A 57,671-nucleotide genomic window follows, 5' to 3' on the forward strand; every position below is an offset into this window, starting at 1 on the left:
CATTTGCTTGGTGAGATTCGCAATAGTGATGGTCAAATTCAGGAATTGCATCTCAAAGGTTCCGGAGCGACACCATTTTCCCGCAATGGTGATGGTAAATGCGCTATCAAACCCGCAGTGAGAGAATTCATTATGTCCGAAGCCATGTTTGCTTTAGGAATTCCTACAACACGAACATTAGCTGTTGTTGCTACCGGAGAACCACTTTTTAGGCAAGAAGTAACAACCGGTGCTATTGTGACACGAGTGGCAACATCGCATCTTCGGGTTGGAACTTTTGAGTATTTTGCAGCCAGAGGCATGCATGAAGAATTGGAACTGCTTGTTAATCTCTCTATTTCCCGTCATTATCCCGAAATTGATATCAACAGTCCCAACAAATATCTTGAACTTTATTCACATGTTATTGATAAAACAGTCCAATTAATCGTTCAATGGATGCATGTCGGTTTTATCCATGGTGTGATGAATACTGACAACACCCTGCTCTCAGGAGAAACCATTGATTACGGACCTTGTGCCATGCTTGGTGTTTATCATCCGTCAGCCGTTTACAGCTCAATTGATAAGAATGGTCGTTATGCTTTTGGCAATCAACCAAATATCGCACACTGGAATATGGCTCGTTTGGCAGAATGTCTCATTCCGCTAATTAATAAAGACGAAAAAAAAGCGATTGATACCATCATGCCTGTTTTGAAGTCCTATGCAGATAAATACGAAACAGCCTTCAATCTAATGATGGCAAATAAACTCGGATTTATTAAATCATCAAATGTAACGGTCAAACTCTCAAACGATTTATTGTCGTTAATGCAGCAAAATAAACTGGACTATACACAAACATTTCACTCTCTCAACTCACTCAACGAGCAAATGATTCCTGATGTTCTCAAGCATTGGCTTGATGATTGGAAAAGTGAACTGAAAGAAACCAGCCAATCTCATGAGGAAACCACGAAAATCTTGCAAAGAAATAATCCTTTGGTTATCCCACGAAATCATCATGTTGAAGCGGTGTTAAAAGATGTCGATGAGAATCAAAGCACCGAAAAAGCGAATGAATTTTTATCAGTTCTCAGATCACCGTATGAAATAACCACAAAAACCCATAAATATCAGGATGCTGCTCCTGAATACGATTTTTCCTATCAAACCTTTTGCGGGACTTGAGGAGTATCATTTTAAAATAGAAATATAACTCTTTTTTCTTTCACCCTCTTCAATCCTTCAACAATAAACATTATACGAATCGTTTTTTACAAAACCATATAAATGCAGGTTGTTAACTTTTGCCAGTTCAATACTTAATGACGATGGTGCTCCGATAGCGACGAGGTGTGAAACTCCTGACATTAAGGATTTGTGAATCATTTCGTAGCTCACACGACCGCTAAGTAGAATGATATTCTTGCTCAGTGGCAACAAGCCTTTTACAAGTGATTCGCCAATGAGTTTGTCCAAAGCATTATGTCTGCCGATATCTTCTTTTACACTCAATAAATTAGCTTTTTCATCATACAACGCACAAGCATGAACTCCTCCGGTTTGTTGAAATGCCCCTTGCTGTTGTTTCATTTGTTGAGAGAGTGTGAAAATTTGGTTTGATGACAATAAAGGTTGTTTAATGATTTTAGGATAATTTTTAGTGATGATTGCATCAATTTCTGTCTTGCCACAAATTCCACAACTGCTATGCGATACACTTTGCCTTTTTGAAAGATTCTTATCAATTTCTACATCTTTCGAACACCTCACTTCTGCTACCACACCAAAATCGACGTCAAAAACTTCAATGTTTTCTATTTGATTGATATTGTCGATAATTCCTTCGGAATACAAATAACCGTAAATCAAATCTTCAATATCGGCCGGACTGCACATGGTTATGACTAGGGTTGTAAATTGATCAGCGTAACCCAAGCGGATTTCCAAAGGCAATTCAACTGCAACTAAATCATCAACAGTTTCAATTTCATTGTTTTTGAATCTGGATATTTTTGAGTGTTGGATTTTATTGTGAGGCAACGGACGTTCCTGTATAATTGTAATTTGATAATAAAATCAGCATCTTCAAATGTCAAAAAATTTATCCGAATTATCTGCCAGAAAAGGTCTTGAGAAGAATCTATTTGAGGAAATATCGAAATCTGATTCTGATATAAATCATATTGCCGAAGACTTTTTGATAGGCAAATCTTCAGTTAAGGGAGCTGTTAGTTTCTATGATTTTCTGCGAGATGAAAACAAGGATAAAAAAGTCTATATCTGCAATGGTTCTGCATGTCTATGTGCAGGAACACAAGAAAAGTTAAAAAATCAATTGCTGGAAACTTTTGAAGACAACGAAATCGGACATATGACTTGTTTGGGCCGTTGTCATGAAAACAATGCTTTTCATTATCAGGGAACAAATTATTCCGGATTAAATCAAAAGCAAATTAAAGATTTGCTTTCCGGTAATAAAAAACCGAAAGCTGATGATTACAATGTAGGAAATTTAGGAGAGGTTGTTCTAACCTCTTCGCCCATCAGTATAGAGGGTTTTGTCAATGCTTTTAACAAAGCCCAAAAATTAGGCAAAGAACAACTTCTGCATCAAATTTCAGTCTCACAACTTCGAGGACGTGGTGGTGCCGGTTTTCCGATTGCAATTAAACTGAAATCGGCAAAAGATGTTGAGTCTGACAAAAAATTCATTATTTGCAATGCTGACGAAGGTGATCCCGGTGCGTATTCCGACCGTTATCTTTTGGAGAAACAACCCTATTCTGTTCTTTTCGGTATCATGTTGTCGGCTTATATTGTTGGTGCAGAATATGGAATATTGTACATTCGGGCTGAATATCCCGAAGCGATAAAAATCGTTCAAAAGGCAATTGATGAAATTCATGCACTCAATCTATTAGAGAACTTCAGATTTAAAGTCATTAGTGCTCAAGGTGCTTATATTTGCGGGGAAGAAACCGCTCTTATCAACTCGATTGAAGGTCAAAGACCGGATGTCCGTACTCGTCCGCCCTTTCCTGCTCAACAAGGCTTGTTTAACAAACCGACTGCTGTTAACAATGTCGAAACACTTGCCAGTTTGTATTCAATCATCACCAAAGGTGGTGAGTTCTACAGAAATTTGGGAACTGATAAATCTAAAGGAACCAAACTGGTTTCACTGGATTCTTTCTTCAACTCACCGGGTATTTACGAAGTTGAAATGGGAACTCCGCTTAAAGAAGTCATCGAAAAATGCGGTGGTGGTTTTAAGCAACCTGTCAAAGCCTTACATATCGGCGGACCACTTGGCGGAATTGTTCCGATTGAAAAGGTGAAAGATTTAACTTTGGATTTTGAGTCTTTTGCTTCACAAGGATTTTTGCTCGGTCATGCTTCTGTTGTTTCTATTCCTGAGTCTTTTCCTATAATTGAATACTTGCATCACCTGTTTGAATTCGCTGCTTATGAAAGTTGCGGCAAATGCTTTCCCTGCCGTTTAGGCACAAAACGTGGTGAAGAATTATTTACAAAAGCAATTCAAAACAAAGAAAAAATCTCGAAAGAATTACTGGATGATTTATTAGACACCTTACAGCAGGGCTCGCTGTGTGCGCATGGAGGTGGAATTCCATTACCAATCAGAAATGCTCTACAATACTTTGAAAGTGAATTGTCAGAATATCTAGAATAGTTTACGAGCGTGTTAGTTTTGGTAGCAATGATTCGATTTGTTGCATCACATCCAGTCGGTCTATCAAGTCACAAACATAGTCGAGTTTATCCGATTCCAGCACTAATAATTTGCTGAGTTTATAATCACCAATCCAGTTTTCATAAAGATTGTGTAATCGCTTGAGATAACTCAAAGGAATATCTTGTTCCATCTTACGACCACGAATTTTTATCCTTTTGCGAATGGTTGGAATCGAACATTTGAGATAAATCATCAAATCAGGCGGTTTAATTGATGCCATGATGCTTTCATAAAAATCCCTGTAAGTTTTCCAATCCCTTTGACTGATTTTCCGCATTTGAAAAAGTGCCGTTGCAAAAATTTCAACATCTTCAAAAATAGTTCGATCTTGAACCACCACACCTGAAGTCGAATCAACATGTTGATGAATTCGAAATTTATTACTGAGAAAATATAGCTGTGAATGAAAAGCCCAACGCTTCATGTCTTTATAAAAATCCTCAAGATAAGGGTTTTCATCATTGGGTTCATAAAACGGCGTGATATCGTAAGTGGACTTCAAAAATTCAACTAAGGATGTTTTGCCTGCACCGATATTTCCGGCAATAGCAATGGTTTTTTTATTGTAGTTTGTCATTTTTCAAGTCCATTCGACCGGGTTGATTTGGTAATATTTCCTCAATTCTTCATACAACTCAGGATGTTTCTTTAGCATTTGTCGGGGTTGCTCGACAAAGTGTTCAGTTATAACTGCAAAGAACTCAGCCGGATTGGTCGCTCCATATTCATCCAGTAATGTTTGTTCTCGCTTTTGAATTTTAAATTTCAGAGTCTTGAATTCTTTACCTAAGACTGAACTCCATTGCTTGATGTTGTTATGTTGTAATATTGGCAAGCCGTCACTTGGACCATTTACCTGATCCAATTGATGGGCAAATTCATGCATAACCACATTTTCTCCATCGGTGTTATTTTTTCCTCCCTGCGAGGAATGTTGCCAGGAAAGCACAATCGGACCTCGGTGCCAGGATTCACCAAATCTTCCACGATGAAGCTCGCCATCATGATTTTTGTGGGTAAAAACGGTCGGATAAACCAGAATATTTGTTAAATGCGGATAATAATTAGTTTTTCGATTCAGCAATAATAAACAAGCCTGTGCAGCAATAGTGATACGAATCGTGTCATTGATTTCGATTCCCTGATAGCCAACAAAGTTCTTTTCATCCAAAAAAATATTGATATGACCGTGTAACTGTTTTTTTAAGTCATCCGGAAGGTGTTGATATAATTTGAAATGATTGGTTAAAATCTGCTTCCATTCTTGTGGAAAATCATTTCTATAAAGTTTTCTTCGCTTGCTTTCCTTAAGCCATTTTCTGAAAAAATAAACAGCTAAGGGAATCCCAATAACTATCAGCCAATAATAAATTGCAGTCGAGTCCATTTGTTTTCAGAGTTTAACTATGGGCCGCCGTCAAAACCATTTTCAAAAATAATTTCACTACCCAAACTTTGAATGCACGAAGGGAAATTACTGGCGATTCGACCACTAATCAAACCAATAACTGTTGGGTGAAAAATCTCATTACTGGTTCCACAACCGGCACCATTTGGGGCACCAAAATGGCAATAGCTCATTATAGTTCCACGGTTATTTCCTGAAAAAGTCGGACAACTAACTGCACCTGCATAACAACCTCCTTCGCCGTTGTAACACTGATCAACTTCAGGCGTGTAACAATGTGTATGTGGTGATCCAAAATTATGTCCTAATTCATGAGCGACAAACTGAGAAACAAAGCCGACTGAAGCACTGGTTCCTATACGATTCATGCTATAACTCCCAAAGGTCTCTGTGCCACCATTCTGCAACGCTCCTTTATTACAATATTGATTCAACCATGCAACTCCTGAGAAAGATAAACTACCAATATTCTGGCTACTCAGCATCAATGCGAACTCTCTGTCAATATTAGGATAATTAACACGCCAATATTCACCAAAATCATTCAAATAGTTAAAAATACTGGATTCAGTTGGATATGGGTCTGTCGTCGTTCTCAAAAAAGTTGTACCAATCAATAATCGGGTCGCAAAATCTCTTTCATAAAAGACATTCATGTTCACAAATAGCTGAATAATAAAGTTCATAGCTGTGGTTGTATTATTGCCTTTTCCTGCCATCCATTCATTATCAGTATCCACAGCAACGACCGCCTCATAATTAACTGTCCCTTTGGTAAAGCTAATTGCCTTTGATTTTAATGCTGTATTTAAATCTTCAAGAGGATTTCCGGGTTGTTGTTCCATTTTCATATCACATTGTTTCACAACATTGGTATCTTGATTTGGTTCTAAAGGCAATTTGAATGTCATTCCTGTGTGAATGTTACCTTCTATTTCAACACTCACGCCACCATTGTTGTAAAATCCGCCAAGTTCTCCGGTTGATTGATTCACCAACAAACCAACTCCATCTTCAACTGATGAAAATGCCATAACTTCAGGTTTTTCTAATTCTTTTTGACCTTTACTATTTAACAGATAAATTTTACTATTCGGAGCAAAAACATTATATCTATTTAATTTCAAAGGCTTAGAAACTTTTTCTTGAGTTTCAGAATTATTAATAACTTCAAATGGAAAGTTTGAGACTTCCAAAGATTGATTTGATTTCAGGTTCAATAAAGCATTCACTTCACTTTTGCCAATTCTCCAAACAGAAGAACTTAGCTTCACCGTTGATGGTTGTGAAGCCGTTGTGTTTGCATAAAAAGTACTCTGCACATTTTTATCGTTTTTTTCTGGAAGTTGGGCAAAGGCATCTGTACTAGAAAAGATGATGGAAAAAATTAAAATTCTGAAGACAACATTCATAATTATTCCTCCGGTGATAGAATAAACTGGAACTCTCCCATTCTAGCACAACGAAAAGATTTAAGTAAGTTTCAAAAATCGGTGTTAATTCACATATTTACCAAAAACTTTATTTTTAACAGTTAAGTAATAAACCACAGGAACAATCAATAGCGTTAAAATCATTACTGAAAACATTCCGCCGACCATTGGTGCGGCAATCCGGCTCATGATTTCTGCTCCTGTACCTGATGCGGATAATGCCGGCATCAGACCAATAATAATTGATAATGATGTCATCAAAACAGCTCTGACTCTCATGGATGCTCCTGAAATAATAGCATCTTTGAGATTGTTTCCTTCAATAATCTCATCAGTAGTTTTTGATACTGCGGACTTTTCAACCGCTTGTTTTAAGTAAGATAGCATAATAACACCGATTTCCACCGAAACACCGGCAAGTGCAATAAATCCTACTACAGTTGCGACTGAAAAATTAAACCCCAGATAGCTCATAATCCATATCCCTCCAACCATTGACATTGGAATAGTCGCCAGAACCAATATCACATCGGTTATATTTCTGAAATTGATATACAGCAATAAAATGATGATGGCAAAAGTTAACGGTACAATGTAACCCAGTTTTTCTTTGGCTCTTTGCATGTATTCGTACTGTCCTGACCAAGAAATTGAATAACCAACCGGTAAGTTCAGTTCTTTATTAACAATTTCTCTGGCATTTTCAACGTATTTTTGTAAATCAGCAACTTCAGTACTGATAAGTATCCAGCCATTCACCCGGGCATTTTCAGATTTAATCATTCCCGGACCATCTTCGATGTAAATATCAGCAACTTCACCGAGTGTGATAACTTGCCCCATTTGGTTGACAAAGGTTAAGTTTCTTAGTTTCTCAGGAGAGTCACGGTAATCCTGTGGATAACGCATATTAATTGGATAACGTTCTAAACCTTCGATAATTTGTGAAACATTCATTCCACCAACTGATGATGAAATCATTTGTTGAATATCTTTTACGGACATTCCGTAACGAGCTATTTTTTCACGATTGATGTCAACTTTCAGATAGCGGCCACCCGCCGTTCTTTCCGAATAGACTGAATCTGTTCCCTCAATATTGTTCAGAATTTCTTCCAGTTGCTTACCAATTTTTTCAATTACAAATATATCATTTCCCGAAATTTTGACACCCACTGGTGTTTTAAGCCCTGTTGAAAGCATATCGATCCGTGTTTTAATCGGTTCAACCCATGCATTAGTCACCCCGGGGATTTTAACAATACTATCCAACTCTTTTTTCAAGTCGTCTTTAGTCATACCTTCCCGCCATTGTGATTTTGGTTTGAGTTGAATAAATGTTTCAATCATGGTTAAAGGTGCCGGATCAGTTGCAGTATTAGCTCTTCCAACTTTACCAAACACATTTTCCACTTCAGGAATAGTCTTTATCAATTTATCCGTTTGCTGAAGCAACTCTCTGGCTTTACCAATTGAAATTCCCGGATAAGTTGAAGGCATATACATCAAGTCGCCTTCATCAAGTGTCGGAATAAACTCTGAACCAATATTCTTCACCTGCGAAAATCCGACGAAACATAATATCAAAACAGCTAAAATAGTTGTTTTGGGGAATTTCAATAAAGCATTTAATGTTGGGACATATAGAAAATTAAAAAAACGATTGAGCGGATTTTTATGCTCTGAAATAATTTTCCCACGAACACAATATCCCATCAACACAGGAACCAAAGTGATTGCCAGTATTGCCGAAGCTGCCATTGCATAGGTTTTGGTGAATGCAAGTGGAGCAAACATTTTGCCTTCCTGAGCTTCTAAAGTAAAAACCGGAACAAAACTGACAGTGATAATAAGTAAACTGAAAAATAATGCCGGACCAACTTCAGAAGCCGATCGAATCACAATCTGCCAGCGATTTTGTTTGGTTACATTTTCTTTTTCCATGTGCTTGTGCATGTTTTCAACCAAAACCACAGCACCATCAACCATCGCTCCGATAGCAATAGCAATCCCTCCCAAAGACATGATATTGGCATTGATTCCTTGAAAATACATCACAATAAAAGAAACCAGAATACCAATTGGTAAAGAAATAACTGCAACTAATGACGATCTGAAATGAAATAAAAAAATGATACAAATCAAGGTTACTATGATAAATTCTTCAACCAATTTCTCTTTTAAATTATTGACAGAATGACTAATCAATTGGCTGCGGTCATAAACAGTAATTACCTCAACACCATCAGGTAAACCTTTTTTCAGTGTTTCTAATTTTTCTTTAACGAGATTGATGGTTTTTTGTGCATTTTCCCCATAGCGCATAACTATAATTCCACCAACGGCTTCTCCCTCGCCATTGAGTTCTGAGACTCCTCTTCGCATCTGCGGACCAATAGTCACTTCTGCAACATTTTCAAGAAATACAGGTTCTCCGTTTTCTGAGGTTGATATATTGATTTTTTTGATATCTTCCAAATTTCGCAGATATCCGCCAACACTAATCATGTATTCAGCTTCAGACATTTCGATTACAGATGCTCCAATTTCGCTGTTATTTTGTTCAATTGACATTGAAATATGCTGAAGCGGTATATTGTAAGCAATCAATTTATCAGGATCGATTTTGATTTGATATTGTTTGACCATTCCTCCGACTGTAGCAACTTCAGAAACACCTTTGACGTTTTGCAGTTCAAATTTTAAAAACCAATTTTGCAAACTGGTTAAATCGGCAATATCATGTTTACCGCTTTTGTCGATTAACGAATAAATATAAACCCAACCCACACCAGTCGCATCAGGTCCAAGTTCGGGTTTAGCATTTTCTGGAAGTTGTGAAGATATTTGACTTAAATACTCTAAAACCCGGCTTCTCGCCCAGTAAATATCGGTATAATCATCAAAGATCACATAAACATAGGAAGTTCCAAAAAATGAATATCCACGAACAGTGCTGGCTCCGGGAACAGACAACATTGCCGTTGTGATTGGGTAAGTGACCTGGTCTTCGACCACTCTCGGAGATTGCCCGCTAAAATCTGTTTTGATGATAACCTGAACGTCTGACAAATCCGGAATGGCATCGACCGGAGTATTTTTGACAACAACCACTCCTGAAAATAGCAAGACGAGAGCTAGCATAATTACCAGAAAACGATTTTCAACTGACCATTGAATTATTTTTTCAATCATAATCAACTCCTGCCGTTTTTATAGTTTCGTCATTTGAGTGATAATGAATTCACCCTTGTAGATTCGAAATGTGAATAAAACTTCATCACCTTTTCGAAATCTTTCATACGAAACACGATCATCCACGTTGAAGTCTAAAGTTGCTGCCGGACGTTTCCATTCTGGTATGGCCTCACGAGTGATATTGATCATATTTGTATCTGAGTTTATAGAGTTGATTACACCTTTGACTGTTGCTTCAGGTAAATCTTTTTCATCCAGCATTTTGTGGTACATTCTCATAAAATCTGATGTTTTTGAAGATTCAGAATCCAACAAAAACTGAGCGGATGTGACGACTCTTTCACCATCTTTTAAACCCGATAATATTTGTGTAAACTCACTATCAGATTCCCCAATAACAACATTGGCTGATTTATATTTCCCATTTCCAAAAGCCAGCACAACTCTGTTGGACTGCCCGGTTCTGATAATTGACTGATTGCTAATTGTTAGCATTTCCTTATCATCTAAATAGTCAAAATACACTTTGGCATACATATTTGGTTTAAGTAATTGAGATTCATTATTCAATAACAATCTCACTCTCACCAGTCTTGTTTTCTCATCAATTTGTGGATAAATATAATCAACTGTTGAAGTGTACCTTTCTTCCATAGATTCAAATTTGATTTCTGCAGCCATACCTACTGATAGCTTATGCAAATTTGTTTGTAATACTGAAGCCTCAATCCAAACTCGGTCAAGATTTGCGATGGAAAGAATCGTCATCTCAGGTTTAACGAAGTATCCTTCTCTGATTTCCAAGTTCTCTATAATTCCATCATGTTGCGATTGGAACAAAACAGTTCTTTGAACTTTATTCTGTTTGATAATTTGATTGATAACTTGTAGCGGAATCTGCATGGATTCCAGCTTTTTGATTGTAGAGTTAATAAAGTTTTTATTGTTTTGTTTGACTGCCAATAACAATTCTTCCTGAGCATTGACAAACTCCGGAGCATAGATTTCATAAAGGGGCTGACCTTTTGCAATGTTTTCACCAGTCGATTTGACATATAATTTTTCAACCCAACCAGATATCTTTGAGTGAACATGCGTCAGTTCATTCTCATTAAATCTCACATAGGCGACAGCTGAAAATGATTGATTGAGTCTCCTTTTGGTGACTTTTTCTGTTTTGACTCCGAGATTATTTTCCACATCCGGTGAAATTTTTACAGTTCCAGGATTTTCTTCTTCTGTTTGTTCGTTATCACCATAAAATGGCACCAAATCCATTCCCATTGGCGACTTTCCGGGTTTATCTCGGCGATAATTCGGGTCCATCGGAGCGACCCAGTATAATGGTTTCTTTTCATCCTTTGGCTCCTGACTGTCCCCAGTTAAAATTGTTTTGGAGTTTGATAAAAAATACATTGCAGTCGCTGTAACGATTGCACCAATAATAAAACCTGCTAAAACTTTCTTCACTTCTTTCTCCCGAAATAATGAATCCGCAAAATATGATGACGGAATAACTTAAATTAAAAACACTAGAAATGCGTCTGCACACAAATTCAAGACGCAACTTGGTTGTATTAAGCAGAAATGGGTGGTTTATAAATTGAAGTTGGAAGTGATTTTTGGATGAAATAAGACTGAGAAATCAACTCAATATTTGAAGCATCTAACCTAAAGGAAATTTCACCGAGATTGACAAAAACTTTTGATAAACAAATTCCTTTTTCGCATTGGCAATTGGTTTTACAACAATCAACCTTTTCAGTTGGCTCCATTTCAACCATCATTTTCATGCCATGATGATTGGCATGTGCTGAGCTTTTTGTGTGCGAATTTTGGTTTGAGGAATGCTGTTTACAGTCCGAACCACACGCATATAACAACCCTGCTAACGACTGTGATACAAATGCCATCAGAACCAAGAATGTGATAATGTTGTGAATTCGAACTTTCAAAATAATTTCCTAAGTGTGCTCCTATGATAGCATTTCTTCAACAAAGTTCAATCATCTTTGGTTTAGGTTCTAATTTCTTTTCAACAAAGGATTGATTGATTTTGCTTTTTCAAAGGCTTCATCTGCGTCTTTTTGAGTAAAAGGTATATCTACTTTTTTTCTTAATGCAAAGTCGATAATTTTTGTTTTTTGAAGATACCCATAGGAATAGTCAGTGTTTATTTCAACAGCTTTATCAGCCATTTTAAGACCTTTCAGCAAAAGTTTTTTTGCATCAATTTTATTACCAGAAGCTTGTGCTGCTAAAAGACATATTTCTGCATAATCACTATAAATATCAATCGCAGATGGATCCAGTTCAACACCACGTTCAAACATTTCAATGGATAATGTAAAATCTGGTGATTCATTAAGTACCTTTTCTTTTATAACCTCTTTGTATCCACGGATATAACCCTCTAATGCAACAAAGTCGCCAATATCTTTCATCAATTCATTGGCTTTATTAACACTATTCAGTGAGAGATTGATGTATTTGAGACTATCTTCAGCTTCGATGTTTTGTGCCATTAACAAATAACTCTCAGCTAAAACAGCTCGACTGATAGGTTCGTTTTCGTTAATTTTTTGAATTTCAAATAATATCTCCACAACAGTTTCAAATAAACTTTGAAAATCGAGATTTCTCAAAATCTGATTGCGTATTTGATTATTATAAAGATTACTATTATTCACCATCAAATATAACTTTGAGTAATCGTTAGTATCATCGAGTGATAAGGCTTTATCATAATATTCAACTGCAGAATTAAAACTATCAGTGGTATCAACTCCTATATTCAGTTGATGTCTCATTCTGATATCCAGAGAAGTTACCAACGTGTTGTAAACGAAAACATTGTTATAATCACTCAGTTTAAGAGTTTGTTCACTGGCTTTAATACTGTTTTCAATTTCGGATTCAGGATCGCCACCCCAATTTATTTTTGCTTTTGCAGAAAAATTATATATCTCTGCACGATTGTTGTAGTTAATGAATGACGGTTCTAGATCTATCGCTTTTTGATTAAACATCAATGCTTTTAGCAATAAGTCACCATTTCGTATGCCTTTATTCATCTGATCGACGAAATAATAATAGTTTAACTTTGCTAATCTTGTGTATATCGTTGATTTTAAATCCGAAACCACCAAGGCTTCATTACATGATTTACTAGCTTCATTATAATTATCGGAAACATCACCACCGGTTCTTTGTACTTTATCAAGCAACAAAATGACCTGCATGGAACAATATCCTGTGTAAGCCGGTGCATAACTTCTGCCTCTGATTTGAGCATCTTTGAATGCAGAAAGTGACTGAATTCGATAATCATTAGCTATATCATATCGTCCCTCGTATATATGTGTCTGGCCGATTGTGTAAAGAAATGAGGCTTTTAACATATAGGCTTCAAAAAGCCAGTCTTTTTCAGTAATGATTTTATCCAAAATTTGGATAGCTTCTTCGGTTTTGTTTTCTGACCATAAAATGAGGGCTTTAGTGATGTTTGGTGTCTCTTGGTGTGTTTGAGAAGCAAGCTGATAGTAAGTAACAGCAGGCTGTAGATATTGCTTCTCCAACTCCTGAATTTTTTTATTATCACGTCTGATTACATAGCCATTCTTGCTAAGAAAATCATTCAATTCATCGTAATAGACAAGACTGTTTGTATGAGCCAGACTATAAGCCAAATCTTCGCTATTTAAGCCGGCATCCCAAGCTTTTTGCAAATATGCCAATCCATCAGCATGATTATCAGTGGCAATAAGTAGCATTCCAAGATACATATCTTTTTCAGCATTATTTAAAGCATTTGAATCAATTATTTTCTCTTGGAGATGTAACTTTTGGATTTTTATTTTTTCCTTATTTTTACTGGAGTCATGTAAAGGTAAGGCATAAATATTTCTTAATCCGACTTTCAATTCATCAGTTTCATTTTGAATTTCAGCAATGAAATCATTTTTTTTCGTAATCTTTTGATTTTCAACCTGCTTCCAAATCAAAAAAGCAACTAAGGCAATAATTACAAATGTTGCAGTTGAAACGATAATTTTTGTCTTTTTAGAAGATTGCTTGTGTTTGATTTTTTTGAGTTTTCGACTCACTTCTTCAGCATCAGGACGCTCTTCGGGTTTAATTGATGTCATTTCAGCAATCAAACTCTGATAAGATTTGGGGATATTGATTGTATTTATTTTTCTGGCATCAATGATTTGTCTTTTAAGATTCTCTGTATCATCGAGAACATAGGTATTCAAACCGGTAAGAAGCTCTTGCATTATAATACCGAATGAATAAATATCACTGGCAGTTGTTACCTTTTTACCGGATGCCTGCTCCGGACTCATATAAATTAATGTACCCATCATTGAACCAGCCTGAGTCTGAAGAACATTTTCAGAATCAGTACTCGTTTTGTTGATCATTTCAGGTGTTGTTATTATTTCCGACTTTGCAATACCAAAATCTAAAACTTTAACTAAACCATCTCTGGTTAACATGATGTTATCCGGTTTTAAATCTCTGTGAATAATTCCTTGCGAGTGTGCTGCCTGCAAAGCAGACGCAATCTGTATAAATATATCCAGTTGGTTTTCGGATTTATCAACAATTTGATTCAGCGTTTCCCCCTCAATCAACTCTAAAACAAGAATATCACTCTGTTCTTCATCAATGATATCAAATATTTGGCAGATAGAAGGATGATTGATTTTTGATAAAATTTGAGCCTCTTGTTGAAAGCGCAGTTGAGTTGACTTGCTCTTTAAAAACTCGTTTCTCATGGTTTTTAAAGCCACATTGCGATTAAGCTTCTCGTCATAGGCAAGATAGACACATCCCATGCCTCCTTTTGCTAACATTTTAATGATAGTAAATTGCCTTATTTTGTCACCAACTGAGAACTCCATATTTTCAGGGGCATGTAAAACTTCACTCCCTGCTGAGGTATTTAAAACAAAATCGGTGATGCGCGTTTCATCGGCGAGGATGAACTCCAATTTGTTTTTGATGTCTTTATCGGTAATGTTATCAAGAAATTGCGTGCGATGAGCCGTATCAAGCATAAGTGCTTGTTTGACTAAATTTTGCAGTTCATCGTTTTTCATTTCTTCGAATAGAGATAATCATGATTATAAGGTGTTTAATTTTACAGAGTAAAAGAATGAGTTACAATGAATTCATGAGATTGGCAAAAATGACAAGGATAGATTTGAAAAGTCGATTGAAAAAATTTAGTAACAGACTTGACAAAACTACAAGTAAACACCAAATTAAGCGTATATTGTAATTTAGTTAAACCGATGTCAAAAAAAGATTTATCCTGGGACAGCCAATCACTGGTTTTTCCGGAAAATGAAGAACAACTCAAAGAGCCTTCCATGTATAAGGTTCTGATAATAAATGATGATTACACACCGATGGATTTTGTTGTCGATGTGCTCATCAGGTTTTTTCGCATGGGTGAAGAACAAGCCACGCAAGTGATGATGAATGTTCATACGCGTGGCAAAGGTGTTTGCGGTGTATTTACTCATGAAATTGCCGAAACAAAAATGATTCAGGTTAATCAATACTCCAAACAGCATAAGCATCCGCTTTTATGCGTTATTGAGGAGGTTTAAAATGTTAGATAAGGAGCTCGATAGTTGCATCAGTCATGTTTTCCAAAAAGCGTTAAAAGAACGCCATGAGTTCATTACTACTGAGCATTTGATGCTGGGCTTATTGGAAAATCAGCATGTACAAACCGTTCTGACAAATATTGACTGCGATATGGAGTTGCTGAAAACCGAGCTGCAGCAACATATTGATAATTTTGTAACTGTCCTCCCTGAAAACTCTGAAGAAAAGCCAATTCCAACAGCTGGCTTCCAACGAGTGATGCAAAGAGCCATTTATACCGCACAGAGTTCTGAAGTTTCTGTGGTTACCGGTGATCGAGTATTAATTTCTTTTTTTGATGACAACGAAAGCTATGTAGTCTTTCTGTTGGCAAAACAAGGTATCGACCGCTTTGATGTTGTTAGTTTTGTTTCTCATTCGGATTTAATGTCGATTGATGAACAAGATGGTGATGAAGATTTTGACAGAGATGGCAACTCAGAAAAGGAAAAAGAACAAATTGAACAATATTTGGTCAATTTGAATGAAAAAGCACTTGCCGGCCAGATTGATCCGCTGATTGGTCGTCACAAAGAATTGGAAAGAACCATTCAGATTCTGCTACGCAGAAGCAAAAACAATCCATTATTGGTTGGTGAACCCGGTGTTGGTAAAACTGCAATAGCCGCCGGTTTGGCGAAACGCATTGTCGATAAAGAAATTCCGGAACTGATGCAGGATGCAGTTGTGTTTTCTCTTGATTTAGGCAATTTGCTAGCAGGAACCAAGTATCGTGGTGACTTTGAAAAACGTATGAAAAAAGTCATTCAACATGTCAAAAGCATTCCTCATTCCATATTGTTCATTGATGAAATTCACACGATTATCGGAGCAGGCTCAGTTTCCGGCGGCACGATGGATGCTTCCAATTTGCTCAAACCGGCTTTAAGTGCCGGAGAATTGCGTTGTATTGGTGCGACAACGGCGCAAGAAGCCAGAACTGTTTTCGATAAAGACAGAGCCTTATCGCGCAGATTCCAAAAAGTCGATATTCGCGAGCCCAGCGTTAAAGAAACGATTGAAATACTCACCGGGTTAAAATCACGTTTTGAGGATTTTCACGGCGTAAAATATGAAACTTCCGCTATCGAAGAAGCAGTCAAACTCACTTCCCGGCATTTGTCTGATAAATTTTTACCTGACAAAGCCATCGATGCCATTGATGAAGCCGGTTCATGGCAACGCATCAATAATTTGCAAAACACCACAATTGATAAATCGGATATACGCAGAGTGGTTGCCTCGATGGCAAAAATTCCGCTTAATGACTTAAGCGGTGATGACGTTCAAAGACTTCAGTCATTAGACCGCAATCTGAAAATGGTAATTTTTGGACAAGATGAAGCCATTGAAACACTGACAACAGCCATCAAAATGTCACGAGCAGGCATGTCAAAAATGGACAAACCAATTTCTAACCTTTTGTTTGCTGGACCAACAGGTGTCGGTAAAACTGAAGTTGTAAAACAGTTATCACATGTTTTGAGTTTAAAACTTCTTCGATTTGATATGTCCGAATATATGGAAGCGCACAGTGTTTCCCGTTTGATTGGTTCACCTCCCGGCTATGTTGGGCATGAAGATGGTGGCTTATTAACTGACAAAGTTCATCAAAACCCATACTCCATTGTTTTGCTGGATGAAATTGAAAAAGCTCACCCTGATATTTTTAACGTGTTATTGCAAGTAATGGACAGAGGCACTTTAACGGATTCCAATGGACGGGAAACTGATTTTCGCAATGTATTGTTGATTATGACAACCAATGCCGGTGCTGCTGAACAATCCAGAGAATCTATGGGTTTCACTGAACAAGATCACTCGACAGATAGCACGGCTGCTATCAAACGCCTGTTTTCACCGGAATTTCGTAACCGTTTAGATGCCACTATTCAGTTTAAGAAACTAACCGAAGAACATGTTCTGAAAATTGTTGATAAAATCATTATCGAACTGGAAGCACAAATGTCTGACAAAGACATTCATTTCAAGTTATCCGAACAAGCTAAAAAATGGCTGGTTGCCAAAGGATACGATAAAGCGATGGGCGCCAGACCGATGCACCGTGCGGTTGAAAATTACATCAAGAAACCAGTTATTGATGAAATTCTGTTCGGCAAACTCAGCAAGGGTGGAATGGTCTTGGTTGATGTTATCAATAATCAACTGGGTTTCTCCATTAAAAGTAACACTCAATTGTTACCTAACAAAACCGCAACGGAAAAATCCAAAGAAGAATAAACTTCTCAGCACCGAAAATAACTGATAACAAATAATAAAACAGACAGACGGATTTGTCTGTGGAGGAAAGTGATTATTTCTTACGAAATGTAATACGACCCTTCATTAAATCATAAGGAGTTAACTCAACAGTCACTGTATCACCGGTCAAAATACGAATATAATTTTTACGCATACGACCTGAAATGTGCGCTGTCACGATATGACCATTTTCAAGTTCTACGCGAAACATCGTGTTTGGAAGGGTTTCTGTAACTACGCCTTCAAATTCAATTACATCTTCTTTTGCCATAAAATTCCTCAGAAATAAAAACGGAGCGAATTTTAACAGAAATAAATGAATAATACATTAATGAAGAGAGGTTATGCTCAATTATCAAAAGAATTAGCACTGACTTGAGGTAAAAACCGCTTAAACTCACGCATTGAAATTAATTCGGCTCCCATGCTATCCAGATGTTCACTATAAACCTGACAATCCAGAATTTTTATGTTGTTCTTCAATAAATATTTACAGAGTTCGTATAAAGCAAACTTAGAACCATTGGTTTGTAGACTAAACATGGATTCACCGAAAAATATATTTTCCAAACGCACACCGTAAATTCCACCGGCTAATTGTCCATCAATATCAACTTCCAGACAATGAACAACTCCTTCCTTATGAAGCTGTAAATAGGCTTCTTTCATTTCATTGGTAATCCACGTCCCAAGTCCATCTTTGCGGGTTTTGGAACAATGATCAATCACTATCTTAAAATCTCTGTTGAAGTGAACCTGATAATTTGTTTGTCGAATCGCTCGTTTGAAACTTCTGGAAATATGAAATTTATCCGGGAAAAGAACCATTCGCGGATTGGGAGCCCACCACAATATCGGTTCATTTTGCGAAAACCAAGGAAAAATCCCATGCGAATAGGCTTTGACTAAAGTTTTCGAGTCCAGTTTCCCACCAAATGCCAACAAACCATTGGGTTCAGATAAAGCTTCCTCAACTGCTGGGAAATCACCACGCAAATCCATATTTGGTAAGTAAAACTTCATATCAGCTTGTATTTGATAAAGTTGAGATAAAAATGCTGTTGCTCATTTGCTATGATGTTTTATTCAGTTAAGTGCGAGAAAGTATTTTATTGTATAGAGATTTTTTATGCTATGGTTTGGAAAGAGAAATTATGTTCATTTTCTTTACTTGCATAAAGAAAACGAACCAAAAGAAAGTGCACTGTATGGTTCATAATCATAGGTAACACAAAAGTCCAAGTACATAGGTAACAGATTTATACTATTTATCTTTTTCGTGGGGAAAGCCTATGCCTTGGTTAGAGATAAATCCTATGGACCAAAAACTATATTTCATCTGTGATTATAAACGAGGAATCGACAACTTCAGCAATCTGTGCGAACGATATGGTATCAGCCGCAAGACAGGTTATAAACTTGTCAATAACTACCATGAAAATGGTATTGAAGGATTGGAAGAAAAAAGCAGGGCTCCGCATAATCATCCACATAAAGTTCCTTATAAAATCAGGCAATCCATATTGGAACTTCGTAGCCAGCGAATGATTACATTGGGAGCAAAAAAGATTCAGGCTAGATTGAAAACCATGTATCCAGATATAACTCCTCCTGCCATATCAACAATAAATAATATTCTTAAACAAGAAGGATTAGTCAAAAAAAGCAGAAAGTCAAACAGAGTTCCCAAATATAACAAAGCTTTAAAAAAAGCTCAGCAACCCAATGACTTATGGACAGTTGACTTCAAAGGTCAATTTAAACTTAAGAACGGAAGATGGTGCTATCCGTTAACAATCATGGATGAATACAGTCGTTTCCTGATAGATTGTCGCTGCCAAAGCAGCGTAAAAGGGGCGTTGACCATAAAAAGCTTCCAAAAGGTCTTCAAAGAATATGGTTTACCAAAACGAATACGCTCAGACAACGGAGTTCCATTCGCTACAAAATCAATTTCGGGGTTTTCATCATTGTCTGTCTGGTGGATACGACTTGGCATTATTCCTGAAAGAATCATGCCCGGTAAGCCACAACAAAATGGTAAACACGAACGCATGCACAGGACATTAAAAAAGTTTGCCACAAGACCTCCCTGCCAATCATTTAAATCACAGCAACAACGCTTTGACTTGTTTCGTGAAGAGTTCAATTACCAAAGACCTCATGAATCATTGGGTCAAAAACTTCCCTCAGAAGTTTATCAAAAATCACCATTAATTTATCCTGATAAGCTACCCAAAATTGAGTACCCGAGTTATTTTGATGTTAGAAGGGTCAGAAATACTGGAGTTATTTATTGGGGCAATGGACAAGTTTACATCACTCACAACCTAAAAGATCAGTATGTTGGCATGGACGAAGTTGATGACGGAGTGTTCGATATTTACTATAGTATTCATAGAATTGGACAATTTGATATACGAAATAATAAACCAAATTGTGTTAATTATTGGACTGTAAAAGTGTAACCTATGTTAGTGGACATTTTTGTTACCTATGTACTTGACTTGTACAGCACCCCGAACTCTCAGCCGTTGGCTTCCCTCTATATTTCAAAAATTTGGCGAGGTATTTGAACTCACATCGTTCAAAAAAGTTTCAGGAAAATTTTTTCACGCAAGCCCTCAGGGATGAGGGTGAGTATAAGGACGATACGCATAAACATAAATACCTCGTATTTTCAAATTTTCAAAAATATTCCGGTGTGAGTTAAGAGAATTGATTGGTAAATTAGTTAATTATTACTATATTTTTGCTGATTTTTATAACACCGTACTCTGTAGCATTGAGCTGTTTGCTTTGTTATGTTGTGATGCCTTAGCTAAAACAGCCGAAATAAATTTTTCGGCGTTATCAACTCCGATGAATACGCTCTTTACTTTCCCCATAGGTTCAATCAGATCTATTTCAACATTTGGAAAGCCCGAGTAGTTGTAGCGTTTCACAAATTTAAAACGCTTAACATACCCTATATTCTTATGAATTTCTGAAATATTGCTTAAAGGTATAATCAATGGCTGATAAAGTCCGTATCGAATAAATAAATTATTTCCTAATAAAGAAATAGGTCTTCTTGCAACAGAATGATACTCTGCAATAAAGAATATTAAGCTAAAAACAGTTAGTAAAGTTACGATATTTGCAAAAAATGGTGACCAGATAAAATGCAAAAACAAATGCATAATTGGCATCTCAAACGATATCAAATATACAAAGCCAAGTAAATTACTTTGTGCTCCATCTTTATTATGATATGTAAAGTGCTGCTCGCCAATAAAATTTTCAGGTTTCACTCTCTTAAAATAAATGAAATAAGTCCACATTCGAGTTTCGAAACTAAGTAATGCTGCAACAGGACTTTTACCTAAATATTGTTTAATTGGCTTTTCAATGGATAAATCCGGATCTTCACTCTTACTAATAGATGCTTTAATCGAAAGATACACTGTTAAAATTGCTAAAAGTTCAAACAATAGTATAACCGCTAAGACAAAATAGCGCCCGCTTTCAAGATAATGCCAAATCAGTTTACTTTGTTCGGGAATGATGTAACTCCCGATAAGAACAGCCAAACTCATCAAAACAACAGATTTTAACAAGGCTGATTTTTTATCATTTACACACAAAAAACATACAATCGGTAGTGCTATCAATGCATCTAAAAGAAACAACCATTCAAAATTTGCGCTGCCAAATTCATTAATCTTACTGTTAGATTGGTAATAGAACCCCCACCATAACGAAATGCAAATTAGAAATAAGAATGGTATTTTTGACTTTATAGAAGTAGTCACAATTCTCTCCAGATGGTATAGTAATTATTATAATACACTATGAACTCATAACCATATTTCGTCATTTTTTTATAATCCTTTTTTTGACCTATTACTTGTTGAATTGTGAAGATATTATAGAAGTTTGTTCTTTTTTAGCAAGTGGGTTAACTAAAGTCAAACTACCAAAAGGTAAAATCAGGAGGTACTTTCGACTTCGTCCATTTCGCTCAGTATTACATTGATTTAGAACTGACAAAGATTTTTAGCACAAAAAAAGCAGACAAAAATGTCTGCTTTCTTATCAATTCCAAAAATTGAATTATATGGGTTTAGAAAGGCTTCAATTTGCGTTTTAAAAATATGAGTTTGCAAGTGCAAATTATTATTTTTAAAGCGTGAAGAAAAGTCTTTATCAGCCCATATAAACGATTTTTTTAACGTTTCGAGAACTGAACAGCACGTCTCGCTTTGCGAAGACCCACTTTCTTTCTTTCCACTTTTCTGGCATCACGAGTCAGGAAGCCTGCGTCTCTTAGAGGCTTTCTGAATAACTCATCACTTTCAAGCAATGCTCTTGAGATTCCCAAACGAATCGCGCCGGCTTGCCCTGTGTTTCCGCCACCGACAACTGTACATTTCACATCCCATTGATTAGCTACTTCGAGCTTCTCTAGAGGTTGTTTCACAACCATGATAGAAGTTCCTCTACCAAAATAGTCGTCGATTGGTTTGTCATTAATCGTGATATTTCCTGAACCCGGAGTCAAAAATACACGAGCTATTGAAGATTTACGTCTTCCGGTACCATAATATTGTTGATTAGCCATGTTACTTCGCTCCTATTACTAATGGTTTTGGTTGTTGTGCTTCATGCGGATGATTCGGACCGGCATAAACTTTCAGTTTACGGTACATTGTTCTTCCCAATGAATTTTTTGGCAACATGCCTTTTACAGCCGTTTCAATAACCAACTCAGGATGTTTTTGTAATTGTTTTTCCAAAGTTATGGATTTCAAGTTACCGATGTATCCGGTGTGCTTGTGATAAACTTTGTTTTTCATTTTTGTACCAGTTACAGCTAATTTCTCGGCATTGATAACAACAATGTAATCACCGGTATCAACATGAGGTGTGTAAACAGGTTTGTGTTTGCCGCGTAAACGTCTAGCGATTTCAGCTGCCATTCTACCTAAAACTACGTTTTCGGCATCAATGACAAACCATTCACGCTTGACTTCATCGGCTTTTGCACTAAAAGTTTTCATTATAATATGCTCCTTAGCATTCATCGTGAACAAACTAAATCCCTTACCTGGAACTTTGATTTGCACACTTGTTTATATTACTAGTTTTAATGAAGTAAGTTTGAAAATTCAGTGATATCGAATCTTCGCGCCAAATTCAAGAGCGGGCATATTACTTGACTGCACGCAATAATGCAATGATTTATCAACAATTAGCGTAAACAGTTGGCATTTAATACTGTTTGAATTATACAAACAAGTCATGAGCTTTACTTAAAGGAATTTATTCCAGTCAAAATGAAGTAGATATTTATGTTTTTGATTTGTTCAGTTAAAGTATCAGCACCAAAACAAAATAATAATTTTAATCAGGGGATTATAATGAAACTTACAATTACGCTCACTGGCTTTATATTGATTTTAAGTTCATGTTCACAAGAAAAAGTTAGAGTTGATTCAAAACCTTCACAAGGCGATTATTGGGCTGTCAGATATGGTTATCCAACTATGCAAATCGATCCTTCATGGTTTGTTGAAGGTAGAAAGCAACATGAAAAAGTGCTTGCAAAAATTCCAAGTATGACTCACTCAAGTCGTTCAGCAATTTCAGATTTTTCCACATTTAATTTTACTGCTTTAGGCCCTAAACCTTTGAATACCTTTGGTGGAAGTTCATTTGCAGGTCGAGTGAATGTGATTGTTTCTCATCCAACTGATTCACAAATTGCCTATCTGGGAGTCGACGGTGGCGGAGTCTGGAAAACCGGTAATTGTTGTGATGTGAATACAACATGGACCAATGTCACTGATAATTCTGCGGTTGTCGGCGGAGCTATCGGAGATTTGTATCTTGATCCCAATAATCCCGATATTATTTATGCCGGAACCGGAGATTTAAGATATGGATCATACTCTTTCGGAAGCGCAGGCTTATTAAGATCGAAAAATGGCGGAATCACCTGGGAAATTCTAGGTGAAAGCGAATTTTCTCCTTATCGCAATCAAACTCCCGGAGAGTTTCCACAATACCAGGCCATTGGTAAAGTCCGAAGCAATCCATTAGACTCCACTCAAATCGTAGTTGGAACAAAAACGGGATTGTTTTTTTCCTATGACGATGGTTTAAACTGGACAGGGCCTTGCTTAACCAATACGTTTACTGATCAACGTCAGGATATTACCGGAATTGAGGTTTCTGCTACAGGAGATATTTATGCAGCCGTTGGTACTCGTGGACACCCGACGACTGTACAACCGGACTTAGGACTGAATGGCGCTAATGGAATCTATAAAACATCATTTCCGGCATCCGGTTGTCCAACTTGGAATCTGGTTACACATTCGGGTAATGGTTGGCCTACAGGAACAGGTTTTGGAACTCCTTATCCAACCAATTCTTTAGGAAGAATTGATATCACAATGGCTCCATCAGATAACGATGTGTTATATGCTCAGATAGCAAATGTCAGCACCAGAGAGGTTCTGGGCGTTTGGAAAACCACCGACGGAGGCACCCAATGGACACAAACAGCAACCACTTCTGATATTGGCGGCTGTGATGACGGAGGAACACAAGCCTGGTATGACATGGGTATGGCTGTTTCTCCGAATGATTCTGATATTGTGTTTCTTTCAGCTGTTGACTTATTCAAATCTTCAAATGGCGGAGATACATTTGTGAACAGTACTTGTGGTTATTCTTCCGGCTCATTAGGTGATTTTGTACATGTGGATCATCATGCAAGAACTTTTGTGGCTAACGATCCGACTAAACTATTGCTAGGTTCTGACGGCGGTGTTTACTACACAGGAAATGCCGATGAAGCTAACCCTAGAAATATCAGCTATACACAACTGAATGATAGTATTAATGCCATAGAATTCTATTCGGGAGATATCTCCGCTGATTTTGCCACTGCAACGACTAAAATAGCTGTTGGTGGTGCTCAGGATAATGGCTCTTCAGTCTCTGTCTGGGAAGCACCCAATCCATTACAAGCACAAGCCTGGACACGAGTTAATGGTGGCGATGGAATCTATGCCACAATAGAGCCTATACAATCTCAAAGAATATATGTTGAGTCGCAATACGGAAATATTAGAATCAGCACTACCGGTCCTTTAGGGTCATATAATAATTTTGTGAGCCCTTGGTCGGGGGACAGCCGTGTTCCATTTATTTTTCCTTTTCACATGAACAAACATGATTGCCCTGCGTCAACTTGCGATCAGCTAATGGCGGGGACTTACAGAATTTGGGAGACAAATAACGGTGGTTTGAGTAATTCAGGTTGGTATGTAAATAGCCCGGATTTAACAAAAGGTGTTCTCAATGACCGTTCAATCATCAATCAAATGCATTACGATATGGATGATGGCACGGTTGCCATTGTTGGAACAAATGACGGTAATGTTTACTATGGTTTCAATATGGGGCAAGGTGCGAATACGGCCAATTGGGTTGATGTCACAGACTCAAACTCTACTCTTCCGAACAGACCGATACTCGACGTGGTTTCTTATCAAATGACGGGTTATGCTGCTGTTGGAGGATTTGACCAAAATACCCCAACAACTCCGGGGCATCTTTATCAAATTAGCTGTGATGCCAACTGCCAAAATTTTCAATGGGCTGATAAATCAGGAAATTTACCAAACATTCCTGTAAACAGTGTAATGATTAACCCCCTCTACCCTGATATGGTTTTTGCCGGAACTGACTGGGGACTTTATTACACACAAAATATTAATGACATGACTCCTGATTGGTTTCGATTCACCTCAGGGATTCCTTCAGTGATGATTTGGGATTTAACCATTGACCGAGGATTTACAACTCTGGCTGCATTTACAAGGACACGAGGCGCTTACGTTTGGCCACTGCCGGATACAGAGTTATCGGATTTGATTTTTGAAAATGGTTTTGAATAAAACTTTAATAACAACAATGATTTAATTAATGTGATGCGACACCTTGGAATGTACAAAAAAACTCATCAGCAGTGGCTGAATGAGGTGAATGAATCAAAGTATTTGGACTATGAAACTGATAGCTATAATCAAGGCCCGTTAGTTGAAATGTTAGAAGCTCGTGTTTCCGAATTACTTGGAAAACCATCAAGTTTGTTTTTCAATAAAGGAGTCACAGCACAATTGGCTGCGATGAAAGTTTCATGTGATGCTCGAAATAACAATCTCATCGCTTTACACCCTCAATCTCACATAATTCTGGATGAAGAAGATGCTTATCAAATACTTTTAAATTTAAAAAGCATTTCTATTGGAAAATCAAATCAATCCATAATTTTTGATGATTTGAAAAGTATCAATGAAATCCCGGCAATATTTATTCTCGAACTTCCACTACGGCGGGCCGGTTTTAAACTTTCTGATTGGAATGAACTTCTGAAAATTCGGGCATGGTGTGATGCCAACAACATCCATCTTCACATGGACGGAGCAAGACTTTGGGAATCAGCTCCTTATTACCAGAAGTCTTTTGCCGAAATCAGCTCTTTATTTGATTCGGTTTATGTTTCACTTTACAAAGGCATCGGAGCTATTTCAGGAGCTGTTCTCGCAGGAACAAATGATTTTATCGAGAAATGCAAACCTTGGAGAGCCAGATTGGGTTCGCATCTATGGACAACTTTTCCATCACTTATCACATCTCTTAATGGTCTGGATAACAATCTTCCTCAAATTCCATCATGGGTTCATCGAGCTCAAACTTTAGCCGATAAACTGCAAAAAATTGACGGACTCATTGTCGACATTCCTCAATGCAATAGTTTCCAATTGCGGATTCACACTGATAACCTGAAAGAATTGAATGCCAAATTAACTCAACTGGAATCCGAGTTTGACATGAAAATTTGTCGTCCATTTTCCGATTACTCAGGAGATTCTTCTTTGAAATTCACAGAAGTACAGGTTGGAGCCAATCACCAGTTAATCGATAATGAGGAAATTGTCTCGTTTTTTTCTTTGCTGACGAAATCTCTCTAAATGAGTCAAATCAATGATGAGAATGCACAATACGAATTTCACTCGGTTTAGATAAATAATCTTTCTGTGAATCAATAAGCTCTTGGTGAATCCTTATATTCAATATCAATTGAAATAACCTGATTTTGCACTGAACTAAACTCTGAAAGATCTTTTAATTGATCAATTGCCTGAGCCGGAGCAACCAGTTTTGTTTGAGGAAATTTCTGTAAATATTTTATCACCAAATCTGCCGCGAAATGATCTCCATGCGCGTGGCTGATGAATATTGCATCAATATCATTATACGGTTCATAATTTTCAAATAATGCATTGAGAATTGCATCAGGAACCAGTTGATAAATTTCATAATTGTTATGAAAAAACGGATCAAATATAATTTTTGTCTCTGCATTGGAAATCATTACCCCTTCGTTTCCAAGATAAGTTGCCTGAGCTTGGCTTTCATGAGCATCAACAAATGCTGAAATCACCAAAAATACAATTGCGATAATATTTTTCATGGTACAGATTCTATAGTTTCAAAATTGCTATTATTTACCTTTTATTTCTTCGGCTATCCTCAAAATTACATTTAAACTCTCGTCAACATCCTGTGAATTTGTCTGCCAGTTGCTGACACTGATACGCATCGCTGTTATACCTTTCCAAATCGTTTGGCCAACCCAGCATGTGCCCTCTTTTTGTACAGCATCCAGAATCTTCAAATTTAATTCTTCGGAACCAAAATCAACCACAACCTGATTCAGAACCACATCATTCATGACTTTATAACCTGCAGCAACAAAACCTTCAGCAAATTGTTTGGCACAGGCACAACAACGATTGACTAATTCTTCAACACCGGATGTTCCCAAATGATGCAAAACTGCGTAAATATCAACGCCGCGTGCTCTTCTTGATAATTCAGGTGTGTAATCCGAAGGATTGCGCCCCGCATTTTTTGTAGGTAAATAAGATGCAGTAATCGCCATTGCTGCTTTTAACGCATGTTTATGTTTGACAAAAGCTAAACCCGAATCATAAGGAACATTAAGCCATTTGTGAGCATCTGTTGCCCAGGAATCTGCTTTTTCGACTCCTTCCAAAAGATACTTATATTTAGAACTGGCTTTTGCCCAAAGCCCGAAAGCACCGTCAACATGCACCCATGAGTTTTTATTTTTGACCAAATCACAGATTTCAGCAATCGGATCACAAGCTCCTGAGTTGATATTTCCGGCTTGAGTGATAACAATCGAGTTTTCTTTGACTTCAGGAAAACTGCTAATATCTATTCGACCCTGATTATCAGTTTTCACTTTAGTCACCCGATTGCGGCCCAAACCTAACATGGCCAGCGATTTATAAACAGTCGGATGAGATTCTTCTGAAATAATGATTTGCAAATCAGGAGCTCCAATAAGTCCATCAGCTTCCACATCCCAATCTGCTGTTTTGAATACATGATTTCTCGCCGCTGCCAACGCAGTGAAATTGGCAACTGTTGCACCGGTCACAAATGCGGTTGCTGAATCTTTCGGCAGTCCAAGAATTTTCAACAACCATTTTGATGAAACAGATTCCACCGCAGCTGTTGCCGGAGTTGTGAGTTCTAATCCGGTATTTTGATCCCATGCAGTTGACATCCAGTTTGAGGCAACACTGACAGGATAGGAACCGCCTATCACAAACCCGAAAAACTTTGATGAAGTCATCTTCATAGTTGCCGGCTCAATATACTTGTTCATGCGCTCGATTACTTCAATTTCATCAACAGATTCACTCTGCAAGTCAAAATCCAAATTCGATAAATTCTGTCTGGCTTCATCACCAACCTGAATTTTTTCGTTGTTCATTTTGTTTAAATAGGCTTCTGCATATTCTTTTGCCTTATTTAATAAATCACTCATTGGTCGCTCTCTGTCTGATTATGCAATTAATTTGTTTTTCCTAAAATGGAGAATGATTATAACACCAGTAACAATTAAGAATCATTCTTATTAATATTTCTAAAGACAATAAAAAAGGTCGAACTTTCATTCGACCTTTGGTATTTCCGAAACAGATTGCAACTTCGGGGGAGAGGTTTTTCTATTTCAGAAAATTTCGTGGGATTTTAGGTTTTATTCATAACCATTCCTGAAAATCACATCATCGCTTTCGATGAACTCATAAGCTCCAATGTCAGCGACTCCATCAGTCATACGGTCATAACCTCTGATATCCTCAAATTGCGGAACAGGATTCTCAGCACAAATCGGGTCAATAGCTATCGATCCTAAGGATAGCTTGTAATTCGCAGAAGTTATCAAATTTGCAGAACCAATCACCGTATCTGCGTCATACAACGCCGATGCCGAATCATTATGAACAATTGAGCAATTTATATTTGCACCGGATTGATTCGGTGGAATAAAAATTTCTGCATCATTGTCATCATCAATAATCGACTTACTCATGTTGAATGTCAAATTACTACTATCGGCATTGTTATAAATTCGCAGAACATTATTTGCCACCAATGTGGAATAATTGATATTTGTTACCAGTGAGGTATTACTATAGAAAATTGATAATGCCGGATCGGTTGTATCATCTTTTTGGCTATGAGAGATTAAATTTCCTTCCATTGTTAAATTATTATTCTGGCGACCATAGTAAACCGCTCCATAATACGCTTTATTCCCTTTCAATAAAGTCTGGCTAATACTAATATCATTCGAACCATAAGCATTCAATGCTCCTCCACCATATCCTGTTGAACTATTATTAGTTACGGAGTTGTAACTAATTGATGAACAAATTTCCGCATAATTACACCCATCGACGGCTTGAGAGACTCTTAATTCATTCGGACTTCCGCTTGATTTGAGCATGTAAAGTCCACCACCACGATTTTGTGCGGTGTTACCATCAATTCGGGCATTGACAATTTCTACAACGTTATTATCTGATATATAAATTCCACCTCCGGTGTTATCAGTTGTATTCTGACTGACGGAAACAGGAATAGTATCAGACCCTGTTAAATAGACCATACTATTGTCAAAACGCATTCCTCCACCATAAGCATAGGCATGATTATTGAAGAAACCATATTCCAGAGAGTCCAAAGGGTTCATATCGCCTGAGGCAAAAACCGAAACTGAACAGTTATCTGAAAATAAGCCACCGCCTATACTGGCTGTATTATTGTAGATTGCAGAACCCTCTCTAATGGTAAAAATGGCTCCATAACAATTGATTCCACCACCCCAAATGCTTTCAACATCTTCGTTGAATTGATTATAAATTTTCCCTTGAAAATCGACACGAGTGAACTCTCCTGTAATTTCCAGCCCGGTGTCAGCATTATCATGAATCTGAGTTTCTTCCATGAGAATAACCAAAGAACTGGTCACACCCGAACTTCTGATGCTCACTCCTGTTGGAGAACCTCCATAAATATCAAATCCCGAGATAACGATTGTATTAAACACCATAGTGTTATAATCAATGTTCAAACCGATTGCACTCCCATTAGCATCAATTTGACTGGGAGAATATCCTTCTACTCGTTGATTATTCGCTGCATCCAGGCAATTGCTAAACCCTCCATGAAGTGAAAAAACATCCTTGTCATCAATAATTATCGAGGAGAAAACTTTTTGATTGGTAACTCTGATTTCCATCCCGGAATTTGCCGAGTTAACTGCATCTTGAATTTCATTAAACTGGCAATTGGCATCTGAAACATCTCCAACTGTTAGTACAGTCGCATTAATACAAGATGTGAAGAACATGAGTGAGACTAATAACCTTTTCATAAAAACCTCTTTTTTAATAAACATGAAAGCTGAGTGTGACTTTCAATAAGCCACACTCAACATAAGGTTATTCAAAACTATCTTTAAAAATTATATCAAAACTGATTTCTTCATAAGCTCCGATATCAAATGGACCTCTTAGATTTGGAATAGCCAGATCATCAACTCCTCTGGGGTTTCCTTCAATATCGGGATAGGAACTTTGAATTTCATTTTCTGAACATAAATCTTTAGCAAAGGACATGCTTTGTAAATGATAGTCTCCGTTCACCCCATCGACAAAATCAGGGTTAAATGGATAATTGTCTTCTAATTCTATGGAACCCCCATTTGGTGGGAAAGAGTTTGTTTCATGAACATAGTTACACTTCAGTCTCAGGAATGGAGTTATATTCCCTGAAGTAGAAATTATATCACCTTGATCATATATGATTGAATTGTAGATTCTCACCCAGTTTTGAGCATCTGATCCGTGCAATGCAAAATGAGTATCTACAGTATTTCCAGCAATTGTGTTATAAAAAAAGTCCAGATTTGCTGCATTATTAACAGCATAGAGTTTAATTAAATCAGACGCAAAAGGTTGGCCGTTTGGACCATTCGCTGTGATAACATTACCTTCAAGAAATAAATTTCCGAAATTACGCACAAAAAATAAAGCAGACTGATTGGCATGATTATTTTTTAATAATGTTTGAGAAATGGACGCGGTTGAATTGATATCATATATATATCCAGCAGCAGCTGTTCCATCGCCATCATGATCTGCGTCAGAAACAAAGTTACTGGATAAACTTGAACATTTATCATTGTCCCAACAGTTCCCTTCAGCCCTGTTCATTGTAAATGATGCTCCTCCTGTGACTCCAAAACCAGCTCCCGCATGTTGAGCAATGTTTAGTTCTATTCTTCCATTTGTTGATGTGAAAGATGTTCCATCACCAGGAAAGTTATTACTCCCTTGAAGATAGACTCCTCCTCCGCCAATAATAACATCCGTTGTATCAATATTTGAGATATTACCGATAATACTTGCTGGATGATTGGCATTTCCTGTCAGTTCAACACTAGAACCTCCCTTAATATAAATTCCTCCGCCTTGTCCTGCTGCAATATTTGATAGAACTCCAAATTCCGTTGCAAACAAGTCATTGTTATCACCACTATTAATTGTGACTTGGCATCCCGTATCTGCGTATATTCCACCGCCATGTCCTGGAAACTCAACTAAATTAGCCCCAGATAATGCTTCATTACCTTTGATACTTGATTCTCCCATTAACGTGAAACTAGCACCATTTGTACAGGAAACACCTCCACCAACTTTAATAGCTGTATTATTATAAATTTGAGTATTAGTAGCAATGACTCGAGCATCTTCACCATGAACTTGTATTCCACCACCAAACTCACTCTCATGATCATAAACATTGCTATTGGCAATAGTTAAAAAAACATCTCCCCATACTTTAATCCCGCCAGTTTGACCTAAACCTGTATTCACTCCTCCATAAATATTAAAGCCATCAGCAACGATTATTGTATTACTCCCGACAGGACCATCAATATCAAATGTAACCATATTGTCAAATGGAGCCAGCCAATATGTTTTACCAACAGGAGGATCTCCTGCACTTGCTGAGGCACAACTTGCATACCCTCCGGTCATCCATTTGGTTTTTGCAAATGTGAAGTTTGGCTTAACGGTTTTATTAGCAGTAATCCTGACAAATGGATCAGCATCATTATAGGCATCGAATAGGGTGTTATAATCACAATCCGCCGTCGCTCCGACAGTTACAAACGCAGAACTAATAGATGTTACAGTTAATAAAAGTAGCGACAAAATTGTCTTGATAAAATTATTTTTCATTTTCGTTTCCCCGAAGTTTTAAAAAAGTGAGTGTATTAAACAAAAATGAAGTTTGAATATCCTGAATGAAGTTTGAAACATTCTGAAAGAGTTTGAACAAATATTTTTTAATATTTAAATCAATAGGTTATAAAATAAAAAAAGCCTGAAAAAAATTCAGGCTTTTTAAAACTTTTGGTAATTTGATGTTATTTTCTAAGTTTATTTGGCAACAATGCAGCACCACCCATAAATAAAATGGCGATCACTCCGGCAACAACCAAGCCGGACACACCATCAATCAATGCAGGATATTTTTCATTCCCGGTTTGAGCTAAAGAAACGGCTCCACCACCGATTTTATCAAACAACCAAGACATGTTTTCAGTTAACCAGCCATACAAAAGCACATAAACCCATGCTCCGACCAAGCCACCCAAAATCATGAAAATCGAATCTTTTCGCCCGGCTCCCAATGCAGCTAGTGTTGTTCCCGGACAATATCCACCAAGACCAAAGCCAATCCCAAAAATAGCTCCTCCAACAATCACACCAACATAAGAAGATTTCACACTAATGTGCGAAGTTGGAATCACGCCGGCTGCCATCAGAATAAATAACAGCAAACTAGAGAATCCTATTGCAAACAAGATGACTTTTGCCAAATGCAAATCAGTCAATCTTAAGAAACCGACGATTTTATTTGGATTTGTTGCTCCGACTTTGTGCAAAATAAAACCGAAAGCACCACCGATAACAATCGCTAAAATTATTTCTTTCATTTCATAACCTCCTTATTTTTTGAACACAAAGATTGCAACAGGAACTGCAATTGCAAAAACTCCGGCAGCAAATAAATATCCGCTTAAGGAAGTTTGCATCATACCGCTCATCATGTGACCTGATGTGCAGCCACTGGCGAGTCTTGCTCCAAACAGGATGAAGAAACCTGAAATAAAAGCTCCAAACATTCGCTTATTCCAGGAAGAACCCAGATTATCTCGCCAGGTTTGTGGAATCCAGCCTTCATCTTTTTCTACTTTTGGACCTCCTAGTTTTGCAGATAAGAAACCACCTGCGAACATAGCCAACACAAAAATAAAACCGTAATTTGCAATATTCAAACTGCTTTTAGCATACTTACCATCACTTTTATTCAAGTAAGCATTTGAACTTGAATATGTTGTGTTTCCTTCTGCATCTGTGTTTTTCTGCGCCAAATCCGGTTTGAGCTTACAAAAGATAAAACAATCAGCAATAACATACTGTGTGGAAACACCAATCGGCTTCACAAGTGCTACTGCAATTAAAAAACAAAACCCAAGAATGATTCCACTCTTAAGCCATCCCCAAGAACTATTCATAAATGTACCCCTAAATTTAGATTAACTGACTGCATAAAACTTTATGCACCGCGTTCCAAAACACTATCCGAAATTAGAAAATGTTATATTAAACTTAGCTAATATAGCACTAAGCAAGGAAGTTATGCAAATATAAAGACAAATGCGAAGTTGTTTTAGTTTGGAATATAATTTTTGAACAGCTGATTGGCTCAGTTTAACTATTCATATCAATTAATTGTGTCAGACGACTTTTGAGTTGTTTGGCAATATCTTGAGAAATTGTCAAATTGATATACATACAGGAACTATTGACAGCTTTTTTTAAGGATGCTGAGTCCAGTTGACTGTTATGAATTTTATTCACCGCCTTTTCATAATTTTCAGGTATGAATTTTTTGACTTCAGCTACCAGCTTTTGTTGCAGTAACAGACTTGAGGAAATGGCTTCTGAGACCATTGAGTTCACGATAAAGCCATCCTGTTCTAATTCAAGCAGATCCTTGATTGGACTCCATTGATCGGAACATTTATTGAAAATATCCGATACATAGGTTTTACTATCTACAAGAATTAGAACCCAACGTTTTTCCTGTGATAAATCATAAACCCGATTATGAATGGCATCCTCACCCTTCTCGGTTCTTTTGAGCAAAAGTTCCACAAGTCGCCCTAAGCAAATTATTCAGCAAATGCTTCGATGATGCTTTTTATCAGCTTAATGGTAATAACCACATAAAAAGCACCGAACAGGAAAACACCGGCAACAGTCAGTCTGAGAATTTCTTCAGGAACCTGATTGAAAAATGGCAATGCCAGATAACCGGCAGTAAAAATACTAACCAGAAACATTAATGATTTCCAGTATTTACCAACCAGACCACCTGAGAATTGTTTGTTGAGTGAAACAACGAGATACATGCAATATGCCATGATGATGGCTGCCCCGATAAATATGTAATTCGCAATGTCCATGATAACCCCCCAATTTTTAGTGTTATTTGGTATATTAAAATGAATTGTAACAAATTGTAAACTCTTTTCTGGTTTTTTTACAGCCCTTTTTTTAATAATTTTGCCGGAGCTAAATCCGTTGAAATGATGAGACGATTTTTTGTCGATCGGTGGTCTTGCTCATATTCGGTAAACTGTTGATAAACATGCGACCATAAGCTTTAGTGATAATTCGTTTATCACAAATGACCAAAATCCCTTTGTCGGCCTCACTACGAATTAAACGCCCGATGCCTTGTTTCAATGTAATAATCGCTTTAGGAAGTTGATACTCAAAGAAAGAATTCTTGCCCTCTTCGGTGATTTTGTTGATTCTCGCCTGTAAAACAGGGTTGTCAGGATGAGCAAAAGGTAATTTATCAATAATCACACAAGATAAATTATCTCCGGCAACATCCACTCCTTCCCAAAAACTGGCAGCACCCAGCAAAACACCATTACCGGCATCAGCAAATTCAGCCAGCAACTTATGACGGCTTCCGCGACCTTGTACAAAAAGCGGTTTATCCAGTTTCTCATGAAAAAATTGTGCCGCATCATTAAGAGCCTTGTGGCTGGTAAAAAGGAAAAACACTCCTCCGGAGACTTGTTCAATAAGTGGTAATACATGTTCACATGTTTTTCGATTGTAATCGTAACTATTTGCATCCGGTAAATCTTTCGGAACATAAAGAATCGCGTTGCTTTGATAATCAAAAGGACTATCCAGCAAGATTTCTTCACTTTCAATCAAGCCGGTTTCCTGCTTGAAGTGGGAAAAGTTCTCATTCACTGCTAAAGTCGCTGAAGTCAAAATCCAGGCTGCCTGATTTTCATTGCGGAATTGTGTTAATGGATCTGAAATATCCAATGGAGTTTTGTGAATAATGAAATACTTTGGTTTCACTTCGTACCAATAGATATGATTCACGTCCAGTTTTCCCAAAATTTCTTCAAGCATCACCACCAGCGATTCACAGCGGATAAAACATGATTCCAGACCTTTGGATTGAGATGCCAATGCTTTCAGAATTTCACCCAAGTCCTTAAGACTTTGTTGAAGGAGTTGTAAATGCTCGGCATTGGATTTGCGACTGAGCATATTTTGCAAGGTATCTGTTTCCACCAAGTCGGAAAACTGCAAATGAATATCTCGCAAAGCCTGTTCCACAAATTCATGATTTTTTGACACCGTTGCGAAAGTTCCCGTCACTTCGTTGCATTCTTTCAGAATATCATTGAGCAAATCAACACACTGATAGGATGAAAACGACTGACTGAAAAATCGGGATGCAATTTCGGGAATTTGATGAGCTTCGTCCAATATCACGACTTCAGCATCAGGCAACAACTCCCCAAAGCCTTCTTGTTTCAACGCCATATCTGCAAACAACAAATGGTGATTCACCACCAAAACATCAGCTTCCATTGCTCTGCGTCGGGCTTTCATGACAAAACAATCGGTGTATTCGGGACATTCAGCACCAACGCAATTTTCAGCCGTTGAAGTCACATGCCGCCAAACCAAGTCATTTTCGGTCACCTCTTCTACTTCCGACTTGTCTCCGACGGTTGTTTGATGAGACCATTTTTCAATAATCTGCAACGGATAAGCATAATCCGGATTGTGCATAATGCGGGAATGATAAGCATTGTGCATTCGATGCAGACATAAATAGTTGGACCGACCTTTGAGCAACCGGGCTTTCGGTTTGAGTTCCATAATCTCTAAAACCTTAGGTAAATCCCTATAGAAAAGTTGTTCCTGAAGGTTTTTTGTCCCGGTTGAAATGATTGTTTTTTTCTTTTTAGATATGGACGGAACTAAGTAAGCAAAGGTTTTTCCGGTTCCGGTTCCTGCCTCAGCAATGAGTGTCCCACAAGCATCAATGGTGTCTGAAATCTTATCCGCCAGCTTGAGTTGAACATCCCGAACTTTAAATCCGTTCAGTTTTTTGGCGAAAACTCCGTTCTCACCGAGAATGTCATAAACACTCATACTAGAAAGTTTCCGGAGCGATGACTAAGCAATCTTCCTGCTTTTTAACAGCATCTTGGTAATTTCGAATATATCCCAACCTTTTTGCCGCCGCTGCCAAAATTCGATAGGATTTTTCACAGTGACTGCCTTTACTTGGTCCTTGTTCGGTGGATTTTTCTGCCCAAACATGAGCTTGTTTATAATCCTTTTTGTGCAAATAAATCTCAGCCAGTAATTGACTCACCTGTGGTGCTTGCTGAATTTCATTGGCTCTTTGTAGCATTTCAATGGCTTCTTCAAATTGATTGTTACCATAAAGTTCTTTAGCCTGATTATACAATTCGAGCACAGAACCGCTAAGTAATGGCATGGTTTCAATCACCGAATCCTGCTTATTCTGAGGATTAATTTCAGCATCAATTGTGGCATCACGCACATCGGCCGGTTTATGCTCCTCGAACATCTGACAGGATGATAAGCTCGTCAAAATAACAAGACTGAATGTAATTTTTTGAAGTTGATTCACGTTATTCAAGGATTGAAGTTACAACAATCGGTTATCATAAAAGCTGAGTTGGTTTTTGGCAAATGCAAATTCACATTAACGGCAAATCCAATTGTCTGCCATCATTTTCTTCGCTAAACTGAACTCCAAGACCAATCAGTCGCACCGGTCTTTTTTTTCGACACCAGGCTTTCTCAACCAGTTGTTTGAATATTTCTTTGTCGGGAGCATGTGCCAGCATTTGTGCTGTTGTGGTTTGAAAGTTATTGAATTTAAGTTTCACATAAAGCGATTTAATTGGTAAAGGTCTGTTATTTTGGCTTTTTTCCAGTCGTTTCATAAAACCGGTAAAGAGTGTTTCGACTTCATCAATACATTCTTTGAGTGTCTTCTTATCATGCAAAAAAGTGTCTTCAATGCTAAGAGACTTGCGAATGCTTTCTGAAATCACTTCGCGATGATCAATACCTCGTGCCAAATTATAAAGTTGATAACCAAACTTGCCAAACTGCTGATGCAATTGTTGCTGATTAAACTTTTGTAAATCGGTACAGGTTTGGATTCCGAGATTTTGCATTTTTTGATTGGTGACTTTTCCCACTCCAAATATCTTTTTTACCGGTAAATCGGCAACAAAACTTTCAACATTTTCAGGTGTGATGGCAAACTGTCCGTTGGGTTTATTCCAATCGCTGGCTACTTTAGCGAGAAATTTATTCGGAGCAATTCCCGCCGATGCAGTGAGTTGGTGTTTTTGCCAAATTTTCCGGCGAATTTCCGCTGCAATTAAGGTCGCACTACCCTTGCATTGCTTGCAATCACTGACATCGAGATAAGCCTCATCCAATGATAAGGGTTGAATCAAATCGGTATATTCATGGAAAATTTTATGAATTTCATTCGAAATTTGTCGATAAAGCGGGATATTGACACCGACAATAATCAATTGCGGACATTTCTTAATCGCCTGACCCATAGGCATGGCAGAATGGACACCAAAAGCACGGGCTTCGTAATTACAAGCTGCCACCACTCCACGACTTTCGGGGCGACCGCCAACGGCAACCGGTTTGCCTTTGAGTTGTGGATTTTCACGGGTTTCAACGGCTGCATAAAAGCAGTCCATATCAATGTGAATGATTTTACGGAGTGATGATTTGGTACTTTCCACCGGGTAAATCCCCTAAATTATAATCACCAATTTGAGTTCTGATAAGACGTAAAACCGGCAAACCAACATGAGCCATCATGCGCCGAACCTGTCGGTTTCGCCCTTCATTGATTACAATTTCTACCCAACTGGTTGGAATATTTTTCCTTTGCCGAATCGGTGGATTGCGTTTCCAAACAAATGCCGGTTGTTTCAGTTGCAACTGCACCGAAACTGCTTTGGCAATTCCATCCTTGAGTTCAACTCCTTTACGCAGTAAATCCAGCGATGGCTTACGTGCAACTCCTTCAACCTGAACCAGATAAACTTTATTGACTTTTTGTTTGGGATGAGCCAGTTGATGTTTGAGTTGACCGTCATCTGTCAGCAATAACAAACCCTCGCTGTCATAATCCAGCCTGCCAATGGCATACACATTAGGTAAGTCAATGAAATTGGCTAGTGTCTGTCGTTGATTTGGATCAGTAAACTGACTGAGAACTTGATAAGGTTTATTAAATGCGATGAGCACCTTATTTCAGAAAATGAGCAATGAGTTCGGACTGTGGCGATTGAAAATTAACATCCTGTAACAAGATATTTCTTTCACCTTGAGTGAGTTCTCTGAATTGTCCCGGACGTAAATTTTTGGGCAGAAAAACTCCGCCATAACGAACTCTTTTCAAACGATTGACTTTCAGTCCTTGTGATTCCCACAAGCGCCTGACTTCACGATTTTTCCCTTCCAGGAGCACTACATGAAACCATTGATTGCTCTCCCCGGCTCCGGCTTGTTGAATATCACTGAAAGCCGCTTTGCCATCTTCCAATTCCACACCGTTTTTCATGTTATCCAGCATGGTCTGGTCAACTTCGCCAAAAATCCGACAGGCATATTCACGATCCACCTGAGTGCTTGGATGCATCATATGATTGGCAAATTGTCCGTCTGTGGTAAACAACAACAAACCGGTAGTATTAATATCCAGTCGTCCGATATTGATCCAGCGTTGACCTTTGAGTTCTGGCAAATTGTCAAAAACGGTTGGGCGATCTTTTTCGTCCTTACGAGTTGTTACCTGTCCCAATGGTTTGTTATACATCAGAATCTTGAAATCCGGTTGTTGCATTTCAACTTTCCATTTTCGGTTCTTCCACAGAATCACATCCCCGGATTTGATGTGAAATCCCAACTCAATCAATTGGTTATTGACATAAACCTGAGACATGGAAATGGCTTTTTCCAGTTGTCGGCGAGAACCCAAACCACTTCGGGCCATGACTTTCTGGATGCGCTCGGAAACTTCTTCCGTTGCTGATGATTTGTTATTTTTTTTATTCAATTTTGTTGTCCTAAGTCAAGTTCAGGCATAAATGTGTCTATATCTTTGATTTCCGCTAAAGTCGGTAAATCCTGCAGGGATTTAAGATTAAAATAATCTAAAAACTCTTTGGTTGTTCCAAACATGGCCGGTTTTCCAGGTACATCACGATAACCTAAAACCCGAATCCATTCTCTGTCCATCAAAGTGCGGATGATGTTACTGCTAACCGCAACACCACGAACATCCTCAATTTCACCTCTGGTAATGGGTTGTCGGTATGCCACCAATGCCAGCGTTTCTAATAAAGCACGAGAGTATTTCTTCGGCTTTTCTTCCCAGAGTTTGGCAATCCATGGTTGTATGGATTGACGTGTTTGCAGACGAAATCCGCTCGCAACTTCAACGACTTCCAGTCCTCTGTCTTCGTAATCTTTTGTCAATTGCTCTAAAGCCTTGGCAACATCGTTGTGAGTCAATTCCTGTTCAACGAAAAGACTCTGCATTGTTTTCAAAGTCAGCGGCTCAGCTGATGCCATTAGTGCGGCTTCAATAATATTTTTAACTTGTTTGATTTCCATGCTTACTCCAAAGGCTTGATATAGATTTTTCCATAAGTTTCATTTTGAACCAAATCAAATACCTGTGTTTTTAATAATTCCAGAACCGCTAAAAATGTCACCACAACTCCATGTCGCCCTTCCGATGGCACAAATAAGGAATCAAAAGTCACCATTGACTTTCCTTTGAGAGCTGCTAATAAGGATATGACTTTATCCTTGACGCTTATACTTTCTCGTTCAATGGCATGAGACACTTTGAGGTCTGCTCGTGCTAAAACATCTTTAAAAGCCATAATTAAATCTCTCATGTCAACTTCCTGAGGAACGACATTGATTTGTTTGTTATCAAGATAAACACTGGCAACAACAAAATCACGATTTTCCTGAGGCATGTCTTCCAGATTCTGCGCAGCAGTTTTAAATCTTTCGTATTCCTGTAATCGTCTGACCAATTCCGCTCTGGGATCTTCTTCCTCATCATCTTCGGATATTGGTTTTGGCAACAGCATTTTCGATTTGATTTCAGCCAGCATCGCTGCCATCACCAGATATTCGGCAACCAATTCAAAGTCCATGTTCCTGATGAGGTTGATATATTCGATGTATTGATTGGTAATTTCGGCGATTGGAATGTCCAGAATGTTTAAATTCTGCCGGCGAATTAAATACAACAACAAATCCAAAGGACCTTCAAAGGCTTCCAGAATGACTTCCAGTGCATCCGGCGGAATGTACAAATCTGTCGGCATTTGTGTGAAAGGTTTCCCCTCAACAACCGCAAATGGCATTTCCGACTGAACTTGTGTTCTGGAGTTGTCAGACAAAATCAATCACTCCTTTTCCTTCGCGAATGACTTGCGGACCGTCATCGAGTAATTCAATCACAGTCGATGGTTCAGCCGGTGTGTAACCGGAGTCGATGATATACTCCAAAGCATGTCCAATGCGATCGTTGATTTCATCAGAATTTAGCTCATAATCATTGTTTTCCTGAATTTCCAACGAAGAACTCATGAATGGCTCTCCGATTTCTTCCACAAGAGCTTTCACCACTTCATGATCCGGTAGTCTCACACCAATAGACTTGCGGTTTTGATGTTGAAGTTTTTTCGGAACTCGACGAGTTGCCGGCAAGATAAAAGTATAAGCTCCGGGAGTGTGAGACTTGATAATTCCAAAAGCAATATTATCCAAAATTGCGAAGTCACTAATTTGGGAAATATTGCCGCAAATCACACTAAAAAAATGTTGTTTATCTATGTTTCTAATCTTTGCGACCGTTTTCGGTGCCTGCACATTATCCATCGCCCAACCGAGTGCATAACCCGAGTCTGTGGGATAGACAACAATTCCACCTTTTTGGATGGCTTCCGCCGCTTGTTTAATCAAACGTGGTTGCGGATTGTCAGGATGAACATAGAGAATTCTTGCCATTATTAAACCTTTACGAAGCGATTCTCATCACGATTTTTGGCAACTTCCTTTGGATTCCATACCTTTCCGTTCATAATCACCCACGCGCCTTCAGCTACAGTTTGCACTGCTGCTATGGCGCATCCGATATTAAAAATCGCATCCGAATTTTGAAACTTTGCAGGAGCTAAAGCTCCGGTTAATACAATTTTTTTTCCTTTTAAATCAGAAAGATAATTTGCCGTCTCAACCATGGTATCTGTTCCGTGAGTAATAAGAAAATGCTCTTCTTCTGATTTTTCAATCACTTTTTTTATCAATTCACGATCATCATCAGTCATGTAAAGACTGTCTTTTTTCATTAACGATAATACCTCAAAATCAAACGCCACATTGAAAGAGTGCAATAACTCTCCAATGACCGGTTGTCCGATTTTGTATTCGCTAGCATCATCAAAATATAATTTATCGATTGTTCCGCCAGTCGTGATAATCTTCAATTGTTTCATTGAATCAATTTGTTAAAAATGAAAAAAACCTATTTTATACACAAATGCATCAAAACCCAATTCATATTTCATTAGATATGTTGCATAATACTGTTTGAGTATCAATAACCGTCAAATATGACAAAGTCATTCTATTTCATTGCAATTATAGTTTTCGCCTTTTGGAATTCGCAATTTGCTAATGCACAAACTATAGAAACCAAAGAATCAGAAATTACTGAAGTTTCAGAAATCACTGAACAACCGGTAATTTCACAGTTTGAACATCTCATTGATGCGGACACGATTGTTTACCAACTTCGCAAAAAATATGGCATTCAAGGCTCTATTCATCTCACTCAAGCTGTTTGGAATATTCTGAGTTCTTTTAATAATCAGGAACAAGCCCAAAGCATCTGGCAGAAAGCAATAGAAAATATCACTGAACAGGACTTTGTAAATCCAACAATTAATTTTCAATTCGAATATGGCAAAATTCTCAGTCAATATACACATGGAATGAATATTCAAACCTGGAATAACATGCGATCAGATTTTGATATTTCAGCGAAAAATTTGTTGGAGTTCCTCAATAGTGCTGATGATTTTGATGTTTATTTACAGCTTCCTAAAATTTGGCAAATCATTTTATCTGAAATCATCAAGCACGAAGAAATCAACTGGACAGAGGTCTTTGCAGAGACCTTTAATCTTTTTGACGAGTCAAAACCCAAAACAGATGATGAAAATACTGAAGGTAAAGTGGATTTAACCGAGCCACACAACAACACTTTGTCAGAATTATTAAAGTGGTACGAAAAAGAAGACAAACTCTCTGAATTGCCTGAATTACTTCAATCCGAAGGACTGGTTGCTGCAAATGACAAGAGCCTGTTTCAAAGTTTTTTACGCTTTTCATTAAACCAATCCTCTAATAATCTCATTGCCTCGGTTTTCAGTTGGCAGGAATTATCTTTTAACCTATACCGGGACAAAGATTTCTTTGCTGTTACTGATTTGAAAGATTTGCAAAGTTTTATTGAAATAAACAGTGCTTGGTTTACTGAAAAATCGGATGAATTGGCAAATGTAAATTCAGCTTTGTCTGAAATCATTTCGCAAAGTATTGATGAGTTAAAAACAGGATTTATCATCCCTGAAGCCAGTGAAGAATTGATTTTTAATCCGCAATTTAATAGTAAAATCCGTGGAATTTATCAACTGGTAGAACCTGGCTTTGATAGATATATGAATCTGCCATTTCGCCAAAAAATCATGCAAGAACTGGAAGTTTGTTTGAATATCAGTCGCGAACATGAGCCAAATCCACAGCAACCGATCTCCGAAAATCAATTCACCGGTTGTTTGTCGGACTTCGCCCGTGCCGCATTGGAAGAGGCTCAAAGCAGAGAATTAGCCGGCTCATTAACCAAAATAGATACCAAAGAAGCTATTGACCGAGCCCTGAATTTGCCCTACTGGCAAATTATTAACATCCTTTATGCAAACGAAGCCCAAAACGAATGTCTGGATGGTGAGCAAGAACTACCTAACCCGTTAGAATGGTCATTCGCTGCCGAATCTATTCTTTGGTTTGCTGATCGTTGGCCTGGACTTTTACATGCATATCCAGCAGTTAAACAAAAAATTAATGCTGTTATCAATCAAGGTGAGCGTCTGAATAAAAAACTGAGTTGTATCAACAATAACTATCAAGATCTTCTCAGTCGTCATTTCGAGAAAATTCAACAGTCATGGAAAAATAGCAAAGCCGAAATCAAGTTAGTTGCTAACGAATTTAACCAGCAAAATCTCAAAGAAGAAAGTGATGTGGACTTATTGAACGGTTTGCAGCAACAAAGTAACTACAAAGTCAAAGATGCACAAATTCAAGCCTGTCAGGCACAAACATCCTGTGGGGTCCGTATCGCTTTAGAGCCAACCCGAGCATTATTTGGATTGTTTCCCAATCATTTGTTGATTGCTGACCAATTAAAATTGGGTGAACTTAAACTCTGTTACGATAATGTCGGCTGGGAAAACCGCCGCGCGGCACCAACACATTTGGATAATGATAATGTGGCGAATTATTATGGGCATTTCAGCTTCAGTCTTAAAGGATTTTACAATGACGAAATCATCTTTGAGAAGAAACTCACCAGTGATGAAGAAAATCTTTACTTGTTTGGTTCCAGCGATGAATCTGTCTTGCAGCAATACTGTCCACTTGCCATTGTGGGAACAAATATCAACACATCTCTCAAAAGAGGCACATTTGGTCTGGTTCCGAACCGTTTGACTTTTTTGACGGCATCACGAGCCGACACATCCAAAATCTTAACATCAAACTGGCAAATTGGAAAAGAATGGAGAGATAAGTTTATAGGCTCAGAAGCCATTGCCGGTGTTGAAGTTATCAGCGTGAATCATTTGGAGGAACTAAGCCAAGATGTGCAACTGGCATTTCAAGGCAAATCCAAAGAGTTGGAAAAACTCATCTATCAAACATTATTAAATCAGATTTCTCAACCAACCGAGACTCAGAAAAAACTCACTCAAGGTTTGGCTGACTACGATCGCTCTATTAAATTATTCGCTGCGATGCTCTATTTTCTGCAACCGGAAGAATATTTATTAAGCGACAATATTCAATCGCTACTCTTTGGTAAAACACAAATTGCAAAAGTTGATGAAATAGCAAGACACTATCAGAATGAGCAAAGCATCACCGAATTTTTGGAGTTTATGGATGCCAATCTTAAAATAAATGAAAATAAATGGAATAATTTCCAAACTCTCGGGTCAAATGCAAGTCTGCAACAAACTTTGCTGCGTTTAAAATCTATCAAGTAAACACCAACAAAAAAACAACTATGAGAAAATTTAATTTCATCGCTATTGCTTGTCTATTTATCTACAGCCAAATTTCACTCGCGCTCAATCAAGATGATTTACTGGATGCAGATGATGCCTTTTCAGGGAAAATCACCAAAGTCACTATGGAAGATATTACTCTTCACTTTGATATAGCAGATAAATATTATCTTTACAAACATGCTTTCAAATTTCCAAATAGCGATGCATCTGTCGAGTTTGGCGAGGCTCAGATTCCTGATGGAGAAAAGAAACAGGACGAATTCTTTGGCGAGGTTGAAACTTATCACCACTCGATTGATATAATTATTCCTTATCAAAACCCACAGGTCAAACGCGAAACAACATTCAAGTTTCGTTATCAAGGCTGTGCGGAAGCCGGAGTCTGTTATCCGCCTGAGACCAAAACAGTCAATTTAACTTTACCGGTTCCACAAGCGGCAGAGCTTCACGGCAATGACCCTTTCTCTGCTAAAACTGACAGTTCTCTCGGTTTGGGAAATGAGTCAAACTGGGGAGGACAGATGGACGAAGTGTTGCCTGAAACCGAAGCATTCAAATTTGAAACCATTGCTCTGGATGAAGATACTTTATCGGCACGTTTCACTCTCAGCCCGAATGTTTATTTGTACAAGGATAAATTCAAACTGCTATCGCTAACAGACGGAATTTCCGTTGGTGATATTAAATTTCCGCCCGCAATTGTTAAAAATGACCCGCATTTCGGAGACGTTGAGGTTTACTTCGATTTGGTAGAAATTGAAGTCCAAATCAACCGAAATAACTCAGCAGAAAAATTGCAACTCCAAGCCGATTTCCAAGGTTGCGTGGATGAAGGAATTTGTTATCCTCCGGCAACGAGAACCATTGAAGTCCATTTACCTGCAAAAACACTTTCAAATCAAACGGATACCAGTTCTTCATCAGAACAAACTCTTTCAGAGCAGGATCAAATCACCGCAGACATTGAAAAGAATTCTTGGTTCATGACTATCATTAAATTTTTCGGGTTTGGATTGCTATTAGCCTTAACACCTTGTGTTTTCCCAATGATTCCAATTCTTTCAGGGTTGATTATGGGTCAAGGTGAAATCACTCGTTCCAGAGCCTTTATGCTTTCCCTTGTGTATGTTGTCGCTATGGCATTGGCATACACCGCAGCCGGTGTGATTGCAGGATTATTGGGAGCAAATCTTCAGGCTGCTTTACAAAAACCATGGATAATCATTTCTTTCAGTATGGTATTTGTGGCTTTGGCAATGTCAATGTTTGGTTATTACGATTTGCAACTACCGGCTTCTTGGCAAAATAAACTTTCCGGAATCAGTAACAAGCAAAAATCAGGTACTTACATTGGCGTCGGAATCATGGGCTTCCTCTCTGCAATCATTGTCGGACCTTGCGTAGCACCGCCTTTAGCCGGAGCGGTTTTGTATATTTCCAATACCGGTGATCCGGTTGTCGGTGGTTTTGCATTATTTGCCATGTCTATAGGAATGGGCGTTCCATTATTACTCATCGGTGCTTCCGCAGGCAAATGGATGCCACGTTCGGGTGGCTGGATGAATGTCGTCAAAGCCTTTTTCGGCATTGCCTTGTTAGCAATGGCGATTTGGTTCTTATCACGAATCATTCCTGGACGAGTCACTTTAGCCTTATTCGGAACTTTAGCACTATTATCTTCTGTTTTCTGGTTTAAATATGCCGTCAAAAACGGAGCCCAAGGCAAAACACTCGCATTGTTTTTTATCTTTAAACTTGCATTACTGGCTATTGGTGTAGTAGAAATTATCGGAGCCATCAAAGGGCACACCAATTTTATGCATCCGTTGACCAAGTTTGAATTCACGTTCACTAAAGTCAAATCCTATGACGATTTACAAAAAGCCATCAGTGAATCTGAAAAAACGGTTCTGCTGGATTTTTACGCTGATTGGTGCGTGGAATGCATCAAAATGGAATCAGCAACTTATTCTAAAGAACCGGTACAAACAGAACTGGAAAGATTTTTAGTTCTCAAAGCTGATGTCACAGATCAGGATGAAATCGACAAGGATTTAATGAAACGATTCAATATTATCGGACCTCCGGCGACACTGTTCTTTACCAATGGTAAATTGCAAAAAAGTTCCAGTTTCTTTGGCTTCAAAGGACCTGTTGAGTTTGTAGAACACTTACAAAATGTGAAATAACTTTCTATTAACCTTGAATACAAAGCCCGTAAGAATAGTCTCGGGCTTTGTAAAGACAAAATTATTGAATACACGTCTTACTTTTCTTGTTGAAATTGTATTCGACTCTTCTTCACATATTCTTGGCTTTGTGAATTCTTTTTGAAAAAGCATATAGATAAACCTAAAGTTTCTCGCTAAATCTGGAAAACAATAATATAACTGACTTATAATGACTAACTATGGCTATCAATTTCACACACTTTGGCGTATTGTTGATTTGCGGAATTAGAAATGATTAAATCTCCTGAAAAAAGACGCAAAACTTTCTGGCGACTATATTTTCTTATACTGTTCGCCTCAGTTCTAATATTGCTTCTCGCTACCTACTTCACTTGGAGGACCTTAGTTTCTGAGACCAAAACTGAACTTCAGTTCACAAATCGCATGGTTCAGTCATCGATGAATTCAATTCTTAAAATTGATGAAGCTCTACTCAAAGCAACTGGTGAACGTTTAATAGATGTTGGACTTTTCAACAATAAACAAAAAGCTATAGAAATTTTAGACACGTTACTTTCAAATAATCCGGCTTTCGCAGGGGTCGGATTAGCATCACTGGAAGGCGATGTTCTGATAGCCAGCTCAAATATGGATGCATCCAATATTCCAAACCTAAAATCGACTCCTGAAACATCCAAATCATTTCAGAAAGTTTTACAATCGAATAATCTGGTCATGGGCAGAACATATTATCTTGATGAACTTAAACAATGGGTTGCACCTATCCGATATCGAATATCAGATAAAAATCACAATGCCATAGCGATACTGGCAGGTGGAATCAAACTGACTGGTGGAAACAGCCCATGGGGAAGCCTATCTAACCAAAGTGATATAGAACTATCAATTGTCAGATCAGATAATTATTTTCAATACTACTTTCCCGAAACAGTTCTTCCAAATCAAGATATTTATTCCAAACCAATAAATGAAAAGTATTTATTAAATTTTGATAAAAATATGACAAAGCATACTGGATATGCCCGAAAAGATTTGCAATCCAACCCTAATTTAATTGTTAGCTTAATATACCCCCGCTACCCTCAAGGGTACTCAATAGCAGCAATAAGTTATGAGGGTACTTATGATCTTTTTATTCTCACAAAGAAAAACATAAGCAACCTTTACTCTAAGCTCCTGCCTCCAATCGGCTGGGTAGCTCTAATTCTGACCATTTTCAACCTGGTTTTGTATAAATTATTTAAGTATCACGAAAAAATACAATTGCAATCAGAAAAAAACTTAGCTTATTTAGCTGAGCACGACCAGCTCACAGGTTTACCCAATACCAGACATTTAATCAAAGTTTTTAATAATGTCATAAAAAATAAGTTTGATAAAGCCTGTGTAATGTTCATCGATCTTGATGATTTCAAGGAAATTAATGATTTGCATAGTCATGATATAGGAGATATGGTTATAAAATTAGTTTCTAAGAAAATTAATGCGTTTTATTCCAATAGCTTATGTATTCGTCAGGGTGGTGATGAATTTATCGTTATTTCAACAGATACCAAACAATGTATTCAAAAATGCGAAGAACTCTTACAACTAATTAAACAGCCTTTGCAAATTGATGAGTTAGAATTCTCTATCAGAGCTAGCGTTGGAATTTCAAACTACCCAAAAGATGGGAAAAATATGAACAACCTGTTAAGGAAGGCCGACATTGCAATGTATGAGGCTAAAAAGAACAGAACCGGTTATTTCGTATATGATGAAAGCTTAAATAAAAATAAAGATAAACAAGCATTAATCAGTAAAGAATTAAACCATGCACTGGAAAAAAATGAAATGCACATGGTTTATCAACCTCAAATAGATATAAAGAACAATAATATTATTGGCGTTGAAGCACTTATCAGATGGGAAAATGAAAAACTCGGTGATGTCAAACCTGATGAATTCATTCCGATTGCTGAATCAACCGGTTCAATTTACGATATTGGAGATTTTGTCATCAATCAGGTTCTTTCTGATTTCAATACACACTTTCACCAATTTATTGAAAGTTATTCCAAACAAAATGCAAAAAAGTTCAAAGTTTCACTCAATGTGTGTACAAATCAATTGGTTAGCAAAAGCCATATTAAGGGCATGATTTCTTTAATCAAGGAAAAGCTTCATGATGATATCAGGTTAGTTTTAGAAATTACTGAGTCAATCAATTTGGATAAAGTTGATAATATTGTCGAAAATCTCAATATAATAAAAGATTCCGGGTTGTCTGTTTCTTTAGATGATTTTGGCACCGGTTTTTCATCATTATCCCATATAATCAAGCTTCCAATTGATGAAATCAAAATAGATAAAAGTTTCGTTCAGGCAATAGTTCATGACAAACAAAGTGAAATTTTAGTCAAAAGTATCATTAATTTAAGCAGAAGTTTGGATGTAGATATCATCTCAGAAGGAGTAGAAACATCTCAACAACTCGAACATATGAAAAAACTAAATTGTCAGTATTATCAAGGTTTTTATTTTTCTAAACCAGTTGATAAAATGCAATTGCTATCTTATTTAAGTCAATTATAAATAATCAAATAACTCATTATATATTATGCTCAATTTCACATTTCAAAACCCAACAAAAATTCACTTTGGCGAAGGTCAAATCGAAAAAATTACCAACGAAATTCCAAAAGATTCTAAGGTTCTGATAGTCTATGGCGGTGGTTCTATCAAGAAAAACGGTGTTTATCAACAGGTTTCTGATGCCTTGGAGAACCATTCATGGCAGGAATTTTCAGGAATTGAACCCAATCCGCAATATGACACGGCAATGAAAGCTGTCGATATCATTCAACAAAATCAGATTGATTATATTCTGGCAGTTGGCGGTGGCTCGGTGGTTGATGCCGTAAAATTCATAGCCGCAGCTGCCAAATATCAGGGAGATGATCCTTGGGATATTCTCAGTAAAGGAGCAAAAGTCAAAGATGCGGTTCCGTTTGGTGTGGTGTTGACATTACCCGCAACCGGCTCAGAAAGCAATTCTGGCAGTGTCATGTCTCGCGGTGAAGATAAGTTGTTTTTTGGTTCTCCGTTAACGTTTCCCAAATTTGCTGTTCTTGATCCTTCAACCACTTTGACATTATCTAATAGACAAATTAGTAATGGTGTTGTCGATGCCTTTGTTCATACTGTTGAACAATACATCACTTATCCGGTCAACGCCAAAATACAAGACCGTTTTGCTGAGGGAATTTTACACACCCTTATTGAGGAAGGTCCAAAAGCTCTAAATGAAGAAACTAAAAATGATTTAGAAGTTCGTGGAAACATCATGTGGTCGGCAACAATGGCACTCAACAATTTGATTGGTTCAGGCGTTCCGCAGGACTGGGCGACACATATGATTGGGCATGAACTGACTGCTATACATCACATTGACCATGCCAGAACTTTATCAATCGTTCTGCCTGCAACATTAAAAATCTGCTGTGAAGCCAAACGGGAAAAGCTGATTCAGTACGGACAACGAATCTGGAATTTGAATGGTACTGACGCAGAAATTATGGATGAAGCGATTGCCAAAACCGAAGAGTTTTTCCGAACTATGCAAGTTCCGGTTCGGTTATCAGATGTAGGTTTAGATGAAACGACCATTGAACCGGTATTACAAAAGCTCCAACAACATGGTTTTACCGCTTTGGGAGAACATGGTACTGTTGATTTAAAAGTTGTTAGAGAAATTCTGAATACGGCACTGTAATGTAATAGACCCTGAAACAAGTTCAGGGCAACAAATTCAATACCTCTTCAAAGCCAAAAAGAGTAGTCATGCTGAATTTATTTCAGCATCTTCAAACCGATACCCTTCACCATGAACTGTTTTGATGATTGTTGGGTTTTGAGAATCCACTTCAATGCGTTTACGAAGCTGAAAAATATGTTGATCAATCGCTCGTGAATTGAACAAATAGTCATGTCCCCAGGCAACATCAGAGATTTGATCACGGCTGATCACTTTTCCCTTATTCTGAAAAAGCAATTGCAGAATTTTTATGTCTTTTGTTGAAAGCTCAATTGGTTGCTTATCACGATATGCACGATTGGCAGCCGGTGAAATTTTCAAATCGACCATAATGAAATCATCATTGTCACATGCTCTGGTGGATTGACGACGCATAATGGCATTGATGCGAGCCATCATTTCCCTAGCTCCGAATGGTTTGGAAATAAAATCATCGGCTCCCAGTTCCAAACCAACGACTTTATCAATTTCATCATTTTTGGCACTTAGAAATATGATAGGAATGCTTTTGTCTTTCTGTCTGATTCGGCGACAAAGTTCATAACCATCCATCACCGGCATCATAATATCAACAATCAATAAGTCATAAGCATTCTGCGAATAACTTTCCAGACCTTGTTGCCCGTCGTGCGCCGCATTCGCATCATGCCCTTCCAGTTGCATTAGCTGAACCAAACCGGATGCAATATTTATATCATCTTCAACTATTAAAATTTTATACATCTTTCAACTCCTTGATTGTTAATTGAAAACAAGCTCCTTTTTTGGAAGACGAAACCAGTTGCAAATCTCCACCATGAAGTCTGGCTAAATCACGAGCCAATCCCAAACCCAAACCGGAACCACTGGCAGTTGTCAATTTATTATGAATTCGATAAAAGGGTTGAAAAATCTTCTCTGCCAATCTGGATGAAATTCCCTGACCCTGATCGCAAACAATAATAGAAATTTTATTATTTAAATCTTTTGCATTGATTGTCACAACTTCAGATTCAGCAGCATATTTTTCAATATTGGATAATAAATTTCCGATAATTTGTTTGCAAATATCAACATCAACATTAACCTCTTTCTGAATTAAATTTTGCAAATCAATTTGAATATTCAACCTTTGAAAAGTGGGTTGAAAAGGTTCTATCGCCTGCTGAAGAAACTCGCCGAAATCAATGATCGTTGAATTTAACTGCAAGTTATTTTTTTCAAGTGAATTAAAGTTCAATACATTATTAATCAAACGAGTCAAACGCTCACTTTCTTGCTGAATAATGTTCAATGAACTACCGGAATTATTCGGAATATTTTGTTTTTCCAAAGTTCTTTCCAATAATTCCCCATGCAAGCGGATATTGGTCAGCGGTGTTTTTAATTCATGCGAAACCTGATTGATAAAGCTCAGCCTTTGCATCGCTTCTTGCTGCTCACGGCGTTTGATACGATAGAGAAAATAACTCAGCAGAAAAAGTAAAATCACCACAGCAGCTATGATAATTTGGAACAGATATTTTGACCAAAGCGTCAGTCCGGGAATTTTTGAATAAAACTGCACACTCCAGCCATTCAAAGGTGAGTTCAGTCCGCTTTGTAGTTGCATTTCGGCTGTTTCAGAAAACTTGTCATCTCCCCATTGGTAAAAGCTTCGTCCTTGATTATCCAGAATTCTTACAAAAGACAAATCATCAAATGCCGGTTGCTGGGATAAGAAATAAATAAATTCGGACATAAACATAGAGTTATTTAATTCCAGAAAATATTTTTTGTTCTTCGAGTTTATCCAGTAAATATAATTTTCTTTTTGTTGGTCATGCCAACTGAACCATCCCTGAGTTAACAAGTTTTCCTTTGTGGTCTTTTCATCTGCCTGTGCAATATTAGACAGCCAATGATGAGCATTTCGCTGCCGTGTAACGGATGCGGACTTCGGATAAACCAGAGCATCGTTTTCATCAATCACTAAAATTCCATGTAGCAAAGGATTATGTTGAATCTCTTCATCCAACTGTTCAAAACTATAGCCTGAAATTGGCGAAAACCGCTGATGATAGTTCTCAATAGTGTTATCAATATTTTTTTTGAACAAATCCAGAGATTGTTGCAAACGATTGATTTGAGTGATGCGAAGCTGTTGATCCTGCTGGCTAATCAGGACAGAGCCTAACCAGCCAACAGCACCAACTGTCAGAGTGAATAATATCAGTAATAGCAAATTACTTTTATTATTCATACTGTTAACTATTTATCCTCTTTTTTGACTTTTTGTGTGTCAATATTATGTTGTTTCTCACGAGCCATTTTTCTGTATTTATTCCAGTCAGATTCATCCAAGCTATCTAATAATGACTCCTCCTGCTTTAATTGCTCCTGCAATTTTTGCGGAGAAGAAGACTGCGACATTTGTCTCGATAGATTAGAAATATTTTCTGCTTGCAGTTCTTTAGCTTCTTTCAGCAAACCTTTATCACGCAATTGTACAACTTTTTTGGAAAGCTCGTTGGCTTCATACGAACTGACATTGTCATAAATTCCGGTGTTTTTGCTTTTCTCTACAACATCTTTGCGATCGGTGTAAGTCACAGCCACGTCATTTCGGTGCGATAATTTTTGTTGAGATGCCGAATCGTTGTAAGAAATTTCAACATCAGCAACCGATAATTGATTACCACTCACTCCTTCAGGAATCATCAGCTCAACTGTCAAATATCTTTGCTGATTTCCGTAAATTTGGCTAAATCTTGTGGTGACAGTTTGACCGGATACGTTTTCGTCACGACCCAGAATTCTTAATGGTTTCACACCATCTTTGCAGATAATGTTGATGTCGATATCTTGTGCCACGACTGAAAAAATATCTCCGAGTTCGGAATCAAAAACTTTAGCCAGTTTATCGGCATCTTCCACAAAATAGTGATTACCATCGCTATGACCGGCAAGTTGAGTCATTAAATCTTCGTTGTATCCCAAACCCAAGCCAATGGTTGAAACACTGATTCCTTGTTTGATGAGAGCTCTGCCCAGTTCTGCCAGTTCATGAGGTTTACTGGGACCAATATTTGCCATACCATCCGATAAAAGAATTACACGATTGACTTTATTTCTGTCGAGAAATTTTTTGACTTCATAGCTGCCCTGAGTCACTCCGGCAAATAATGCGGTGGAACCACCGGTATTGATGGAACGTACAATATTCAAAAGTTGTGCCGGATTTTGCATGGTCGCCGCCGGCCACAAAACCTGAGCTTCATCATCATAAACAATCAATGATGCCACATCATCTTTATTCAGTCTTGAAATCGCCATTTCTAAAGCCTGTTTTGCCTGCATCAGCTTAATTCCTGACATGGAACCGGACCGATCCAAGTACAAAAGCAATGTTGGTTTGTGGACGTTTCACCTCATTAAACCATTAGGCAATCCGGTGATATTGATATTGAGATAAGCCTTTTGCGGAGCTCCTGCCAGAACTTTTAAATCCGACAATGCCACATCAAACTCCAAAGATTTAGGGCTCGCAAAAGAGTTTCCGGCAACAAGCAGAACTAATAAAGTGAGTACGATTTTGGTAAGTGTTTTCATTTTTTTCACCACAAGTTAATAAGTGCTGCCAGAATACATCTTTAATTTAAGCAAGTGGTTATGAGCTTGCAAGAGTTTTGTTAGAATTTTGTTAGGTCCTGTAAAACCATTGATAAAGAACCTATTGTTTTCTGATGAAACCAGACTATTATTCAGTCTCTAGAGAATTAATCTCTCCCTGACAATGATTGAATTTTTTCATCAGAGAGAGATTTGAGGGAGAAGATTATTAACCTTTTTGTTTTAGAAACAGTTTTTGCACCAGAACATAAAACATCGGAACAAAAAGTATCGCAATGACCGTTGATGCAATCATACCGCCCATAACAGCGATACCAATAGCATTCTGACTGGCCGCACCAGCGCCATCTGATATTGCCAGAGGGGTAACACCAAGAATAAATGCGAGTGACGTCATGATAATAGGACGAAAACGCTGTTTGGCTGCTTTCGCTACAGCTTCAAACAGATTCATACCTTGATCTTTTAACTCCTTGGCAAATTCCACAATCAATATGGCATTCTTAGATGCCAGACCAACGGTTGTTAACAATGCCACCTGAAAGTAAACATCATTTGCCATTCCGAAAAACTTACTGGCAATCACAGCCCCTAATACCCCCAAAGGAACCGTAAGGATAACTGCAAAAGGAACAGCCCAGCTTTCATAGAGAGCTGCTAGCGACAAGAAAACAATCAGGACTGAAAGTGCGTATAACATTGGTGCCTGAGAACCGCTTTGTTTTTCTTCATAGGATAAACCAGTCCATGCCAATTCTATACCTTCAGGCAGTTGATCAACAATCTTTTGTATTTCATCCATTGCTTCACCGGTACTGACACCCGGAGCTGCACCACCTTGAATATTCATAGAGGACTCACCATTAAACCGTTCCAGTTTTGGTGAACCATAAACCCACTCGGTGGTAGCAAAACGATTAAACGGAATCATTTCTCCTTGTGCATTGGCTACATACCATAAAGATAAATCTTCAGGATTCATCCTAAATGGGGAATCTGCTTGAATGTACACTTTTTTAATTTTACCTTTATCCAGAAAGTCATTTACGTAGCGTGAGCCCCATGCAATTTGCAAAGTATTATTGATATCGGTTAAGGATAGCCCCATTGCGGCTGCCTTTTCATTATCAATATTGATTTTAAACTGGGGGACATCGTTCAATCCGTTAGGGCGCACGCCTTGCAGTTTGGGATTTTGTGCGGCAGCTCCCAGCAATTGATTTCTGGCATTCATCAGGGTTTGATGACCCAAACCGGCACGATCCACCAATTGAAAATCAAAGCCTGATGCATTCCCCAGCTCCTGAATTGATGGGGGATAAAATGCAAAAGCGCTTGCATCTTTTATTTGAGTGAATGCTCCGTAAGCCTGACCGGCAATTGAAAACACACTTTGATCGTCCCTGGTGCGTTTAGACCAATCAACCATACGCACAAATCCCATAGCAGCATTTTGGGCCGCACCACTGAAACTGAACCCGACAACCGTAAACATATGATTGACATTTTCCTGCTGGGCTCCGAGCATATAGTCTTCAACTTGCTTGACTGACTCCAGAGTCCGTTCTGCGGTTGCACCGGATGGAGCGTTCACCATAACAAACATGGTTCCCTGATCTTCATTTGGCAGGAATGACTTTGGTAAGCTGATAAACAGGTAGCCCATGATTGCCAGGAGCAAACCATACAACAGGATAAACCGCATCACTCTTCTGGACATATAGGAAGCCGTGCTCTCATAACCGGATCTCAAAGCGTTGAAATTGCGATTAAACCAGCCAAAGAAACCAGTGGTTTTACGCTGGTGGGCTTCTTGTTCCTGTTTCAGGAAGGTGGCACAAAGAGAGGGAGACAAAACCAGAGCAACAAGAACAGACAACCCCATTGCAGAGACAATCGTTATAGAAAACTGGCGATAAATAGAACCTGCCGAGCCGGAAAAGAACGCCATTGGAATAAACACTGCCGATAACACAACCGCTATACCAACCAATGCTCCGGTAATTTGGTCCATTGATTTCTTTGTGGCTTCCTTGGGAGAAAGGCCTTCTTCACTCATAACCCTCTCCACATTTTCAACCACAACAATAGCATCATCTACTAGCAATCCAATTGCCAGCACCATGGCAAACATGGTCAAAACATTAACCGAATACCCAAACGCGGACAATATTGCGAAAGTTCCCAGCAATACAACAGGAACCGCAATTGTCGGTATCAATGTTGCTCTCAGGTTTTGCAGGAAAAGCAACATGACCAGGAAAACAAGGACAATGGCTTCAACCAGCGTCTGAATTACCGAATTGATTGATAGTTCAATAAATGGAGTGCTGTCATAAGGATAAATCACTCTGACATTTTCAGGGAGAAACTCAGACAATTCAGCCACTTTTGCTTTAACTGCATCTGCGGTGTCCAGAGCATTCGCACCCGTTGCCAGAGATAAAGCCATACCAGTAGCCGGCATCCTTTTATATCGGGCAATCGTACCATAGGATTCTGAACCCAATTCAACCCGCGCCACATCACTCAAACGAACCTGACCCCCATCAGAGTTGACTCTCAGAATAATGTTTTTAAAATCCTGTACACTCTGCAACCTTGACTGCGCTGTTACCGTCGCATTGATTTGTTGCCCTGAAACAGCAGGCAAAGCCCCCAATTGTCCGGCCGAAATATCAGTATTTTGTTGTCTGATAGCATTTTGAACATCTACCGGCGTCATTCCGTAACTAAACAATTTTGAAGGGTCCAGCCAGATCCGCATCGCATGTTGGGAACCAAAAATACGGACACTTCCTATACCATTGATCCGGGATAAAGGATCACGAAAATTGGATGCCAGAATATCCCCAAGATCACCCTGACTTAAAGTTCCATCCTCTGCATACAATGCCACCACCATCAAAAATGTATCGTTTGATTTGGTCACAGTCACACCCTGAGCCTGGACTTCTTGTGGTAACAAACTCAATGCACCCTGTACTTTGTTTTGGGTTTGTACTTGTGCAATATCAGGATCGACACCCGGTTCAAATGTGATATTAATAGTCATGGAGCCATCCTGGCTGCTTGAGT

The 57,671-nt window shown here is 38.1% G+C and carries 46 protein-coding genes (2 of these 46 only partly in view); 11 read left to right on the top strand and 35 right to left on the bottom strand.

The genetic code is table 11. The features are described from left to right. Positions 1–1,173, top strand: partial view of a YdiU family protein gene (locus R3F25_01075; GenBank protein MEZ5495417.1) — the 3' portion only. It extends 261 nt beyond the left edge of the window; 1,173 of the gene's 1,434 nt are visible here — the last part of the coding sequence; its start codon lies off the left edge, out of view; the stop codon is at positions 1,171–1,173. 57 nt (positions 1,174–1,230) lie between these two features. On the opposite strand, the gene fdhD is transcribed toward R3F25_01075, so the two are convergent. After that, positions 1,231–2,028 (bottom strand): formate dehydrogenase accessory sulfurtransferase FdhD, encoded by a 798-nt coding sequence (gene fdhD, locus R3F25_01080; GenBank protein MEZ5495418.1) that lies wholly within the window; start codon positions 2,026–2,028, stop codon positions 1,231–1,233. Between the two features lie 49 nt (positions 2,029–2,077). Here fdhD and R3F25_01085 point away from each other — a divergent pair, with 49 nt between their 5' ends. Further along, entirely contained in the window at positions 2,078–3,682 is a 1,605-nt protein-coding gene (locus R3F25_01085; protein MEZ5495419.1) for an NADH-ubiquinone oxidoreductase-F iron-sulfur binding region domain-containing protein, read from the top strand. 1 nt (position 3,683) lies between these two features. On the opposite strand, the gene R3F25_01090 is transcribed toward R3F25_01085, so the two are convergent. From R3F25_01090 to R3F25_01120, 7 genes are all read right to left on the bottom strand, one after another. Then, positions 3,684–4,322 carry a deoxynucleoside kinase gene (locus R3F25_01090; protein MEZ5495420.1) on the bottom strand — a complete coding sequence of 213 codons (639 nt, stop codon included), beginning with the start codon at positions 4,320–4,322 and terminating at the stop codon, positions 3,684–3,686. Positions 4,323–4,325: 3 nt separating this feature from the next. Beyond that, positions 4,326–5,132: a zinc-dependent peptidase gene (locus R3F25_01095; protein ID MEZ5495421.1), complete on the bottom strand. Its 807-nt coding sequence runs from the start codon at positions 5,130–5,132 to the stop codon at positions 4,326–4,328. 17 nt (positions 5,133–5,149) lie between these two features. After that, positions 5,150–6,565 (bottom strand): M12 family metallo-peptidase, encoded by a 1,416-nt coding sequence (locus R3F25_01100; protein MEZ5495422.1) that lies wholly within the window; start codon positions 6,563–6,565, stop codon positions 5,150–5,152. Positions 6,566–6,649: 84 nt separating this feature from the next. Continuing rightward, on the bottom strand, positions 6,650–9,781 hold the full coding sequence (locus tag R3F25_01105; protein ID MEZ5495423.1) for a CusA/CzcA family heavy metal efflux RND transporter: 3,132 nt from the start codon (positions 9,779–9,781) through the stop codon (positions 6,650–6,652). 18 nt (positions 9,782–9,799) lie between these two features. Then, positions 9,800–11,254: an efflux RND transporter periplasmic adaptor subunit gene (locus tag R3F25_01110; protein MEZ5495424.1), complete on the bottom strand. Its 1,455-nt coding sequence runs from the start codon at positions 11,252–11,254 to the stop codon at positions 9,800–9,802. Positions 11,255–11,361: 107 nt separating this feature from the next. After that, positions 11,362–11,739 carry a hypothetical protein gene (locus R3F25_01115; protein MEZ5495425.1) on the bottom strand — a complete coding sequence of 126 codons (378 nt, stop codon included), beginning with the start codon at positions 11,737–11,739 and terminating at the stop codon, positions 11,362–11,364. Positions 11,740–11,808: 69 nt separating this feature from the next. After that, a complete protein-coding gene (locus R3F25_01120) occupies positions 11,809–14,892 on the bottom strand; it encodes a serine/threonine-protein kinase (protein ID MEZ5495426.1) in 3,084 nt (1,027 codons plus the stop codon). Positions 14,893–15,087: 195 nt separating this feature from the next. Here R3F25_01120 and clpS point away from each other — a divergent pair, with 195 nt between their 5' ends. Beyond that, positions 15,088–15,408, top strand: coding sequence for an ATP-dependent Clp protease adapter ClpS (clpS, locus tag R3F25_01125; GenBank protein MEZ5495427.1), 321 nt, complete (start codon positions 15,088–15,090; stop codon positions 15,406–15,408). A 1-nt stretch (position 15,409) separates the two neighbouring features. Further along, complete coding sequence (clpA, locus tag R3F25_01130; GenBank protein ID MEZ5495428.1) at positions 15,410–17,689, top strand: ATP-dependent Clp protease ATP-binding subunit ClpA; 2,280 nt, start codon at positions 15,410–15,412, stop codon at positions 17,687–17,689. A 73-nt stretch (positions 17,690–17,762) separates the two neighbouring features. Here clpA and infA read toward each other — a convergent pair whose 3' ends face one another. Both infA and aat read right to left on the bottom strand, forming a co-directional pair. Next, complete coding sequence (gene infA / locus R3F25_01135; GenBank protein MEZ5495429.1) at positions 17,763–17,981, bottom strand: translation initiation factor IF-1; 219 nt, start codon at positions 17,979–17,981, stop codon at positions 17,763–17,765. Positions 17,982–18,058: 77 nt separating this feature from the next. Next, the gene (gene aat, locus R3F25_01140; GenBank protein MEZ5495430.1) at positions 18,059–18,733 is read right to left on the bottom strand and encodes a leucyl/phenylalanyl-tRNA--protein transferase; all 675 of its coding nucleotides are present in this window, start codon (positions 18,731–18,733) and stop codon (positions 18,059–18,061) included. A gap of 293 nt (positions 18,734–19,026) precedes the next feature. On the opposite strand from aat, the gene R3F25_01145 reads away from it, so the two are divergent. After that, positions 19,027–20,178 carry an IS481 family transposase gene (locus R3F25_01145; GenBank protein ID MEZ5495431.1) on the top strand — a complete coding sequence of 384 codons (1,152 nt, stop codon included), beginning with the start codon at positions 19,027–19,029 and terminating at the stop codon, positions 20,176–20,178. Between the two features lie 294 nt (positions 20,179–20,472). On the opposite strand, the gene R3F25_01150 is transcribed toward R3F25_01145, so the two are convergent. From R3F25_01150 to rplM, 3 genes are all read right to left on the bottom strand, one after another. Further along, complete coding sequence (locus R3F25_01150; GenBank protein ID MEZ5495432.1) at positions 20,473–21,504, bottom strand: hypothetical protein; 1,032 nt, start codon at positions 21,502–21,504, stop codon at positions 20,473–20,475. 416 nt (positions 21,505–21,920) lie between these two features. Beyond that, positions 21,921–22,313: a 30S ribosomal protein S9 gene (gene rpsI, locus R3F25_01155; GenBank protein ID MEZ5495433.1), complete on the bottom strand. Its 393-nt coding sequence runs from the start codon at positions 22,311–22,313 to the stop codon at positions 21,921–21,923. Position 22,314: 1 nt separating this feature from the next. Next, entirely contained in the window at positions 22,315–22,752 is a 438-nt protein-coding gene (gene rplM / locus R3F25_01160; protein ID MEZ5495434.1) for a 50S ribosomal protein L13, read from the bottom strand. Positions 22,753–23,112: 360 nt separating this feature from the next. On the opposite strand from rplM, the gene R3F25_01165 reads away from it, so the two are divergent. Next, a complete protein-coding gene (locus R3F25_01165; protein MEZ5495435.1) occupies positions 23,113–25,662 on the top strand; it encodes a hypothetical protein in 2,550 nt (849 codons plus the stop codon). 48 nt (positions 25,663–25,710) lie between these two features. After that, positions 25,711–26,739, top strand: coding sequence for a beta-eliminating lyase-related protein (locus tag R3F25_01170; GenBank protein ID MEZ5495436.1), 1,029 nt, complete (start codon positions 25,711–25,713; stop codon positions 26,737–26,739). 71 nt (positions 26,740–26,810) lie between these two features. On the opposite strand, the gene R3F25_01175 is transcribed toward R3F25_01170, so the two are convergent. The 17 genes from R3F25_01175 to R3F25_01255 all read right to left on the bottom strand — a co-directional run bounded on the left by R3F25_01175 (position 26,811) and on the right by R3F25_01255 (position 42,158). After that, positions 26,811–27,242, bottom strand: coding sequence for an MBL fold metallo-hydrolase (locus R3F25_01175; protein MEZ5495437.1), 432 nt, complete (start codon positions 27,240–27,242; stop codon positions 26,811–26,813). 30 nt (positions 27,243–27,272) lie between these two features. Continuing rightward, positions 27,273–28,631, bottom strand: a complete 1,359-nt coding sequence (locus R3F25_01180) for an aminotransferase class V-fold PLP-dependent enzyme (protein ID MEZ5495438.1) — start codon at positions 28,629–28,631, stop codon at positions 27,273–27,275. Between the two features lie 213 nt (positions 28,632–28,844). Then, positions 28,845–30,527 carry a hypothetical protein gene (locus R3F25_01185; GenBank protein MEZ5495439.1) on the bottom strand — a complete coding sequence of 561 codons (1,683 nt, stop codon included), beginning with the start codon at positions 30,525–30,527 and terminating at the stop codon, positions 28,845–28,847. Between the two features lie 67 nt (positions 30,528–30,594). Then, positions 30,595–32,400, bottom strand: coding sequence for a hypothetical protein (locus R3F25_01190; protein MEZ5495440.1), 1,806 nt, complete (start codon positions 32,398–32,400; stop codon positions 30,595–30,597). 188 nt (positions 32,401–32,588) lie between these two features. Then, complete coding sequence (locus R3F25_01195) at positions 32,589–33,161, bottom strand: DUF6691 family protein (GenBank protein ID MEZ5495441.1); 573 nt, start codon at positions 33,159–33,161, stop codon at positions 32,589–32,591. A gap of 12 nt (positions 33,162–33,173) precedes the next feature. Beyond that, positions 33,174–33,743, bottom strand: a complete 570-nt coding sequence (locus tag R3F25_01200; GenBank protein MEZ5495442.1) for a YeeE/YedE thiosulfate transporter family protein — start codon at positions 33,741–33,743, stop codon at positions 33,174–33,176. 196 nt (positions 33,744–33,939) lie between these two features. Then, complete coding sequence (locus R3F25_01205) at positions 33,940–34,377, bottom strand: hypothetical protein (protein MEZ5495443.1); 438 nt, start codon at positions 34,375–34,377, stop codon at positions 33,940–33,942. A gap of 26 nt (positions 34,378–34,403) precedes the next feature. Beyond that, positions 34,404–34,697, bottom strand: coding sequence for a hypothetical protein (locus R3F25_01210; GenBank protein ID MEZ5495444.1), 294 nt, complete (start codon positions 34,695–34,697; stop codon positions 34,404–34,406). 109 nt (positions 34,698–34,806) lie between these two features. Then, positions 34,807–36,714, bottom strand: coding sequence for an ATP-dependent DNA helicase (locus R3F25_01215; GenBank protein MEZ5495445.1), 1,908 nt, complete (start codon positions 36,712–36,714; stop codon positions 34,807–34,809). 1 nt (position 36,715) lies between these two features. Further along, positions 36,716–37,183 (bottom strand): hypothetical protein, encoded by a 468-nt coding sequence (locus R3F25_01220; protein MEZ5495446.1) that lies wholly within the window; start codon positions 37,181–37,183, stop codon positions 36,716–36,718. 109 nt (positions 37,184–37,292) lie between these two features. Continuing rightward, positions 37,293–38,327, bottom strand: a complete 1,035-nt coding sequence (dinB, locus tag R3F25_01225; protein ID MEZ5495447.1) for a DNA polymerase IV — start codon at positions 38,325–38,327, stop codon at positions 37,293–37,295. Between the two features lie 16 nt (positions 38,328–38,343). Next, entirely contained in the window at positions 38,344–38,883 is a 540-nt protein-coding gene (locus R3F25_01230) for a pseudouridine synthase (protein ID MEZ5495448.1), read from the bottom strand. 1 nt (position 38,884) lies between these two features. Continuing rightward, positions 38,885–39,694: a pseudouridine synthase gene (locus tag R3F25_01235; protein ID MEZ5495449.1), complete on the bottom strand. Its 810-nt coding sequence runs from the start codon at positions 39,692–39,694 to the stop codon at positions 38,885–38,887. Then, entirely contained in the window at positions 39,691–40,254 is a 564-nt protein-coding gene (gene scpB, locus R3F25_01240; GenBank protein ID MEZ5495450.1) for an SMC-Scp complex subunit ScpB, read from the bottom strand. The genes R3F25_01235 and scpB overlap by 4 nt, the downstream gene beginning before the upstream one ends. 2 nt (positions 40,255–40,256) lie before the next feature. After that, on the bottom strand, positions 40,257–41,060 hold the full coding sequence (locus R3F25_01245) for a segregation/condensation protein A (protein ID MEZ5495451.1): 804 nt from the start codon (positions 41,058–41,060) through the stop codon (positions 40,257–40,259). Further along, complete coding sequence (locus R3F25_01250; GenBank protein ID MEZ5495452.1) at positions 41,053–41,670, bottom strand: L-threonylcarbamoyladenylate synthase; 618 nt, start codon at positions 41,668–41,670, stop codon at positions 41,053–41,055. The genes R3F25_01245 and R3F25_01250 overlap by 8 nt, the downstream gene beginning before the upstream one ends. A gap of 2 nt (positions 41,671–41,672) precedes the next feature. Beyond that, a complete protein-coding gene (locus tag R3F25_01255; GenBank protein ID MEZ5495453.1) occupies positions 41,673–42,158 on the bottom strand; it encodes an asparaginase domain-containing protein in 486 nt (161 codons plus the stop codon). Positions 42,159–42,275: 117 nt separating this feature from the next. Between R3F25_01255 and R3F25_01260 the strand changes: the two genes are divergently transcribed. From R3F25_01260 to R3F25_01275, 4 genes are all read left to right on the top strand, one after another. Beyond that, positions 42,276–44,990 carry a hypothetical protein gene (locus R3F25_01260; protein MEZ5495454.1) on the top strand — a complete coding sequence of 905 codons (2,715 nt, stop codon included), beginning with the start codon at positions 42,276–42,278 and terminating at the stop codon, positions 44,988–44,990. Between the two features lie 20 nt (positions 44,991–45,010). Next, a complete protein-coding gene (gene dsbD / locus R3F25_01265) occupies positions 45,011–47,203 on the top strand; it encodes a protein-disulfide reductase DsbD (protein ID MEZ5495455.1) in 2,193 nt (730 codons plus the stop codon). A gap of 441 nt (positions 47,204–47,644) precedes the next feature. Next, the gene (locus tag R3F25_01270) at positions 47,645–49,780 is read left to right on the top strand and encodes an EAL domain-containing protein (protein ID MEZ5495456.1); all 2,136 of its coding nucleotides are present in this window, start codon (positions 47,645–47,647) and stop codon (positions 49,778–49,780) included. Between the two features lie 25 nt (positions 49,781–49,805). Next, a complete protein-coding gene (locus tag R3F25_01275; GenBank protein ID MEZ5495457.1) occupies positions 49,806–50,960 on the top strand; it encodes an iron-containing alcohol dehydrogenase in 1,155 nt (384 codons plus the stop codon). A 66-nt stretch (positions 50,961–51,026) separates the two neighbouring features. Here the strand turns inward: R3F25_01275 and R3F25_01280 are convergent, their stop codons facing one another. The 5 genes from R3F25_01280 to R3F25_01300 form a co-directional block, all read right to left on the bottom strand. After that, positions 51,027–51,725 (bottom strand): response regulator transcription factor, encoded by a 699-nt coding sequence (locus R3F25_01280; GenBank protein MEZ5495458.1) that lies wholly within the window; start codon positions 51,723–51,725, stop codon positions 51,027–51,029. Beyond that, positions 51,718–53,223 (bottom strand): HAMP domain-containing sensor histidine kinase, encoded by a 1,506-nt coding sequence (locus R3F25_01285; GenBank protein ID MEZ5495459.1) that lies wholly within the window; start codon positions 53,221–53,223, stop codon positions 51,718–51,720. Before R3F25_01285 ends, R3F25_01280 begins: the two co-directional genes overlap by 8 nt. Positions 53,224–53,231: 8 nt before the next feature. Beyond that, positions 53,232–54,368, bottom strand: a complete 1,137-nt coding sequence (locus tag R3F25_01290; GenBank protein ID MEZ5495460.1) for a VWA domain-containing protein — start codon at positions 54,366–54,368, stop codon at positions 53,232–53,234. Positions 54,369–54,386: 18 nt separating this feature from the next. Beyond that, entirely contained in the window at positions 54,387–54,572 is a 186-nt protein-coding gene (locus tag R3F25_01295) for a hypothetical protein (protein ID MEZ5495461.1), read from the bottom strand. 229 nt (positions 54,573–54,801) lie between these two features. After that, positions 54,802–57,671 carry the 3' portion of an efflux RND transporter permease subunit gene (locus R3F25_01300; protein MEZ5495462.1) on the bottom strand. The gene runs 235 nt beyond the window's last position, so 2,870 of the gene's 3,105 nt are visible here — the last part of the coding sequence; its start codon lies beyond the right edge, outside the window — the gene reads right to left on this strand; it ends in the stop codon at positions 54,802–54,804.

It is taken from the genome of Gammaproteobacteria bacterium (assembly GCA_041395445.1).
GTDB lineage: Bacteria > Pseudomonadota > Gammaproteobacteria > Xanthomonadales > Marinicellaceae > NORP309.

Bases quoted from the DNA above. Each gene is read 5' to 3' on its own strand.
- R3F25_01280 (MEZ5495458.1), bottom strand. From the start codon at position 51,725: ATGTATAAAATTTTAATAGTTGAAGATGATATAAATATTGCATCCGGT.
- R3F25_01210 (MEZ5495444.1), bottom strand. From the start codon at position 34,697: ATGGACATTGCGAATTACATATTTATCGGGGCAGCCATCATCATGGCA.
- R3F25_01255 (MEZ5495453.1), bottom strand. From the start codon at position 42,158: ATGAAACAATTGAAGATTATCACGACTGGCGGAACAATCGATAAATTA.
- R3F25_01145 (MEZ5495431.1), top strand. From the start codon at position 19,027: ATGGACCAAAAACTATATTTCATCTGTGATTATAAACGAGGAATCGAC.
- R3F25_01285 (MEZ5495459.1), bottom strand. From the start codon at position 53,223: ATGAATAATAAAAGTAATTTGCTATTACTGATATTATTCACTCTGACA.
- R3F25_01180 (MEZ5495438.1), bottom strand. From the start codon at position 28,631: ATGAGTGATTTATTAAATAAGGCAAAAGAATATGCAGAAGCCTATTTA.
- R3F25_01215 (MEZ5495445.1), bottom strand. From the start codon at position 36,714: ATGAGTGTTTATGACATTCTCGGTGAGAACGGAGTTTTCGCCAAAAAA.
- R3F25_01195 (MEZ5495441.1), bottom strand. From the start codon at position 33,161: ATGAAAGAAATAATTTTAGCGATTGTTATCGGTGGTGCTTTCGGTTTT.
- R3F25_01200 (MEZ5495442.1), bottom strand. From the start codon at position 33,743: ATGAATAGTTCTTGGGGATGGCTTAAGAGTGGAATCATTCTTGGGTTT.
- R3F25_01185 (MEZ5495439.1), bottom strand. From the start codon at position 30,527: ATGAAAAGGTTATTAGTCTCACTCATGTTCTTCACATCTTGTATTAAT.
- R3F25_01295 (MEZ5495461.1), bottom strand. From the start codon at position 54,572: ATGAAAACACTTACCAAAATCGTACTCACTTTATTAGTTCTGCTTGTT.
- R3F25_01090 (MEZ5495420.1), bottom strand. From the start codon at position 4,322: ATGACAAACTACAATAAAAAAACCATTGCTATTGCCGGAAATATCGGT.
- aat (MEZ5495430.1), bottom strand. From the start codon at position 18,733: ATGAAGTTTTACTTACCAAATATGGATTTGCGTGGTGATTTCCCAGCA.
- R3F25_01085 (MEZ5495419.1), top strand. From the start codon at position 2,078: ATGTCAAAAAATTTATCCGAATTATCTGCCAGAAAAGGTCTTGAGAAG.
- infA (MEZ5495429.1), bottom strand. From the start codon at position 17,981: ATGGCAAAAGAAGATGTAATTGAATTTGAAGGCGTAGTTACAGAAACC.
- rpsI (MEZ5495433.1), bottom strand. From the start codon at position 22,313: ATGGCTAATCAACAATATTATGGTACCGGAAGACGTAAATCTTCAATA.
- R3F25_01105 (MEZ5495423.1), bottom strand. From the start codon at position 9,781: ATGATTGAAAAAATAATTCAATGGTCAGTTGAAAATCGTTTTCTGGTA.
- R3F25_01250 (MEZ5495452.1), bottom strand. From the start codon at position 41,670: ATGGCAAGAATTCTCTATGTTCATCCTGACAATCCGCAACCACGTTTG.
- R3F25_01095 (MEZ5495421.1), bottom strand. From the start codon at position 5,132: ATGGACTCGACTGCAATTTATTATTGGCTGATAGTTATTGGGATTCCC.
- R3F25_01120 (MEZ5495426.1), bottom strand. From the start codon at position 14,892: ATGAAAAACGATGAACTGCAAAATTTAGTCAAACAAGCACTTATGCTT.
- rplM (MEZ5495434.1), bottom strand. From the start codon at position 22,752: ATGAAAACTTTTAGTGCAAAAGCCGATGAAGTCAAGCGTGAATGGTTT.
- R3F25_01260 (MEZ5495454.1), top strand. From the start codon at position 42,276: ATGACAAAGTCATTCTATTTCATTGCAATTATAGTTTTCGCCTTTTGG.
- clpA (MEZ5495428.1), top strand. From the start codon at position 15,410: ATGTTAGATAAGGAGCTCGATAGTTGCATCAGTCATGTTTTCCAAAAA.
- R3F25_01100 (MEZ5495422.1), bottom strand. From the start codon at position 6,565: ATGAATGTTGTCTTCAGAATTTTAATTTTTTCCATCATCTTTTCTAGT.
- R3F25_01190 (MEZ5495440.1), bottom strand. From the start codon at position 32,400: ATGAAAAATAATTTTATCAAGACAATTTTGTCGCTACTTTTATTAACT.
- scpB (MEZ5495450.1), bottom strand. From the start codon at position 40,254: ATGGAAATCAAACAAGTTAAAAATATTATTGAAGCCGCACTAATGGCA.
- dinB (MEZ5495447.1), bottom strand. From the start codon at position 38,327: ATGGACTGCTTTTATGCAGCCGTTGAAACCCGTGAAAATCCACAACTC.
- clpS (MEZ5495427.1), top strand. From the start codon at position 15,088: ATGTCAAAAAAAGATTTATCCTGGGACAGCCAATCACTGGTTTTTCCG.
- R3F25_01270 (MEZ5495456.1), top strand. From the start codon at position 47,645: ATGAATTCAATTCTTAAAATTGATGAAGCTCTACTCAAAGCAACTGGT.
- R3F25_01170 (MEZ5495436.1), top strand. From the start codon at position 25,711: ATGTACAAAAAAACTCATCAGCAGTGGCTGAATGAGGTGAATGAATCA.
- dsbD (MEZ5495455.1), top strand. From the start codon at position 45,011: ATGAGAAAATTTAATTTCATCGCTATTGCTTGTCTATTTATCTACAGC.
- R3F25_01275 (MEZ5495457.1), top strand. From the start codon at position 49,806: ATGCTCAATTTCACATTTCAAAACCCAACAAAAATTCACTTTGGCGAA.
- R3F25_01165 (MEZ5495435.1), top strand. From the start codon at position 23,113: ATGAAACTTACAATTACGCTCACTGGCTTTATATTGATTTTAAGTTCA.
- R3F25_01175 (MEZ5495437.1), bottom strand. From the start codon at position 27,242: ATGAAAAATATTATCGCAATTGTATTTTTGGTGATTTCAGCATTTGTT.